This window comes from Klebsiella sp. 1SOBk10mer (genome assembly GCF_046602535.1).
Taxonomy (GTDB): Bacteria; Pseudomonadota; Gammaproteobacteria; order Enterobacterales; family Enterobacteriaceae; genus Klebsiella; species Klebsiella quasipneumoniae.
The window spans coordinates 1-56037 of the sequence record NZ_JBKIUP010000010.1 but is presented as its reverse complement, the minus strand read 5'-3'; the positions used below and the strand labels follow the sequence as shown (position 1 = coordinate 56037).

Below are 56037 nucleotides of genomic sequence, written 5' to 3'. Positions count from 1 at the left end.
TGCGCTTCGTTGGATCTTCTTGCGAACGGCGTTCCAATCAAACAGGTCGCTTACCAGCTTGGTTTCTCATGCCCGGCGGCCTTTACCGCTGCTTTTCGCTGCATTTTGGGGGCAACGCCGCGCGATTATGTGCCTTAAACCGGGAAACCCTCAAAGCGGTCTTTGAGACTGTCATGGGCATATTACCAGACGCAGAAACCCTGCGAGGGTAGGCGTATCCCGCCTTTGCTGTTGAGAAAGGTAGTTTAATTTGCACCCGACACACTCTCATTGATTAAAGCACGGAGTGGAGATTACTGCGGTCCACAGTTCTGACAAACCGTGAAAGAGAAGGCCTGCGTCAAGAAAAAAGGTGTCGCGATACGTTATGAAATTACCTTATGACAGACCTTGCGGTGATTTACGGCACCGGGTGGATTCCGGACGCTGTGAACCGACTCATTGCTACGAAGCCTGATTCTGCTGTACCTCAGGCCATATGATAGCCTGCACAACAATCACATACCGCCCATTAGTGCGTCCAGGGGAGTACACCCGGGCCCTTGACGTCCCCTGTGTGCCAAAAGCGGAAGTAGGCTGAAGATAAATTAGCATTGCTGTTAGTCGTGGGTTCTGCAGATGGGTAGAAATTGATAACTTAGGATGCAAGTTCGTCCCGCTCTTTCTGCAGTTTTCATCGAGGGGATATTCTCCGGAATAATTGTGCCCATATACAAAGATAGTTCAGAATCGGAATGAGTTAATAATCGGTACAGCAGGCGTTGCGCTCGGGCTGACAATGATCGACCACGAAAAGCAGGAAGTATTACTTTGTCAGTAATACGATATCCTCGCAGAAAAGCGATGTTTCCTTTCTGGCATATTAGCAACCCGGCGCGAACGTCGTTTTCATAGATAATATATACTTCTCTCTCAGAAATATGGTCACACAACTCTTCGTCATCAACTGCTACCAAATTGTTTGCAGACAGTTCGCGAACTGTCTGCCATGTATGCTTATAGGCATCGCCCAGAGCCTGACAACACCAGTCAAAATCTTCGTATGTCGCCACTTGCAAAGTAAGAGATTTATCATTGAATTCAGGGGGTTCAGAAAAAGAGGTGGCGTATATATACTGGTCGGGATTACCCTGCGGGAAGGACTGGCCGGGTACAAGAATGCGAACATACTGAGCTCTGAGTTGTGACCATTCCTTACTAATGAGTTCTAATGCAGTATGATTTAGGTCAGAATCCATACCTACAATATCAATAAAAGGTTTGTTAATATTTCCTCCCTGATAACGGGGGCCAGTAAGAAATTGCTTTCCATCAATTTTGAGTTTTCGTTGTAAAAAATATTCCTGACATAATCCAGTTTCTCTCCAGGGAAATCGCGCCGAGAAACTTCTGTCTGTACACCTCGATTCCTGCTCTGACAACCATTGTTTTAGCCATGAACGTAGGGTAAATTGAGGCACAGGTAGCCTGGCATATTGAGATAGCATGTAAGATAGCATAAAAAATATTTCGCCCTTGGATGTAAAAATGTTCTTTATAAACAAATTAGAATAGCTCTACTCTCATTTTATTACCAATTATAGCTGGCACGTCCGCTCCTTGCTCAATGCGGACCTTTAGCTCGATAGCTTGTCCGCTCCGCGCCAGAAGCGAACAGTGTTATCAGTGGCGATTGATAAAACGTCAGCCCGTAGACCTTGTCTCACAGCACCTCAACCACTTCAAATTCTTCTGCGATCAACTCCATATCCTCAGAAAAATGACCTTCGGAGCTGAAAAATCTCTGATGCTCTTTCTTCCAGTATTCAAGGCTTAAATTGCCTTCACCTTCTTTGCGGGCGAATGCTTCAGTCACATCACAAAAACGAACCAGCTGCATCGAAATCAGTCTGATCACGCAAACTGGAACATTCTGGCCATCAAGAATAATGTGATAACTCCCAATTCTCGGGGCAGTTTTTTCCTGCTGGTAAGAGGCAAAAGATCCGCAAGAGGCCGTTTTGATCCCTTTTTTGATCAGGTCAGCAAGCTCGTTAGCCAGTTCAGGACTGTCACCCATTTGCCAGGCGTCTGCGCCGGGATACTTCTTTTTTATTTCCTCAATCTCAACCATGAAAATCCCTTCGTTATCGTCAATGAAAAGAAATGGCATACTTTTTTAACATGAGCGGTCCCAACATTATCAGCGATATCTTTCTTTAGATAGTGTGGTCCGTTTTTCGCTCAAAACGGACCTTAAGGGCATTGAACGCGTTTGCTCTGCGCCAGAAACGGCAGTTAACTTCAAGACGAACCATAAAGTCGCCTGTCTTATTCAGACTGCCAGTAAAGCGGTGAACCGAACGCGTCGATGTAGTAATCGATAATCGCCCGCACGTTCAGCGGTGGGTGGCGGGCATTCGGATAGATTGCCGCGATATGCTGTGGCTCCGTTTTTATGGACCTATCCAGCTCCGGCAGCAGTTCGATAAGTTCGCCGCTCTTTAGCCGGTCTCCAATCAGCCAGTCAGGAAACAGCACAATCCCCATCCCTCCGAGTGCGGCAATCAGCAGGGTTTCAGCATTATTCGATGACATCAGGGGTGAGACAGGGTAGTGCACCCATTCCTCACCGTGCCGGCGCAGCAGCCATTGGTTTGGTCCTGACGAACCGCGGTAGACCAGGCATTTATGCCGGGCGAGCTCTTCGGGCGATCCCAGCATGCCGTGCCGGCGGATATAATCCGGTGACGCGGCAAGATGATAGCACTGCTGGCCAAACACGCGCGCATGAAATGCGGAATCCATCAGCACGCCAATCCGGAAAATCACGTCAGCCGGCTCACGGTGCGGATCGATGTAATCATCAGTCAGCGTAAGCTCAATGCTGAGCTTCGGATATCGCTCCGTCAGGCCCGGTAACGCGGGTGCGACATGGCGCTGTCCAAAGAATACGGGTGCGTTTATGCGGACCATTCCGGAAGGCTCAAGCGTTCTCTCGTTGAGTTCCCGCCGCGCCTCCTCCATGCTGCCAGTCATCGCTCGCGCATAGCGGATAAAAAGATGGCCGCTTTCCGTCGGGATTATCGCCCGGGTATTGCGGTAAAAAAGCTGCTGGCCGAGCACATCCTCCATCTGATGGATGACCCGCGATACCTGAGAGGCCGATATCCCTTCCCGCCGGGCCACCACAGAGAAATTCTGCGTCTCATAGACGTCTATAAAAATCAGCAGAGCGCGAATACTGATGTTCCCAAGCTCATTCATTAATGCATATCCTGCACAGGTGTTTATCTCATTATGGCATTTTTCTCATCCATATTAAGCCGTAATCTCCTCCGCCTGGACTACTGGAGATGATTGCTATGCAGCTAATATTGATTTTTATCGTCATTGCCGGGGGCATGGGACTGTCCATAGAGGCAGGATTGCTCGGACCATTGGGTGGGGAGGTCGGTGACCTCTGGGCGACCTTCAGCATATTCGGCGTGGGCGCTGCGCTGACCTTTCTGCTGATGCTTTTTTTCAGCCCGCGCAACAGTCCGTCGTTCTTTGCGCAACCAGCGTGGCAGCTGCTTGGCGGCGTGCTTGGGCCGATTTACGTCATCATCCTGACCGTGGTAACGCCGGCAATCGGCATCGCCATGACGATGATCGGCATCCTGGCAGGCCAGGTTTTCAAGAGCCTGATTATTGATCACTTCGGTCTGCTCGGTACGTCGCGCCGGAAAATTGACAGTAAACGTATCATTGCGCTGATTTTCATCATTGCAGCGCTGGTTATGGTTGCACAGGGGTAAAGTAACATTATGACTATTATCATGATTCTGCTCGCCGTCGCCGGTGGCGCCATGCTGAGTATCCAGGCGGCTATCAATGGCCAGCTGGGCAGCAATGTTGGCGTATTCAAAAGCGCGTTCCTGACATTTGCTGTCGGCGCCCTGCTGACGGGGCTGCTGATCTTTTTCTTCGAACCCAAACACCCCCTGACGCTGATGGACGTGCCTAAATGGCAACTGCTGGGCGCAATGTTTGGTGTGCCTTATATCGTTATTATGGTACTGGCCGTCCAGCGTATTGGCGCGGCAGTGGCTACGGTCGCTGTCATTTTTGGCCAGTTAACCATGAGCATGCTGATCGATAACTTCGGCTGGCTGGGCAATGCGTCGATTCCATTCTCGATGAGCCGAATCGGCGCCATTGTCTGCCTGGGTATCGCGCTGTTCTTCATTTACTCCAGCAGCAGGGCAAAAGCTGCCACGGCGAAAATCCCCCGCCAGCCATCGCCGGGGGGGAGTTGACGATTATTCCCAGCGTTTCAGCAGCAGACTGGCATTAACCCCGCCGAAGCCAAAACCGTTCGACAGCGCATAGCGCATCTTCTGCGGGCGGGCCTGCAGCGCCACCAGGTTCATGCCTGCCGCCTCTTCATCGGGGTGATGCAGGTTCAGCGTCGGCGGCACCACCTGATCACGCAGCGCCTGAATGGTGAAGATGGCCTCAATCCCGCCGGCCGCGCCTAACAGATGGCCGGTGGCGGATTTCGTCGAGGTAATGGCGACCGGATGCGCGCCAAACAGCGTTTTAATCGCCGCCAGTTCACCTTTATCACCGACCTGCGTCGAGGTGGCGTGGGCGTTGATATGGTCAATCTCGTCGACGGTCACCCCGGCCTGGCGAATAGCGGTCTCCATGGCCCGACGCGCGCCGTTCCCGTCTTCCGGGCCTGCGGTCAGGTGATAAGCATCTGCGCTGGTGCCGTAGCCGACCAGCTCGGCCAGCGGCGTGGCGCCGCGCGCCAGCGCGTGCTCCAGTGACTCGATCACGATAAGCCCCGCGCCTTCTCCCATCACAAATCCATCGCGGTCGCGGTCAAAGGGGCGGGAAGCGGCTTCCGGCTGGTCGTTGGAGGCGCTGGAGAGCGCCCTTGCCGCGGCAAACCCGGCCAGGCTAACGCGATGAATTGCCGCTTCCGCGCCGCCGCAGAGGGCAATATCCGCCTCGCCGCTGCGGATCATCCGCGCCGCATCGCCAATGGCCTGTGCACCCGCTGCGCAGGCGGTGACCGGCGCGCCGATGGGGCCCCGGAAGCCGTGAGCGATAGACACATGCCCGGCGGCCAGGTTGGCCAGAAAAGAGGGGATAGTGAACGGCGAGAGGCGACGCGGCCCGCGTTCATCGGTGGTATGTACCGCATTGGCGATCTCGCTGAAGCCGCCGATCCCGGTGGCGATCACCGTGGCGGTACGTTCCTGTTCGGCCGCAGATGCTGGCGACCAGCCGGCCTGGGTCAGCGCTTCACGGGCGGCGACCAGCGCAAACTCGATAAAGCGATCCATCTTTTTGCGCTCTTTCGCCGGGATGGTCGCCAGCGGGTCGAAGCCGTGCAGCGGATCGCTTTCAATGGACGGCACCTGGCCGGCCACTTTGCAGGGAATATCCGCGACCAGCTGCTCGCTGAGTCGGGTGATCCCTGACTTTCCTGCCAGCAGCGACTGCCAGACGTGCTGTACGCCGCAGCCCAGCGGGCTGACAATCCCCATCCCGGTGACGACAATGCGTTTAACGGAAACGCCCATAGTTTACTCTCCTGTAGTATCAGTGTGCCGGCGGCTTTTTCATCAAGGGAACCAGCATCGCGGCAAGCAAAAAACCCATCATGATGAGGTAGAAAGCATCGGAAAAGGCCTGGGTTCGCGCCTCCCGCAGCGCCAGCGCGGAAAGATTTTTCAGCGCCGCCGTCTGCGCGGCATCCGGCGAGATCCCCTGCGTGGCGAAGTTTGCTGCGCTGCGCTGAACAAAATCGCTCATTGCCAGGTTGGCGTTATTCAGATGGTCCGCCAGGCGGTTGTAGTGCAAATTGGTTCTGTCGTTAAGCACTGTGCCGCACAGGGCGATGCCGATGGCGCCCCCGAGGTTGCGCATCAGATTAAACAGCCCGGAGGCCAACTTCAGGCGCGCGGGCGGCAGGCTGCCCAGCGTCAGGGTCACCGTTGGCGCGACGGCAAACTGCTGCGCCAGTCCGCGAAACGCCTGCGGGAGCAGCAACTGGTCCGCACCCCAGTCATGGGTTATCGGGACGAAGCTGTACATCGACACCGCAAAACCGATCAGCCCGGCCATCAGCAGCCAGCGCAGGTCAACGCGGTTGGCGAGCCACGAATAAAACGGAATAGACATGACCTGGAACAAGCCGGTGGAAAATACCGCCAGGCCGATCTCCAGCGCGCTGAAACCGCGCACGCTACCGAGATACAGCGGAGTTAAATAGATGGTGGCGAAGATGCCGACGCCGGCCATAAACGAGAAATAGCAGCCGAGGCTGAAAGTTCGGTCCTGCAGGGCCCGCAGTTCCATCACCGGCTGCGGATGGCGGAGGGTGCGGATAACAAAAGCCACGCCGCAGAGCAGGGCGACCCAGGCGGTGGTCGTCAGGGTCGCGTCATCAAACCAGCCCCAGCGTGGACCTTCTTCGAGGGTATATTCCAGGCAGCCGAGGGACACGGCCAGCAGCAGAATACTGAGATAGTCGGCGCCGCGCAGCAGAGTGGGGTCGGCGCTGTCTACTTTCACCAGCAGCGGCACTGCCACCGCGATGTAAATCCCCGGAACAACGTTGATAAAGAACAGCCAGTGCCAGTTGTAGTTTTCGGTGATCCAGCCGCCCACCGTCGGGCCCAGCGTCGGGGCGAGGGAGGCCAGGCCGCCGATTGTCGCCGCGGCAATGACCCGCTGTTTGCCCTGAAAAAAGGCGAAAGCGGTGGTGAACACCAGGGGGATCATCGACCCGCCCGCCAGCCCCTGCAGGGCGCGGAAGGCGATCATACTCTGGATGTTCCACGCCCAGCCGCACAGCAGGCTCATCAGCGTGAAGCCCGCCGCGGAGGCGGCAAACAGCCAGCGGGTCGACATGACCCGGGCCAGCCAGCCGGAAAGCGGGATAATAATGATCTCGGCGATCAGGTAGCTGGTTTGTACCCAGACGGTCTCATCGTCGCCTGCCGACAGGCCACCGCCGATATCCCGCAGCGAGGCGGAGACAATCTGGATGTCGATAAGGGCGATAAACATCCCCACGCACATGCTGGCGAAGGCAAAGATTTTCTTCGCCGTCGGCATCGACAGACTTTGCGGGGCGGACAGCGCCTGAGCGGTGCTCATCGAGGGCTCTTTTCGTTCACGGTGACGATCACCGACAGTCCCGGGCGCAGGACGTCAAGCTTTGCCCCGTCACCTTCCAGCGCAATGCGGACCGGCACCCGCTGCACGATTTTAGTGAAATTCCCGGTCGCGTTCTCCGCCGGCAGAATGCTGAAGCGTGAGCCGGTCGCCGGCGCCAGGCTGGCGACATGGCCCTTAAAGGTATGGTTCGGCAGCACATCGGCGACGATGGTCACCGCCTGGCCGGCGCGCATATGCGCCAGCTGGTTTTCCTTAAAGTTGGCGTCAATCCACAGGCCGTGCGCGGGCACCAGGGAGAGCAGCTGCGTGCCGCTGCTGACGAAGGAGCCGGACCACGCGCGGCGGTTGCCAATCACCCCATCGAACGGCGCGCGAATATCGGTATAGCTGAGGTTCAGCCTGGCCATCTCGAGGTTAGCCTGGGCCTGCACCAGGGCAGCCAGGGTTTGCTGCTGGCGAGCATCCAGCACCGCCATCTGACGTTCGGCCACGGTTTTATCCGCTTTGGCTTTCTCCTGCTCGGCATGCGCCCGGCGATAATCGGCGGAGGCGTTATCGCGGATCTGTGCGGAAATCGCGCTCGACGCGGCCAGGGCGTTATAGCGTCGGTTGTCGTTAGCCAGTTTTTCGGTTGCCGCCGTGGCGGCCAGTAACGAGGCCGCAGAGCCGGCAATGGTCGCCTGCTGTAGCTGGCGGGTAGCCTGGATATCGGCCAGCGCGGCCTGCTGCGCCGCCACTTCTCCGGCGGCTTTCGCGAGGGCGGCGCGGTAATCGCGGTCGTCAATGCGGATCAACAGGTCACCTTTTTTCACCGCCATATTGTCCTGCACCGCCAGCTGCTGGATATAGCCGGAGACTTTGCTGGAGATGGCGCTAATGTCGCCGCCAACATAGGCGTCATCGGTGGTCTGCAGAAAACGTCCGGTTTGCCACCAGTACGCGCCGTAGCTCGCTGCCGCCAGAACGGCGGAGAGGGCCGCCAGGACGAGGACGCTTTTCTTACTGGCCAGCTTCATGGTTGGCATCTCTGTAGGGTTCAGGCTGGAATTTTTGCCCGCTATCGCCTTCGCGTTTGCGCAGCAGATATTCATGACGATATTGCATCAGCGGCGAGGCGGCGGGGCCCGGCACCATGGCGTATTTACCCGGGATAATCTCTTCCCCGGTCGCTTTATCCACCATGATCGGATCCACCCGGCGCTGGGTGGCGGTTTCCACCAGCTGCATCTGACGGCCTTCGGGAGCGAAGTGGCGGTTACCCCATTCCGCCAGCGCCAGCAGCACCATGCGGAAATCGCGGCCCCGCGGGGTGAGGTGGTATTCGTAGCGCGGCGGCGTGCTGCTGTAGCACACCTTCTCCAGCAGGCCGTCGTCGACCAGCGCCTTCAGGCGGCGCGACAGAATATTGGGCGCGACGTTGCTGCTTTTCTGAAATTCGTCGAAGCGGGTAAAGCCCGCAAAGGCGTCGCGCAAGATCATGATGCTCCAGCTGTCGCCGATGCGGCCCAGGCTGCGGGCGATGGGGCAGGGAGCGTGGCAAAGCGGTTCATTTTTCATGGGCTGTCCAGTAACCAAGTGGCTTTTGCCAGCAAATTGACATAGTAACTATCAAAATGCAAGTGACTATTCATGGCAGCCAGGGGAGAAGCCGCTGCCGTTCCGCTACGTCGTTTCTCCCTTTGAACAGTCTCCGCCGCCTTATATCTGCCTGACCGTAATAAGAGATAACTATCGCTGATGGCAGATGAAACATTTTAATAATGATAAAAATCGATGTGCTGGGTAATGACCTTTATTGGGGGATACGATATAAGGTATGGCGACACTCAAATTAACATTCTCATAACTTTTTAAGGTTAAATAAATGAAGCAGGTGGGTATTGTTGGCTGGCGGGGCATGGTTGGCTCAGTATTGTTGCAGCGCATGATCGAAGAAAATGATTTCGACGATATTTCAGCGCATTTTTTTAGCACCTCCAGTGCGGGTGCCGCTGGCCCGGTTATTAATGGTAAAAGCGACAAACTGAAAGATGCGAATTCCCTTAGCGCCCTCGCCGAAATGGATATTATTATAACCTGTCAGGGCGGGGATTATACCAAAGCCATCTATCCTGCGTTAATTAACTCTGGCTGGCAAGGGTACTGGATTGACGCCGCTTCGGCGCTGCGGATGGATGACAACGCCTGCATTATTCTCGACCCGGTCAACCGCGATAATATCGATCGCGCGGTGAAAGCGGGTATGAAACTGTTTGTCGGCGGCAACTGCTCCATCACACTGAGCCTGATGGGGCTGGCCGGGTTGATAAAAGCGGGTCTGATCGAATGGATGAGCGTAATGACCTATCAGTCTGCCTCCGGGGCGGGCGCCAAACAGGTGCGGGAATTCATCGCGCAAAGCGCGTATATCAGTCAGCATTTATCTGCGGATGAACTGACGGCATCAGGTTCCGTGCTGCCTTTAGTCAATAAAGTGAGTGAGTTGATTAATAGCGCCGGCATGCCGGTGGAGAATTTTGGCGTCCCGCTGATGGGCAGCATCATTCCCTGGATCGACAGCGATCTTGGCGATGGAAACAGCCGCGAAGAATGGAAGGGCGAGGCGGAAACTAATAAAATTCTTGGCCTTGCGCCCGGCAGCATCCCGGTCAATGGCTTATGCATTCGGGTCGGCGTAATCCGCTGCCACAGCGCTGCCATTACCCTTAAACTGAAACGTGAGGTCAGCGAAGCGGAATTTGCTGAGTTAGTCACCCATTCCCATCCGTGGGTAAACTATATCCCCAATAATAAGCAAGAGAGTGTCAGTAATTTGACCCCGGCTGCGATTAGCGGTTCGTTGCAGGTAGGAATTGGCCGCTACAAGAAAATGTCGCTAAATAATGAACCCGTCTACTCGGTGTTAACGGTTGGCGATCAGCTATTGTGGGGCGCGGCGGAACCCCTGCGCCGCATGTTAAATATCCTGCTGGGCAAAATATAGTTAAGATTATTCGGGGAAAGCACTCGTTCTCTGGCGGCTAAGACAAACGTTTAACGAAGCGTTTGCGGACTTCCTTATAGCCGTTAGTTTCATAAAATTGATGCGCTCTGATTCTTTTTTCACTGCTTGAAAGCTCAATATGAGCGCATTGTTTATCGTGGGCGAGGCGCTCTGCGGCATGGAGAAGCTGGTGGCCTATCCCTGAACCCCGTGACGATTCCTCTATCACCAGCGCGGAAATTAATGCCCACAATCGGTTCTCATGTACCGGTAAGATAAAATTGATAACGACCACGCCACACACGGTGTTTTCTGCTTCAGCCACCAGCGTATGCATCATACTTTGGGGTTCATTGATGCGTTGCGCTAAGCTCGCCGTCTCCGTCTGATAGCCCAGCTGCAGAAATAGCGTTTTCAGCGCGGGGATATCTTTTGATTCAGCAGCCCTGATTAACACCATGACCATCGTCTCCTCACGTATTGATACCGGGCGGGTGCGGGCCGGTGAATAGCCTCATTCCCCCGGCCCGCGTCAGTGTACGCCTCTCAGTCCATCAGACTGACCTGGGCGGCGACAATCCGCCAGCCGTAGGGAAAGCGCACCCACGTTTGCTGCTGACGCCCAAGGCGCGCGCTGCCTTCGCGGGTAAACTCGGTGCTGCATACCGCCATGTCCGCGCCAAAGGTGGTGATGGTGGTATGGCGCAGGTCGCGGGCCAGACCGGCGGCGGGGCGGGCGGCGCGAAAGGCGCGGATCGCCTCAATGCCATACAGATTTTCGCCTGCCCCCAGCCGCACGGTGCGCGGGTCATGCCAGAACAACGCGTCCAGCGCCTCGATGTTATTGCTGACCAGCGCCTCTTCATACTGGTAAAACGCCGCCGTCACCTCGGCGAGGATCGCCGGGCGGTCTACATTATCCAGATTGATCATGCTGCACTCTCCGCCACTCGGGCATCGGTAATGCCCATCGCTTCCAGCGCCCGCGCGGCGCGAAGACAGGCTTGTTCGTTAAACGGCGCGGCTATCAGCTGCAGGCCAATCGGCTTGCCGCTGGCGGTACGCAGGGGCACGGTCACCACCGGCAGCCCGAGGAAGGAGATCGGCTGGGTCAGCATACCCATGCTGGCGCGCACCGGCAGCGGCTGGCCGTTAATCACCATCTCCTCGGCGCCAATCGGCGTAGCGCTGCATGGGGTGGCCGGGGCGATCAGCACGTCGGCCTGACTGAACAGGGATTTCATCGCCTGACGGGCATGACGGCGGAAGCGCTGGGCCTGCAGATACCACGCCGAGGGGATCATCGCCCCGGCCAGCAGCCGCTCGCGGGAGTGGGGTTCAAAGCGCTCGGGCGACTGGCGAAGATCCGGCAGATATTGATTGCCGCCTTCGCTGGCGCTGATGATAAAAGCCGCCGAGCGTGCCAGGGCGGCATCCGCGAACTGCAGCTCGCTGTCGGCGCCCAGCGCGTGGGCGACCCGATCCACGGCCGCCCGGGCGTCATCATCGCACCAGGTGGTGAAATAGCCCCCCAGTCGCGCGCAGCGCAGCCCCTCCAGTCCGCGCTCCAGCAGGTTGCCGGTGCGCTCGCTGGCTTTATCGGCCTGAAAGTCATCGGCCGGGTCGCGCCCCTGCAGGGCGTCATACACCGCGGCGAGGTCGGCCACCCGGCGGGCAAAGGGACCAATATGATCCAGACTGGCGACAAACGGATGGCTGCCGGAGCGGGAGAGGCGGCCGAAAGTGGGTTTCAGGCCAAAGATCCCGCACAGCGACGCGGGGACGCGGATCGAGCCGTTGGTGTCGCTGCCGAGGCTGAAATGGACCAGCCCGGCGGCCACCGCTGCGGCCGAACCGCCGGAGGATCCACCGGCGATCCGCGTCAGATCGTGCGGGTTGCGCGTCGCGCCATAGTGGCTGTTTTCGGTGGTGAAGCCGTAGGCGTAGGCATCCATATTGAGCATCCCGCTGAGCAGGGCGCCGGCGCTGTGCAGCTGGCGCACCGCCCAGCTGTCGCTGGCGGCCGGCGGCCGGCCGCTCAGCAGCTCCGCCCCGGCGAGGGTGGTGTGCCCGGCGACATCAAACAGATTTTTCACCGCGTAGGGAATGCCCGCCAGCGGCGGCAAGGGGCGCTTTTCCCGGCGCAGGGCGTCGATGCTGTCGGCCTCCGCCAGCATGCGCTGGGCGGTGACCTCGGTCCAGGCGTTGATCTGCGGATTAACGCGGGCGATATCGTCCAGCGTCTGGCAGGCGATCTCCCGGGCGCTCAGTTCGCCATCGTGCAGCGCACGCTGGATCTCGGCGATGGTGAAATGGTGAAGTGTCATGCTTTATACACCCCCGCAATGTCGTCGCGCGGCCCGAGCGGATAGTCCATCAGCGGCTGCGCCATGGCGGCGATGCGGGCAAACTGGCGCTCCAGCTCCTCGCGGCGCGGCGCATCCAGCTCCATATCAAAAAGGTGAGTCATCTGCGTCAGATACTCGCTCCAGTCAGGCTGTGTGGTCATGGTCTGCTCCTTAGTATCCGGCGGCGGCGCCGTTGCTGCGTGGATCGGTAGCCCCTTCAAGCAGGCCGTTGGGATGGCGGACAATGGCCCCGGCGTGGCCCATCGCTTCGCTGAAATCGGCCAGCACTTCCACCTCGTGCCCCAGATCGCGCAGACGCGCGATGCAGGCGGGGGCAAAGCGTCCCTCCAGCTTCAGTGAATCCGAGGACTGGCCCCAGGTGCGGCCCAGCAGCCAGCGCGGACGGGAGATGCTCTCCTGCAGCGGCGCCCCCTGCAGGATATAGCGGGTAAACAGCGCCGCCTGGGTCTGCGGCTGACCGTCGCCGCCCATCGAGCCATAGACCATCACCCGGCCATCGTTCAGGCGCGCCGCGGCGGGGTTGAGGGTATGGAACGGCTGTTTGCCAGGGGCCAGCGCCAGGAGATGCTGCGGATCGAGGCTGAAGGCCGCCCCGCGGTTTTGCCAGACGATCCCGGTGTCCGGGATCACCACGCCGCTGCCAAACTCGTGATAGATGCTCTGAATGAATGACACCGCCAGCCCGCTGTTATCCACGACGCCCATCCAGACGGTATCGCCCGGGCCTTTGCCGCCGCCCCAGGGAGAAGCGCTGGCGTCGTCGATGCTGTCGGCCAGCGGCTGCAGGGCTTCCGGGGTGAGCAACGCCTGAACATCCACATCCAGATGGCGCGGATCGGTGATATGCGCATCGCGCAGGGCAAACGCCCGCTTGGTGGCTTCGACGATACGGTGCACCGTTTGCGCCTCGTCGGCGTCGGCCATCTTCAGACGGTCGGTGATGCCGAGGATCGCCAGCGACACCAGCCCCTGTGTGGGCGGGGCGAGGTTCCACAGCGTGCCCTGCCGGTGCTGAAGGGTCAGCGGCGCCGGACGCCGGGCGCGGTGGGCCTGCAGGTCGCCGAGGGTGACGGGCATCCCCAGCGCGGCCATCCCCTGGGCGAGACGTTCGGCCAGCGGGCCGCGATAGAAACTGTCGAGACCGTCGCTGGCCAGCATGCACAGCGTTCCGGCGAGGGCGGGCTGGCGAAAGCGGCTGCCGGTCCGGGGGGGCTCGCCCGCCATCAGCCAGGTTTCGCTGAAGCCTGGCTGATGGCGCAGCTCTTCCAGTTTGCTGGCGGTGGCGTGGGCCTGCGAGGCGGTGACCGGAATGCCGTCTTCGGCATAGCCGATCGCATCGGCCAGCAGGCGGGCCACCGGCAGCGCGCGGCCGGTTAAGTCCCGTGAAATCCGCAGCGCCTCGTCCCAGCCGCTGACGGTGCCGGCGACGGTCAGCGCGGCCTGCGGTCCCCGGTGGGGAATATGCTGCTGTCCGGCGTAGGCCTCGAGGGTGGCCAGCGACCCGGCGGCCCCGCTGGCGTCAATGGCGATGGGGTCTCCCTCAGGCGGCACGATCAGCCAGAAACCATCCCCACCCAGGCCATTCATATGGGGATAGACGACGGCGATGGCCGCCGCGGCAGCCACCATCGCTTCAATGGCGCTGCCGCCCTCGCGCAAGATGGCCAGCGCGCTCTGGCTGGCGAGGTGGTGGGGAGCGACCGCCATGCCGTGGGTCGAAACGTTGCTACTGTGCATAAATTATCCTTTCTGAACGAATCACCGGCAGAACACTGCAAAAGCTGTTCCAGCTCTGAACGTTTCGTTTCATTGATAAAAACAATGACCGGAATTTTCCCGCTGGCACGCTATGTGTAAGGCATAGCAGATACAGTATGATGAGGGATGGATGATGAAACGAAAGTTACAGGGGCGCTATGCAACAACTCGATGAACGACTGAAAGGGCAATACGCCTCGCTGTCGCCGCAGGAACAGCGGGTGGCGGATTTCATCTTTGACCACTTTGATGACCTGATAAGCTACAACAGCGCCGAGCTGGCGCAGCTGAGCGGCGTATCGAAAGCCACCGTCAGCCGGCTGTTCAAGCGCCTGGGCTATGACAAATATAAGGACATGCGCGATGAACTGCGCACCCTGCGCCAGAGCGGGATGCCGCTGACTGATCAGCGCGACGCGGTGCAGGGTAACACGCTGCTGGCGCGTCATTATAAGCAGGAGATGGCGAACCTCATCCAATGGGTCAACGCCCTTGACGCGCGCCAGTTCGCCGAGGCGCTGATGGCGATGGTGGCCGCGCGCCGCATTGTGGTGATTGGTATGCGCAATGCCTATCCGGCGGCGCTGCACCTGCGCCAGCAGCTGCTGCAGGCCCGCGGTCAGGTGCTGGTGCTGCCCCAGCCTGGGCAGAGCCTCAGCGAAGAGCTGGTCGATCTGACCGCCGATGATCTGGTGGTGATGATGGCATTTCGCCGGCGGCCGCGGATCGTCCGCCCGCTCCTGCAGCAGCTGCAGCGAGATGGTGTGCCGGTCCTGTTAATGTGCGAGCCGCAGGCCCACAGTCTGTTCCCGCTCTCCCGCTGGCAGCTCTGCGCGCCGCTGGACAGCGTCTCGGCTTACGACAGCTATGCCTCGGTCAACAGCCTGATCAATCTGCTGGCCAATGCCTTTCTGCACGAAACGCTCGATAGCGGTCGTCCGCGCATCCACGATATCGCTACGCTTTACCAGCAGCTGGACGAGCTGGAACAACGCTGATGGGGCGCCAGCGTGGTGCTGTGCATCAATATGGTGCATATTGTTCCGCGTTCTGGCGCCGTTGTTTTTTGTTCTTCGGCTCCTTACTGCCTGTCCTTTCTCACTTTTAGCTTAAATTCCTCGCCAACCCGCGCATCGACCGTATCTGGCACATTAGTTGCAGAAACAGATTCAAAGAATCTTTTGTTTCATGCTAACGTAACGGGTAAACATCATGAAGAAACTGTTGATCGCACTGGCCGGGGCCGCTTGTCTCCTTTCGTCTGTTTCTGCTGCGCAGGCTGACCAGCTCCAGGATATTGAAAAACGCGGCGTCATCCGCATTGCCGTGCCCCAGGATTTTCCGCCGTTCGGCTCGGTGGGGACTGACCTGCAGCCGCAGGGGTATGACATCGATATGGCGCGCTATCTGGCGAAGTCGATGAAGCTCAAGCTGCAGCTGGTCCCGGTGACCAGCGCCAACCGCGTGCCGTATCTGCAGACCGATAAGGTGGACCTGGTGATCTCCAGCCTCGGCAAAAACGCCGAGCGAGAGAAAGTGATCGACTTCAGCCGCGCCTACGCCCCGTTCTTCCTCGGGGTGTTTGGCCCGAAAGGGGCGGAGCTGAAGGACGCGGCCGCGCTGAGCGGTAAAAGCATCGGCGTGACCCGTGGGGCGGTGGAAGATATGGTGCTGACCAGCGTGGCGCCGCAGGCGGCGCAGATTAAGCGCTACGAGGACAATAACACCACGCTGTCGGCCTATCTGTCGGGCCAGGTGCAGTATGTCGCCACCGGTAACCTGGTGGTGGCGGCCATCTCCCGGCAGAACGCTGACAAAGCGCCGGTGCCGAGCTTTATGCTGAAAGACTCGCCGTGCTTTATCGGGCTGAAAAAGAACGAACCGGCGCTGAAGGCGAAAGTGGATACCCTGATCGAGCAAGGCATTAAGGACGGTACCCTCAACGGTTTGTCTGAGAAGTGGCTGAAAGCGCCGCTGCCTGCCAGCCTCGGCGCGTAAGGTCTGTGGATGACGGAGCAACTTCATTTTTCTGAGCTCTGGCCGCACTGGCCGGAGCTGCTGGCCGGTCTATGGGTGACGGTGCAGCTGACGGTGCTGGCGACGATCGGCGGACTGGCGATTGGGATCCTCGGGGCGGCGATCCGCAGCGGCCGCCCGGGCGTCCTCAGCCGGATCTGGGGCGGATATGTGGAAATCATCCGTAACACGCCGTTCGTGGTGCAGCTCTTTTTTATCGTTTTTGGTTTACCGAACCTGGGTCTGAAGATGACCGCCGGCGAAGCGGCGCTGCTGGCGATGGTGGTTAACCTCGGGGCTTACAGCACCGAGATCGTGCGCGCCGGCATCCAGGTGACGCCGAAAGGCCAGTGGGAGGCCGGACGCGTGCTCGGGCTCAGCCGGACGCAAACTTTCGTTCGCGTGGTACTGCCCCCGGCGCTGCAGCGGATTTATCCGGCGCTGGTTAGCCAGTGCATCATCGTGATGCTCGGCTCGTCGGTGGTGTCGCAGGTCTCCTATGAGGAGCTGACCTTCGCCGCCAACCTGATCCAGTCGCGGACGTTTTTGAGCTTTGAGGTCTATCTGGTGACCACCGGGATCTACTTAGCGTTATCGATAGCGATGCGCCAGCTGCTGATGGCGGCAGGGCGTAAATGGCTGGGGGTGCAGGCATGATGACCACCTTTACCGACTGGGACATTATCCGCAACCTGCTGCTGGCCGGTCGCTGGACGGTGCTGCTGTCGCTGGTCGCGTTCACCGGCGGGGCGCTGGTGACCTTACCGCTGCTGCTGCTGCGCCTGACCGGCGGACGGCAGGTGAAACGGCTGATCCGCGGCTACGTCGAACTGTTTCAGGGGACGCCGCTGCTAATGCAGCTGTTTCTGGCATTTTTCGGCGTGGCGCTGTTCGGCATCGACGTCTCGGCATGGACCGCGGCGTCGGTGGCTCTGACGCTTTATACCAGCGCCTTTCTGCTGGATATCTGGTTCGGCAGCATTCGCGCGCTGCCGAAAGGCCAGTGGGAAGCCTCGCGCTGTCTCGGGCTGAGCTTCGGCCAGACCCTGTACCGGGTGGTGGCGCCGCAGGCGCTGCGCATCGCCATCGCGCCAACGGTGGGGTTCGCCGTGCAGGGGATCAAAGGCACGGCGTTGGCATCGATTATCGGCTTTGTGGAGCTGACCAAGGCAGGAACCATGCTGACCAACGTCACTTACCAGCCGTTTAAAGTGTTTGCCCTGGTGGCGCTGGGCTATTTCATTCTGTGCTATCCGCTGTCCCGCTACAGCCGTTATCTGGAGAACAAATTCAATGCCTCTCATCACCATTAATCAGATGCAGAAGTACTACGGCGACAACCATGTGCTGAAGGGCGTCGATCTGGATATCGACATGGGGGAAGTAATCTCGATCATCGGCCGCAGCGGCTCGGGCAAAAGCACCCTGCTGCGCTGCATCAATGGTCTGGAGGGGTACCAGGAGGGGAGCATCAAGCTCGGGGGCATGACCATCACCGACCGCGATTCCCAGGCCCGGGAGATCAGCCGCTCCATCGGCATGGTGTTTCAGAACTTCAATCTCTTTCCGCACATGACGGCGCTGGAGAACGTCATGCTGGCCCCGCGGCGGGTGCTGAAGAAGTCTCAGGCCGAATGTCGCGAGCTGGCGCAGCGGATGCTGGAGAAGGTCGGTCTTGGCGATCGTCTGGATTACTATCCGGCCAACCTCTCCGGCGGCCAGCAGCAGCGCGTGGCCATCGCCCGGGCGCTGGCCATGTCGCCAAAAGTTTTACTCTGTGACGAAATCACTTCGGCGCTTGACCCGGAACTGGTGGGCGAAGTGCTGAAGGTGCTGGAGCAGCTGGCGGCGGAAGGCATGACGCTGATCCTCGTCACCCATGAAATGAATTTTGCCCGCGAAGTGGGCGACCGCGTGGTGTTTATGCATCAGGGGCGCGTCTGGGAGCAGGGCGACAGCAAAACGCTGTTCGCCAGTCCGCAGACAACCGAACTGAAACAGTTTATCTCCTCGGTGCGCGGTCTTAACTAACGTAAGGAATGGCAGATGGATATCACTCAGTTTTCGCAAATTAACCCGCCACAGCGCCTGCTGATGGGCCCGGGGCCGATCAACGCCGACCCGCGCGTGCTGCGCGCCATGGCGAGCCAGCTGGTGGGTCAGTACGATCCGGCGATGACCCACTACATGAATGAAGTGATGGCGCTGTACCGCGGCGTATTTCGCACCGAAAACCGCTGGACGATGCTGGTGGACGGCACCTCCCGCGCCGGTATCGAAGCGATTCTGGTGTCGGCGATCCGGCCGGGTGACAAGGTGCTGGTGCCGGTGTTCGGCCGGTTTGGTCATCTGCTGTGCGAGATTGCGCGCCGCTGCCGGGCAGAAGTACACACCATCGAGGTGCCGTGGGGGGAAGTCTTTACCCCGGACCAGGTTGAAGACGCGATCAAGCGCGTGCGCCCGCGCCTGCTGCTCACCGTGCAGGGCGATACCTCGACCACCATGCTGCAGCCGCTGGCGGAGCTGGGAGAGATTTGTCGTCGCCACGATGTGCTGTTCTATACCGACGCCACCGCGTCGCTCGGCGGCAACCCGCTGGAAACCGACGCCTGGCAGCTGGACGCGGTGTCCGCCGGGATGCAGAAGTGCCTTGGCGGCCCCTCCGGCACCTCGCCCATCACCCTCAGCCCACGGATGGAAGAGGTCATCCGCCGCCGCCGCTGCATTGAGCAGGGGATCCGCACCGATGCCCACCACGATGGCGTCGACGAGATGATCTACTCCAACTATTTCGATCTCGGCATGGTGATGGATTACTGGGGGCCGGAGCGCCTGAACCACCATACCGAAGCGACCTCGGCGCTGTTCGCCGCCCGGGAGTGCGCGCGCCTGATCCTTCAGGAGGGACTCGACAACGGCATCGCCCGCCACAAGCTGCACGGCGATGCGCTGCTGAAAGGGATCCAGGCGATGGGTCTTGAGACCTTTGGCGACCTGCGGCACAAAATGAATAACGTGCTGGGGGTGGTGATCCCCAACGGGATCAACGGCGATCAGGTGCGTAAGCTGATGCTGGAAGATTTCGGCATTGAGATTGGCACCTCGTTCGGCCCGCTGCACGGTAAAGTCTGGCGCATTGGCACCATGGGCTATAACGCGCGTAAAGACTGTGTGATGCAGACCCTCAGCGCGCTGGAGGCGGTCCTGAACTACCTCAAGTTCACCACCACCCAGGGCGCGGCGATGCAGGCGGCCTGGGATCACTACCGCACCGAGGCCACCCTATGAGTGATACCGTCCGCCAGCAGGCGGAGAGAGAGGCGGCCGCCAGCCGGGTGATGGCGCGCGCCGACCAGCTGGCCGTCCTCAGCGAAACCGCCGACGCCCTGACCCGGGTCTATCTGTCGCCGGAACATCTGCAGGCGAACCAGCTGGTGGGCCAGTGGATGCAGGCCGCCGGCATGATGGTATGGCAGGACAGCGTCGGTAATATCTGCGGTCGCTATGAAGGCGTGCAGGAGGGGGCGCCGGCGGTGCTGCTGGGCTCTCATCTCGACACCGTGCGCAACGCCGGGCGCTACGACGGCATGCTCGGCGTACTGGCGGCGATTGAGGTGGTCCAGCGTCTGCACCAGCAGGGGCGACGGCTGGCGAAGGCTATCGAGATCGTCGGCTTTGGCGATGAAGAGGGCACCCGCTTCGGCATCACCCTGCTGGGCAGCCGCGGCGTCACCGGCACCTGGCCCGAAAGCTGGCTGTCGCAGTGCGATGCCGACGGGGTGAGCGTCGCCCAGGCGCTGGTGAATGCCGGACTCGATCCGGCGCGGATCGCCCATGCCGCCCGCAACCCGCAGGATATCGCCGCCTATCTCGAACTGCATATCGAGCAGGGGCCGTGCCTGGAGCAGGCGGGTCTGGCGCTCGGCGTGGTGGAGGCGATTAACGGCGCCCGCCGCCTGACCTGCCGCTTTACCGGCGAAGCCGGCCATGCCGGCACGGTGCCGATGCTCCATCGTAAGGACGCGCTCGCCGCGGCGGCGGAATGGATGGTGCAGGTGGAAAGCCTGACCCGGCAGCGCGGCGGCAACCTGGTGGCGACGGTCGGCACCCTGCGCTGTGCGCCGGGCGCGGTGAATGTGATTCCGGGCGAGGTGCAGCTGACGCTGGATATTCGCGGCCCGCAGGATGCACCGCTTGCGGCGCTGCTGGAAGAGCTGCTGGCGCAGGCGCAGGCCATTGCCGGGCGCCGCCAGCTGAGCTTCACCGCCGAGGAGTATTACCGTATCGCCGCCACCGCCTGCGACAGTCAACTGCAGGCGGTTCTGAGCGAGGCGGTGACGGCGGTGCAGGGGCGTTCACTGACGCTGCCGAGCGGCGCAGGGCATGACGCCATCGCCATCGCCGAGCGCTGGCCATCGGCCATGCTGTTTGTGCGCTGCCTGGGGGGCGTCAGCCATCACCCGGCGGAGTCGGTCACCGCCGCCGACGTCGGGCTGGCTATCGACGCGTTCTCCTGGGCGGTAGAGAAGGTAGCTGACGCCTGATCGCGCCGGTTACCGTGCCCCGGCTGGCGGCTTCACACCGCCAGCTGGTTGACTACCTCGGCGACGGAGGCGATGGCATGGATGTTGCCGATCCCCGCCCCCAGCGAGATATACCCCTCATCGGTATTCCCCTCCAGCATGCCCAGCCGCATTCCGCGCAGACCGCCCATCGCCTGGGCCAGCTCGGCCTTTGAGGCTCCGGCCCGGTCCATGGCCACCAGCTTGTCGCTCAGTTTGCCAGGCAGGGCGCGGTAGTAGTCCGGCAGCGTACGAAACAGCCGCAGATCCAGGCCGTTGGCGGCGAGAATTTTCGCTTTCACCGAGTCGGGAACGCGACTTTCGACGGTGCTGATGAATACCGAACCGGCGAAGACGCCTTCCGCGCCGAGGGCGTGAGCAGCGCGCGCTCCCCGGGCGTCGGTGATGCCCCCCGCGGCCATCACCGGAACCCGCTGAACAGCGTCAACGATCAGCGGGACGATAGTGAAGGTCCCCATTGCGGTAGCCGGCAGCGTGCCGCCTTCGTCAAAGCCGGTGGCGACGATGATGTCCGCTCCGGCCTGCTCCGCGCGACGGCTGTTCTCCGGCGTCGGGTTAATATCGCGGTAGATAATGGTGATCCCGGCGGTTTTCAGCTCATCGAACAGCGCCGGTTTTAACGAACCGTTTCCGTAGCCGGTGTAGACCACCACCTTAACGCCTTCCTCTTTGATCACCGGAAGGATCGCCGGCGTCCAGATGTCGTTTTCCGCCGTCGGGATCAGGTTGACGCCAAAGGGTTTCTCGGTCAGCTGTTTGGTTTTGCGGATCTCTTCGCGCATTTTCTCTGCCGTCGCCTCCGGCGTGGAGACGGCGGTTGCCGCCGTCAGGCCGGCGTTCGGGCCCAGCACCCCGAGACCACCGGCGTTGCCGACGGCCGCCACCAGACGAGCATCGGTCAGCCAGGAGAGCGGGCCCTGGACTACCGGTTTTTCAATACCCAAAATGCGGGCCACACGGTTAGTTTGCATGATATTTTTCCTTGTTCGTTAATGAGTTATCAATTTCTTCGCCCCAGCGATGCGGCAATGAGGGCAGTGTAGGCGCCTTTATTGTTTTAAAAAATGAGCAAAAACTTTCATCACTGTTATTAAATTGGTAATAATTGAGACAGGCGAAGAGACGGGGAACGAGCCGTTATGCAGATGAATCTGTTTGAAAATATTAAAATCTTTATTGAAATCGTCGACGCCGGCAGCTTTGCCCAGGCGGCGGAAAATTTGCAGATCCACCGGCCGGCGGTGACCAAAGCGCTGCAGCAGCTGGAGCGGGAGAGCGGTGTCAGGTTGCTGCAGCGCACCACCCGCCGCCTGTATCTCACGCCGGAAGGAGAAGAGTTTTATCGTCGCAGTAAACCGCTGCTCTCCCAGGCCGACGATCTGCTGGAGTCGTTCGCGCCGGACCGGCCGATCCGCGGCCAGCTACGCGTCGATATGCCAATCGCTTTTGCGCGGCTGCTGGTGATCCCGCATCTGGCAGATTTTTATCAGGCCCATCCGGAGGTGGAAATTGTCCTCAGTAGCTCCGATGTGCGCCGGGATATGCTGCGCGATGGGCTGGATTGTCTGCTGCGGGTGGGGGATCTGGAGGATGGCGACTATGTGGCGCGCTCGCTGGGGGAGGTGGCGTTAACCACCTGCGCGAGTCCCGCGTATCTGGCTCGCTATGGAGCGCCCGCCACGCTGGAGGAACTGCAGTCGCACCTGGCGGTGAACTGGGTAAACAGCAGCAGCCGACAGATTATGCCCTGGCGATTCCAGACCCCGCAGGGCATCAGGCAGATCGCCATCCCCGGTAAACTGGTGCTGGACAACTCAGAAGTTTTTACCGCCGCCGGGCTGGCAGGGCTGGGCATGCTGCAGGGAATGCGATTCTTTCTACAACCCTATATCGACAGTGGGGAGCTGGTAGAAATTCTGCCGGACTTCCCGGCGCCGCGTCGGCCACTGTCGCTGCTCTATCCGCACCGGCATCTCTCGCATAAGGTGCGGGTGTTTGCCGAGTGGCTGCAGGGGCTGGTGGCGACGCTGGATCGACCGGTGTCGGCTTGACTCTGGTGGCTGAGCGTTTATATATAAAATGTGAATGCTATTAAGGCAATAAATCACAAGTCTGGATAATGACTCAACCTGTAAGGGAATGCTGATGAAACTCTGGAATAAAACACTGCTTGCTTCCGCCCTGTGCCTGACCCTGTTTGGCTGCGACGATGCGTCGAAAGTGGATAACAAACTGGATAAGGCCAAAGATAATGCGGAGCAGATGAAGGATGCCGCGGCGGACAAAGCCCAGGCGATTAAGCAGGATGCGGATAAGCAAATTGATACGCTGAAAAGCCAGGCCGACGCCGAGGCCGATCGTCTGAAGGATCAGGCCAGCGCCATCAAGGCGGAGGCGGACAAGAAAGCGGATGCCATCGCCCAGCAGGCCAAAGCCCAGGCCGATGCGGTGAAGCAGAACGCAAAGCAGGAAAGTGACCGCATAGTCAAAGAGGCGGGTCAGATTAAAGACAACGCCATCGGTGATGCCAATCAGCTTTCGGCGGAAGCGGCGAGCAAAACCAAAGCCATTCAGGACAGTATCGCGAAGGATAAACAGAACACCACGCCACCGCCCGCCCAGCAGTAACTCGCGGTGTTTGCCGGGCCGTCGCCCGGAAATATAGGGAGCGGAGCCTGATTGATTGCCCGGCGGCGCTGCGCTTGCGCGGGCCTACGCAGGGGGCGGGTTGGCTGCGCAATGACCGGGCATCACCCTTTTGTAGGCCGGGCAAGGCGTCGCCTCCGCCCGGCACGTGGACCGCAATAACATCCTGCTGAGGGGTATCTTACGATACCCCTTTTTTATGCCCGCCGCGGGTTCAACGGTTTGGCAGCAGGGTGCCCTTCAGGCCGTGTGGCTCGGAGCGCAGATATTGCGAAGGAACGCGAACCTGGGCGCCGAGGCTGGCGGCAGCGTGCCATGGCCAGTGCGGATCGTAGAGCACCGCGCGGGCGAGGGCGATCAGGTCGGCATCGCCATTCTCCAGCGCCGCTTCCGCCTGCTGCGGGTCGGTGATCAGCCCTACGCCAATCACCGGGATGGCTACCTGCTTGCGAATGTCGCGGGCGAAAGGCAACTGGTAGCCCGGCCCGACGGTGATGGCCTGCAGCGGCGACAAACCGCCGCTGGAGACATGGATATAGTCGCTGCCCAGCGCTTCCAGCTGCTGGCTGAACTGAATGGACTGCTCGCCGTCCCAACCGCCTTCAACCCAGTCGGTAGCCGACAACCTGACGCCCACCGCCATGGCGTTGCCCACCGCCTCGCGGATTGCCTTAAACACTTCCAGCGGATAGCGCATTCGGTTTTCCAGCGAACCGCCATACTCGTCACGGCGCTGATTGCTGAGCGGTGAAAGAAACTGGTGCAGCAGATAGCCGTGAGCGGCGTGCAGCTCAATCAGCTCAAAGCCCAGGCGTTGGGCGCGCAACGCGCTGGCGACAAAGGCCGCTTTGATGCGTGCCAGATCGGCATGGCTCAGCTCGGCCGGGGCGCGGTCGCCGTCGTGAAACGCCACCGCGGAGGGGGCGACGGTCTGCCAGCCGCCCTGGTTGAGCGCCAGCTGATGGCCACCCTGCCAGGGGGCTGCGCAGGAGGCCTTGCGCCCGGCATGCCCCAGCTGGATCCCCAGACGGATCGGTGACCAGGCCCGGATATCCTCCACCACGGCACGCAGGGCGTTTTCGGTTTCATCATCCCACAGCCCCAGATCCCCAGGCGAGATACGTCCCGCCGGCTCTACTGCCGTGGCTTCCAGAATTAACAGGCCAGCGCCGGAGAACGCCAGCTGCCCGAGGTGGATCCGGTGCCAGGAGGTTGCCTTCCCCTCGTCGGCAGAATACTGACACATGGGGGCGATAACGATACGGTTATCCAGCGTCAACTGACCAATACGCGTCGCGCTAAAAAGATGACTCATGAGTACCTCGTAAATGTTAGACGTGGTCTTGCACGGGGGCGAACAGCCACTGTTTATAGCACGCCTGCTGGCCCCCCTTTATTCGGATATTGCGTTTAAACGTCCTGCTATTCGATAAACCAGAGACGACGCCGCCGGCCAGTTGCCTGCTGGGAGACCGCGCGGGCCATTGCGCTGCCAATCTCGGCGCTGGCCGTCAGCCCCTGGACAAAGGGGCGATCGTGCATTAGCCAGGGAAGAGCGCCGAAGGCGACCCGGCCGCGCACAGCCTCCGGCGCCTGCAGCGTGTAGTCATCGCCAACGTCAGGGATAGCGTCGCCGCAGGCCAGCAGCTGCTGGCGCAGTGAAGGAAAGGGCAGATCCCGGGTTTTCAATGCCTTCTGTCCGCGGGCATCGATAAAGACATCGAATTCACAGCGCTGCTGATGATGGACAATCAGCGTCCGGTCAGACTCGCGCTGCAGCTCGTAATCCTCACCCAGCGCCACAATTCGCAGAATGCCCGCCTGATGCAGGGCCAGCAACCGGCGAATGGACTCCGGCGGGATCGCAGCGTAGTTATCAATAAACACGCGGGCGAGCCCCTGGCGGAAGCGACGGCTGTCCTCGTCGTTGAGCTGCGGCACCACAGTTTCAATCGCCTCGTGCAGGCGGAGAATGGCATAGCGCCAGGGCACCGTGTGGCGCTCGCGCTTATTGCGCTCCACCTCCTGCAGATTGTGCTGCGCCCACTGGAAGGGGTCATGGGTGAGACGGTCGGCAAACCAGGCGTCGGCGATGCTGTCAGGCGTCAGCTGGCGCAGCCCCGTCGCCTCGCACCAGGCCGGGGCGGCATATTCCAGCTCATGGACGATCAGCTGGAACACCCGATCCAGCAGGCCGTCGCTACCCCGAGCGACGGCCGCCTCAAGGGCTGCAGGGGTGGCGATCTCCAGCGGCTCCCACGGGATCGGGCAGTAAAAATCGGCCTCCGGCAGCACGCCGTTACGTGACATCAGCGTGATCTCCAGCGCGTCGCTGCCGGGATGCAGGGAAAAATGGGTGGTTTTGTCGTGCTCAGTATGGAAAACGCCGTGGCGGGCCACCACCGCCACGGCGGCATCAATCGCGCTTAAGGAGGTCCCGAGGATCCCGACCCGACAGGGGGCGATGCGGGCCTCCATCAGGCCGGTCCACGGACTGGGGAAGTACTGCCGGCTGGCGCGTTCTTCTTCAGGCCACAAATGGCCGGTGGCAATCACCACCAGATCGACCATTACCGGCTGTGCCGCGCCGTCGGTGTGGATGGCGATCCCGACGGGCTGCACCGCAATATCTGTGACCTCACAGGACTCGCAGACGCTCACCACGAAGCCGGCGTCTCTGGCCCGTTGCACAAGATATAGAAAGCGGTCGCGGTAGTACTCGCCGAGGATCACCCGCGGCAGAAACTGGCGCTCATGCAGAGCCTGCCGTTCAAGACCGCGCGCCGCCAGCCAGTCGTCGCTCTGCTGCTGCAGCCATTGCAGATAGGTCAGGTCAATAGGGGGGATCTCAATGCTGGCAATATTGGCCAGCATCTGCGCCGCGGTATTATCGTCGCTATAGGGCATACCCACCCCGGCCTGCGCCTCTTTTTCAAACAGCGCGATCGATAGCGGCTCACCACGCTTCACCAGTTCATACAAGGTGTAAATCCCCGTCGGCCCGGCGCCGACGATGGCGATTCTCTTCATGATTCTCTCCCTTCCTGTGGGTGGATGCGGCATCTGGGGCAGTGCACTGAAGCCAGCCTGTCCTTAATTCTGGTCGAAAATTAGCGAACCGGTGGGCCGTCGCACGCAATTTGAAACAAATTAGCGTGCTAATAAACTTGCCGACGGCCAGAAAAGGGGTGTAATTAACAAAAGAGCAACTTTCTATACAAACATTTTACACAAGCGGTGGCACCAGCCTGCTCTGCCGGACGCCGCGCAAGCTCCCGGCAACGCCGTCGGGATAGGGATGACAAGATGCACGGCTGGACTTCACGACAGCGCAACGCGGCGATCGCCAGTTTTTTAAGCTGGACGCTCGATGCTTTCGACTTTTTCCTGTTGGTTTTTTTACTGAGCGATATCGCCCACTCGTTTCACGTCGACCTTGAAGAGGTGACCCTGGCGATTCTGCTGACCCTGGCCGTGCGGCCTGTCGGCGCGCTGATCTTCGGCAGGGCGGCGGAAAAGTTTGGCCGCAAACCGATCCTGATGCTCAACATCGTTTTCTTCTCCGCCTTTGAGCTGCTCTCCGCCGCGGCGCCGTCGTTGATGCTGTTTTTTCTGCTGCGGGTACTGTACGGCGTGGCGATGGGCGGGATCTGGGGCGTGGCTTCGTCGCTGGCGATGGAGACGATCCCTGACCGCTCGCGCGGCCTGATGTCCGGTCTGTTCCAGGCGGGGTATCCCTTCGGCTATCTGCTGGCGGCCGTGGCCTACGGGCTGTTGTTTACTCAGCTCGGCTGGCGCGGGATGTTTGTCATTGGCGCCGCCCCGGTGCTGCTGTTGCCGTTTATCTATTTCTGCGTCGAGGAGTCCCCGGTCTGGCTGGCGGCACGGCAGAGTAAAGCGAGCACGGCTCTGCTGCCGGTGTTGCGTAGCCACTGGAAGCTGTGCCTGTACCTGGTGGTGCTGATGGCGGCCTTTAACTTCTTCTCCCACGGGACGCAGGATCTCTACCCGGTCTTTTTGAAAGTCCAGCACGGCTTCGAGCCTAAAACGGTCAGCATTATCGCGGTGTGCTACAACATCGCCTCGATCATCGGCGGGGTTTTCTTCGGCTCGCTGTCGGAAAAGATCGGCCGGCGCAAAGCGATTATGAGCGCCGCCCTGCTGGCGCTGCCGGTGATCCCGCTGTGGGCTTTCGCCAGCGGCTCGCTGGCGCTGGGGGCCGGGGCGTTTCTGATGCAGTTTATGGTGCAGGGCGCCTGGGGGGTGATCCCTACCTGGCTCAACGAACTGGTTCCGGCCAACACCCGGGCAGTGCTGCCCGGCTTCGTCTATCAGCTGGGTAACCTGCTGGCCTCGGTGAATGCCACCCTGCAGGCCTCCATTGCCCAGCACCACGGGCATAACTACGGCCTGGCGATGGCCCTGGTGGCCGGGACGGTGGCGATCGTCATTACCATTCTGACCTTCTTTGGCCGTGAGGGCCGGGTGGCGCAACCTGCCGGGACGGCGCCTCACCAGCCGCTCTCCACCAGCCGTTAAGTGCTGACGCCGGGCGTTGTCAGACGCCCGGCAGACAAGCTAACCGCGCAGGCGAACCGTCGCCGCCTGGCGTTTCTCCAGCGAGCAGATGCCAATCCCCAGCATAATGAACAGCGCGCTGAACAGGTGCCAGGCATGGGGCTGGGTATGCAGGAAGAGGATGCTCAACACCCCGCCGGAGAGCGGGATGATATGGGTGTAAATTTCCCCCCGCGTGGCGCCAATCGTAGCGATACCTTTATTCCAGAAAAGATAGGCCAGCCACGACGGGAAAATCACCAGATAAGCCAGACCGCTGAGGAAAAACGGCTCGCGCCAGGCGGTCCAGTCCTGCGCCGGGTGGCGCATCAGCCAGAAGGCGACGATTGGCAGCAGGAGCAGGGCGCCGAGCAGCGAGCTGACGGCGACAAAGCCATTCGCCGGGATGCGGCGGTCCTTCAGACGTAACAGCGAACAATAGAGCGCCCAGCTCAGCGCCGAACCCATCGCCCACAAATCGCCGACGGAAAAGGTATGCAGCGAGGCGGCATGCAGCGGATCCCCCTTGAATAAGAGGATCATCACCCCAAGAGTGCTGAAGACCACTCCCAGCCAGTTGCGGGCCGATACCGGGTCGCGAAAAATCAGCCGGTTAATCAGCAGCACCATGCTCGGCGTGGCGGACATATAGATGGCGGCGTTGAGGGCGGAGGTGGTTTGCAGACCGATATAGAGCGTGAGCGGGAAACTGACCTGACCGCACAGGGTGAGCACCAGCACCGCCGGGGCGTTTTCCTGCAGCAGGTGACGACTGTCGGCAATCTGCCGGCGGTAGAGCAGGCCCAGCAGCAGCGCCGTCAGCGCCCAGCGCGCTTCGGTCATCAGGATCGGATCCACGCCCTGAACCAGCACGTGACCGACAACGTAATTCCCCCCCCAGAACAGGGCGGCCAGCGTCAGTAACAGATAGGGCATAGTGATTCCTTGTGTCGTTTGTCACTGTACTGGATGGTAACGTTATTATTTTTATAATATCAATAATATTTTGGTGGTTTTTGTTTTTTTTGGTTTAAATTCTCTAAAAAAAACAGCATGTTATCAATATGAATGAAATTTACGTTGCCGCATTGTGAGCGGTACTATACCGTATAGTAGCCATGCATTTCACAGGGATAAACTCATGCGTAATACCGACAATGGGGTCATTGGTCGTGACCAAACCGCGGTGATGGCCAGGCTGGCGCTGGATGAGTTAATTGACCAGCTTCTGCACAGTAACGCGCTGTCGCTGAAATTGACGGCCAATCCGCAGGTCGCCGACAGAGCTTGGCATCTGACTGAGAATACCTGCATCCGCGCCTTCTCCGCTGACGACCCGCAGGCCAAAAAGCGCGCGCACCATGCGCTGTTCATCCTCTATCAGTCCTGGCTTGCCGACCCGCTCTCGCCGGCGGCTGCCAATCAGTTTCATCCGCTGCTCTCCGGGATCCGAAATTACATTGAGTCTGAGTGGCTGCGGGCGGAAAGCAAACGTTTCCACCGCCAGAGACCGGTGCTCAATGCCGGCAATATCGTCGACGAACTGCGCGCTCTATGCCAGCAGCACCCGGCGTCTCATCATCCGCTGTTCGATTTCCTTGCCAGCGAGGCCTCCGCCGCGCAGATCGACTATTTCTTCAAAAGCGACAGCGCGCTGAATCTGCTTTTCTTCGATCTGGTGGCGATGGGGCTGGTGGGCTCGTTGCCGGAAACCCGCGCCGAGATTGCGCAGAATCTGTGGGATGAGATAGGTCAGGGCAGCACTGAGATCACCCACGTCAATCTGTATAAGGATTTACTGAAGCGGCGGAATATCGCCTTACCGGACAATCATTTCGCCCATCTGTACGAGTGGCAGGGGCTGGCCGGGTATAACGCCTTTATGGTCGGCGGCGTAAATCGTCAGCATTACTACAAATCACTGGGGGTGATGGCGATGACCGAACTGCTCGACCCGCCGCAGTATGAAAAACTGGTGGCGCGCTGTCGGCGGATTGGGCTTTCCGATCGCGACGTGCATTACTATGCCGAACATATCACGGTCGATATCGGCCATGCGGACGGTTGGCTGAATAATGTCATTATGCCGATTGGCAAAAAACATCCGGCGGCGATGGAGGAGGTCTACTTTGGCGCCGCGCTGCGCCTGCAAACCTGCAACGATTACTATGATGGCCTGCTGGCGGCGCTGCAGTCGCTGGACGGCAGCGCATCATCTCACAGCGTACCGCCTTCTGAGTAAATAAGCGCTTTGGCCGCGCTCCAGGCGGTGATCCCCGGCGGGATCTCCCGGCATTCGGCGGACTCGGCCTGCTGGGCGGCGATGGCGCCATCGATGAGCATCACCATCATCATAGCGACCCGTTCGGCAGGCTCTGGTTTTAATACCAGAGTCAGGATATCGCGGAAAAACTGCCACAGGCGCGACTTGAACCGGGAGCACTGCTCCCGGATCGCCGGCGATGACGCGCCATATTCGAACAGCGCGCGGGTGAACATGCAGCCGTGGAACGTTTCGCAGGTCAACCAGCACTGATAGTAGTCGAACACGGCGAACAGCTTCTCCCGCGCGGTGGCATTATCCGCGGTGATCTGCGTCAGATCCTGCATAAACTCGCTCTCTTTTTGCCGGAGGATAGCCAGAATGAGCGCCTCTTTATCGGCATAGTAGCGGTAGAAGGTCATTTTGGAGATGCCGGCATGCTCAGCAATCCGCTCGATGCTGGGGGACTGATATCCTTCGCGATTAAACAGCGCGCTGGCGTGGCGGAGAATGTCCGCTTGTTTTGGCTTCATGCGTTTTCCTGTCGACTGGTTCGCTGTCACGACGGCCGGAGACTCGGCCGTCCTGCGACAGCGGTGCATTATGCCGGATCTTGCCGCCAGGCGGGGAAAAAGTAAATCAGCCGCACCTTAGCGGCGCCGGTGTGTCTGTTCAAGGTTACAAGGATGAAGAAGAACATTGCCTTTTTTGACTTCGATGGCACGATCACCCACGAAGATACGTTTACCCCTTTTATTTATCAGTCCCTCGATGCGAAAGCCATTCGTCAGGGCAAACTGCGGCTGTTGCCGTATATTCTCGCCTGGAAAATGGGCTGGCTTTCCGCCTCTGCCATCCGGCAAAAAGTATTTCATTATGCTTTTGCCGGGAAATCGCAACCTGAGATTCTGCAGCGCGGGAACGATCATAGCCAGGTATTTATTCCCCATACACTGCGGGAGAACGCGATGCAGCGCATAGCCTGGCATCAGGCGCGAGGGGACACCGTGGTGGTGGTTTCAGCCTCGCTGGATGTCTATCTTCGACCGTGGTGCCAGCAGCATAATCTTGAGCTGCTGTGCAGCGAAGTGGAATTCCAAAACGGGGCAGCGACCGGAAAGTATCAGGGTGGAGACTGCAGCGGTCTGGCCAAAAAAGCGCGTATCCTGGCGAACTACTCCCTGGCCGATTACGAGGAGATCTTCGCCTACGGCGATACGCCGGAAGATTTCGCCATGCTGGCACTGGCCACCACTCAAATCTATCGCTGGGATGAGGCTCCGCCATGAGCCTGGCAGCGCCAGGCTACGCAGGTTAAGATGGCGCGCGATTGCCCGTCTCACCAGGAAAAAGAGAAGAGATGATGTTACCCCTGACCACGCCCCGGCTGCTGCTGCGCCGGTTCAGAACGGAAGATCTGCCGTCTTTCAGCCATTATCGCAACCTGCCGGAGGTGGCCCGCTTTCAGAGCTGGACCCACTACAGCATGGCAGAGGCGACAGCCTTCTATGAACAACAGCGTTCGCTGGCCTTTGCTGAGGATGAAAGCTGGTTCCAGCTTGCCGTAGCGATCCAGGCCAACGGTGCGCTGGCGGGAGATGTTGGGATCCACTTTTTCGATCAGGGCAGACAGGCCGAGCTGGGGATGACCTTTTCCCCGGCATATCAGCATCAGGGGTATGCCCGGGAAGCCATGAGGGCGGTGATAGCCTTACTCTTTGAGCAGTTAGCCCATCACCGGCTAATAGCGGTGGTAGACACTCGCAATACCGGGGCGATCAAACTCCTCGAAGGGCTGGGCTTTCGTCGCGAGGCGCATTACCGGCAGAATATCTTTTTTAAAGGCGAGTGGGGCGATGAGTTTCTGTACGCGCTGCTGCGCAGCGAATATCAGTGAAGTGACGGCATGGCCGTCACTTCTGTCCGGCCGGGCGATCAGCTATGTTGGCGGATAAAGCGCGCGCGCCACGGTTTTAGCACCCACAGCGCGAGGGCGGCGGTGATAAAATCCAGACCAATGGCGCAGCTGAAAACCACATGCCAGCCGTGGGTGTACTGATAGAGCAGCGCCGCCAGCGGGCCGCCGAAGATTGACCCGATGCCCTGCGAAATATACAGCCAGCCATAGTTGCTGGCGGCATGTTCGCTGCCAAAGGTATCAGTGAGCGTCGACGGGAAGAGCGAGAAGATCTCCCCCCAGCCAAAGAACACCACCCCGGAGAGCAGGACAAACAGCAGCGGATCTTCCCGGCACGCCAGCCAGAGCGTCATCGCCACCCCCTCCAGCGCAAAGGCGATAAACATGGTTTGCTCGCGGCCGAAGCGGTCGGAAATAAAACCAAACAGCGGCCGGGTTAAGCCGTTAGTGAAGCGGTCTATCGTTAACGCCAGCGGCAGCGCCGCCATGCCAAACACCACCGCCTGGCTAATACCGAAGTCCTCGGCGAACACCGCCATCTGCGAGGTGACCATCAGCCCGGAAGTCGACATCATCGCCATCATGGCAAACATTAGCCAGAACAGCGGCTGGCGCAGCATTTCCCGGGAGGTAAACGATCTGCTGCTCTGCGCCACCGTCTGGCTGACGGGCAGGGAGACAGCAGGCGGCGGCAGCTTCAGCCCCTGACTGGCGAGGAAGCCGACGAGGGCGAACAGGATCCCGAAAGTTGTCAGCGTGTGTTCAAGGCCGTTAGTGGTCAGCGACAGGGAGATGGGGAAAGTGGTTATGATGGCCCCCATCCCGTAGCCCGCCGCCACCGCGCCGGCGGCAAAACCCCGCTGCCTTGGGAACCATTTAACCATCAGGCCGACAACGCCGATATAGACGATCCCGGTCCCGAGGCCGCCCATGCAGCCATAAACCAGCCACAGCGTCGCCAGGCCCTTCACCTGCGCAGAAAGCACCCAGCTCATTCCGGCCATCACCGTGCCGATAGCGATCAGCCGCCGTGGGCCAAATTTTTCCACTAACCGCCCCTGAAAGGGCGAAAAGAAGGTCTGGAGGATGATCAGCAGCGAGAAGGTGACCTGCAGCTCGGGCAGACCGACGCCCAGCCTGGCGGCCAGGGGTTTCGTCAGCAGCGTCCAGACATATTGCGGGCTGGAGATGGCGGCCATACAGATCAAGCCCAGCACCAGCTGGCGCCATTTGTCATATTTCGGGGTAACCAACGGTTCGCTGAGTGTCGTCATGTTGTTCTCCGTTTTCAGTTAGCAGACTTCCGTGAAACGCATTCACCCTGGATGCCTCACGGAAAGGGGAAGGTGGCGACCGCAGAGTGACGACGTGTTGTGGCCATACGGCATACGATCTTGTCCACATCGCGGTATACAAGCGCACAGCATTAAACGTGCCACCTAAAATAATCATTTATATTCAAGATATTAATGTGATGAGGTGGGATCTGAAGGGATGCGGCATGGTGAGCAAGCGGCACTGAGGCGGTGCAAATGCGTGATTGCGGTGCGCGGGGAAACACGCCGATATGCGGGAAGGCATGCTTATCTTTCCTGCACCAAAGCCATGCAATGCCCCACTTTTACTCCCCATTTTTGGGAGGCGATGCCCCGGTTGGCGGTAAATCGCTGATGGAACGGCTATTTGGCTCCTGGCATGGTGCTTGCAAGAACATCGGCAGAAAGCAGCGCAACAGACAATTCAGATCACACAATAGCTGGCTAGGGTTCCGGTTCACCGCGGTGAACGTCTGGTCCGAGAGCTGGCGACCTCGGCGAGGTTACACGGCGGGATAAAAGCCCGGGAGACAGCAGCACCGTTGGGTGTCGCGCTGCTCCGTTTCTCGTGCTAACCAGAGGTCCACCATGAAAACATCGCCGCTCCTCCGCTCACTCGTCCTGTCGCTGACGCTGCTGACCAGCGTCCCGTCCTTTGCCGCCGTCAAAAAAGAGTTCAACGTCTGCTGGACCATCTACGCCGGCTGGATGCCCTGGGGCGCCATCAGCAATGAAAAGATCATTGATAAATGGGCCAGCAAATACGGCATCAAAATCAATATCGTTCAGCTCAACGATTACATCGAATCCATCAACCAGTACACCGCCGGGCAGTTTGACGGTTGCACGATGACCAACATGGACGCGTTGACGATCCCGGCGGCGGGCGGTGTCGACAGTACGGCGCTGATCACCGGCAGCTACTCCGACGGTAACGACGGGGTGGTCCTCAAAGGGGCGGATAAAAAGCTCAGCGACCTGAAAGGAATGTCGGTGTATCTCCCGGAGCTGTCGGTATCCCACTATCTGCTGGTGCGCGGCCTGGAAAAAGCCGGGCTGCAGGAAAAAGACGTCAAGGTGGTGAATACCTCCGATGCCGATATCGTCTCGGCCTTCGGCACCAGCGGCGTGCGGGCGGCGGTGGCCTGGAATCCACAGCTGTCGGTTATCAAAAAGACCCCGCAAACCAGCGAAGTGTTTAGCTCCTCGCAGGTGCCCGGCGAGCTTATCGACATGATGGTGGTGAATACCCAGACCCTGAAAGATAACCCCGCGCTGGGCAAAGCCCTGACCGGCGCCTGGTTTGAAATGATGGCCAAAATGAAGGCCGGGGATAGCCAGGCGCTGAGCGCCATGGCCGCCGACGCCGGTACCGATCTCGCCGGCTATCAGGCGCAGCTGAAAACCACCCATCTGTTCTGGACGCCTGCCGACACCCTGGCGTTTATCTCCTCGCCGGATCTGGCGAAAACCATGCAGCGAGTGGCGCAGTTCTCGTTCGATAAAGGCCTGCTGGGTGAAGGGGCGCAGAGCGCGGACTTTATCGGCATGACCTTTCCGGGAAATGTCACCCTCGGCGATGCCGCCAACCGCAAACTGCGCTTTGACGACAGCTACCTGAAGCTGGCCGCCGCGGGCCAGCTCTAATGATTGCCGCCGGGAGACCACGCCATGCGCCACATTAACCGTTATCCCCAAAAGGGGATGCGCCTGACGCTGATGCTGCTGCCTTTTGTCGTGCTGATCGCCGCCTGGTTTATGGGATCGGCGGTGCGGCTGGAAGCCAATCCGCAGGACAAGTTGCTGCCAGGCCTGTCGCAGATGGTGGCAGCCATTGACCGGATGGCGTTCACCCCGGACAAACGCAGCGGCGAGTATCTGCTGTGGGCCGATACGCTGATCAGCCTGAGCCGTCTGCTGACGGGCCTGGCCGTCTCGTCGCTGATCGGCCTCGTCATCGGCATCGCCGCCGGCGTCTTCCCGATGTACCGCGCGGCGCTGTCGCCGCTGCTGACGGTGGTGTCAATGATCCCGCCGCTGGCGATCCTGCCGGTGCTGTTTATCGTCTTTGGCCTGGATGAGCTGTCGAAAGTGATGCTGATCGTCATCGGTATTACGCCGATGCTGGCGCGCGACCTGGAGCAGCGGGCGCAGGAGATCCCGGCGGAGCTGTTTATTAAGGCGCAGACCCTCGGCGCCAATAGCTGGACCCTGGTGCTGCGGGTGGTGCTTCCCCAGCTGCTGTCGCGGCTGATCACCTCCCTGCGCCTGCTGCTGGGCTCGGCATGGCTGTTCCTCATCTCCGCCGAGGCCATCTCCGCCACCGCCGGGCTGGGGTACCGCATTTTCCTGGTGCGGCGCTATATGGCGATGGACGTGATTATTCCCTATGTCATCTGGATCACTTTGCTGGCATGGCTGATGGATCTGGCGCTGCGCCAGCTGCACAAGGCCTGTTTCCCGTGGGCGGAAGGAGGTCGGGGATGAGTTTTATCGACATCAAAAACATCTGGCAGGAGTACGGCGACCACGTGGTGCTGGAGCGCATCAATCTGCAGGTGAAAGAGGGCGAGTTTTGCTCGATGGTCGGCGCGTCCGGCTGTGGTAAATCGACCTTTCTGCGCCTGCTGCTCGGTCAGGAAAAACCGACCCGTGGTGCCATCCTGCTCGACGGCCAGCCGCTGGCGGCGGAGCCGGACCGCAGTCGTGGTGTGGTCTTCCAGCGCTATTCGGTGTTTCCGCATCTCAACGTGCTGGATAACGTCGCCATCGGCCTGGAGCTGCCGGCGTCCCCGCTGCTGGGGCGCCTGTTTGGCGGCAGAAAGCGCGAGGCCCGGCAACAGGCCCAGCGGATGCTGGAGAAAGTGGGCCTGGGACACGCCCTGGATAAATACCCGGCGCAGCTCTCGGGCGGGATGCAGCAGCGGCTGGCCATTGCCCAGGCGTTCGTGATGCAGCCGCGGGTGCTGCTGCTGGACGAGCCCTTCGGCGCGCTGGATCCCGGCATTCGCAAGGATATGCATGCGCTGCTGCTCCAGCTGTGGAGCGAAACGCGCATGACGGTGTTTATGGTCACCCACGACCTGGCGGAAGGCTTCAACCTCGGCACGAGGCTGCTGGTGTTCGACAAAGTGCGCATCGACCCGCAGGCGCCCAACGCCTGGGGAGCGCGTATTACTTACGACATCCCGCTCAATGAAGCGCGGATGGCGCAGCTGGCCGCCGGTAGCGACACCAACGTTTACGCATTAAGGAGATAAATTGATGACTGAATTGCTTCACTCCACCCCCAGCCTGCGCGAAGAGCAGCTTCCCGGCGGGGCGCACACCTCGCTGATTTTGCGCAAAGGGCAGATCCTGCGCCTGACCGATATCGACGGCGGGGCGAACGTCAGCATGATGATGCTCAACCCCCATGAGAAAAGTGAGCGTCTGAACCTGCCGGATACCCTCAAGGGGCAGCATACCGCGCGTCTGACCGCCGGGCACTGTTTCTACTCCGATATGGGCCGGGTGCTCGCCGGGATCGTCGCCGACAGCTGCGGCTGGCACGATCCGTTCGGCGGGGTCCTTAACGCCGAAGAGACGCACGACAAATATGGCGCCGGACGCTACCAGGAATTACGCAATGGCTTCTACCGCAACGGCGTCGATAACCTGCTGGTGGAGATGGGTAAATGGGATCTCGGTCTGGAAGATCTGCTGATGGTGGTCAACTTCTTCAGCAAAGTCACCGTCGATGACCAGGGGCGCTTTCACTTTGTCTCCGGCAACAGCCGCGCCGGGGATTACGTGGAACTGTATGCCCCGATGGACGTCCTGCTGGTGCTCACCGCCCTGCCGCATCCCCAGGATCCGGCCACCGAGTATGCCCCCCGTCCGGTGCAGCTGAGCTGGTATCAGGCCGACGATGAAGACGCAGCCACCCAGGCGCTCCTGACCCGCGATGAGAACCAGCGCGCGTTCCGCAATACCCAACTTTTTGCCCTGTAAGGAGGCGTTTATGACCCTTATCACCAGTAACCGACGCCCGGAAGAGGCCGTCTATCGCCATGTGATCCCCGCCGGGGAGCCGTGGCTGTTTGAGGTAAAAAAAGGGCAAACCCTGCGCCTGCTCGATCTCGAAGGCAACCAGGCGATTGATACCCTGTTTTACAACGCCGACAACCCGCGCGAGCGCTACGATGCGCAGCGCACGCTGCGCCGCCAGGGTAACGCCTACCTGACCGCCGGCAGCGTGCTCTATTCCAATCTTGGTCATCCGCTGATGACCATCGTGGCCGATACCTGCGGGCGGCACGATACCCTCGGCGGCGCCTGCGCCCAGGAGAGCAACACCGTGCGCTACGCTCTCGACAAGCGCTATATGCACAGCTGCCGGGACAATTTTCTCTGCGCCTGTCTGCACGATGGCCGTCTGCATAAACGCGATATCGGCGCCAACATTAACTTCTTTATGAACGTGCCGGTGACGCCGGAGGGTGGTCTGACCTTCGAGGATGGCATCTCGGCGGCGGGAAAATATGTGGAACTGCGCGCGGAGTGTAACGCCATGGTGCTGATCTCCAACTGCCCGCAGCTCAACAATCCCTGCAACGGCTGGAACCCGACCCCCGCCGAGGTGCTGGTATGGAACTGACCCGCTGGCAGCGCTGGCGTTTGCTGGCCTTTCGGCTGTTCGCCGTTCGCGCCGACCGCCTGAACCACACGCCGACGCGCCACCTTTAAGCGCCGGCTCTCCCGGGGACGACCTCAGGGGAAGACGAATTGTTGCGGGACGACCCGCTTCGCTGTGAGTTCCGCTTATGTTTGATACCTTACTGATTGCTAACCGCGGGGCGATTGCCTGCCGCATTCTGCGCACCCTGCGCGCCATGCAGGTGAAGGGCGTCGCCGTGTACGCCGAAGCCGACCTGAGCAGTCTGCACGTCCGCGAAGCGGATGAGGCGCTCAGCCTTGGCGAGGGGCCGGCAGCGCAAACCTATCTGATGGTAGAGAAGATCATTGCCGCCGCGCTGCAGAGCGGCGCCCGCGCTATCCATCCCGGCTACGGCTTTCTGTCGGAAAACGCCGCCTTCGCCGAAGCCTGTGAGGCGGCGGGACTGGCGTTTGTTGGCCCGACTCCGCAACAGCTGCGAACCTTCGGCCTGAAGCATACCGCCCGCGCCCTGGCGAAGGCGGAGGGCGTTCCGCTGCTGGAAGGCAGCGAACTGCTGGCCGACAGTGAGGAAGCCTGCCGGGCGGCTGAGGCGGTGGGCTACCCGGTGATGCTCAAGAGCACGGCGGGCGGCGGAGGGATTGGCATGCGCGTCTGCCGCGACGCCCGCGAACTGAGCGAGGCGTTTGCCACGGTACAGCGGTTGGGGCAAAACAACTTCAGCGACGCCGGGGTGTTTCTCGAAAAATATATCGAACGCGCCCGCCATCTGGAGGTGCAAATCTTTGGCGACGGGAAGGGGGAAGTTATCGCCCTCGGCGTGCGCGACTGCTCGCTGCAGCGACGTAACCAGAAAGTGATTGAAGAGACCCCGGCGCCAAATCTGCCGGACGGGATGGCGCAGGCGCTGTGTAGCGCGGCCATTGCCCTTGGAAAAGCAGTGTACTACCGCAGCGCCGGGACGGTGGAGTTTGTCTACGACAGCGCGGCGCAGCGTTTCTATTTCCTCGAGGTCAATACCCGACTGCAGGTGGAGCACGGCGTGACGGAGCAGGTGTGGGGCGTGGACCTGGTGCACTGGATGATCGCCCTGGCGGCAGGGGATTTACCGCCGCTGAGCGAGCTGGCCGCCGGGCTACAGCCCCGGGGCCATGCTATTCAGGCGCGAATTTACGCCGAAGATCCTGGCCGCCAGTTTCAGCCTTCTCCTGGACTGTTAACCGACGTCTCGTTTCCATCGGCGGACGGCGCCACCCTGCGCATCGATCGCTGGGTGGAGGCCGGGTGTGAGGTGCCGCCGTTTTTCGACCCGCTGTTGGCGAAAGCTATCGTCTGGCGCCCCAGCCGCGATGAGGCGATCGCCGGCCTGGCGCAGGCTCTGGCGGAGACCCGCCTGTACGGCGTCGAAACCAACCGCCAGTACCTGCAGCAGATCCTCAGCTTTGCGCCGTTTACTGCCGGCGAACCCTGGACCCGCTGTCTGGAGCAGTTGCGCTACCGGGCCGATACCGTGGAGGTTCTGAGCGCCGGCACCCAGACCAGCGTCCAGGACTACCCGGGACGTCTGGGGTACTGGGCGGTGGGTGTACCGCCCTCGGGACCGATGGATGACCGGGCGCTGCGCCTGGGCAACCGTCTGCTGGGCAATGCCGAGGGCGACGCTGCGCTGGAGATCACCCTTAGCGGACCCACCCTGAAATTTAATACCGCCGTACAGGCGGTGGTCTGCGGCGCGCCGCTGGCCGTAACGCTCGACGGCGTCGACCAGGAGATGGACTGCGTATTCACTATTCCGGCGGGGGCGACCCTCAGGCTGGGGGCAATAAGCGGGCCTGGGGTCAGAAGCTATCTTTGCCTGCGCGGCGGTATTCAGGTACCGGATTATTTGGGCAGTAAAAGCACCTTTACCCTCGGTCAGTTTGGCGGCCACGGCGGACGGGCGCTGCGCGCCGGCGACGTGCTGCATCTTGCACCTCCGGCTGAGACCACGGAAAGCGCGGCGCTTACTGCAGGGTTGCGCACTGAGCTTGCGGCAGTGCGAACGCTGCGGGTGATCTATGGTCCCCACGGCGCGCCGGAGTTCTTTGCCCCGGCGTATATGGCGACCTTTTTTGCCACCGACTGGGAGGTGCATTTTAACTCCAGCCGCACCGGCGTGCGCCTGATCGGGCCCAAGCCGGTCTGGGCCCGCGACAGCGGCGGCGAAGCCGGGCTGCATCCGTCGAATATTCATGACAACCCCTATGCCGTGGGGGCGGTGGATTTTACCGGCGATATGCCGGTGATCCTCGGGCCGGACGGCCCAAGCCTCGGGGGCTTCGTCTGCCCGGTGACGGTGATCGAAGCCGATCTCTGGCAACTGGGCCAGCTTAAGGCGGGGGATAAAGTGCGCTTTGTGGCGGTGGACGTCCCCACCGCCCGGCGGCTGGCGGCAGGCCGTCGCGCGGAGCTGGCGACCCTGCAGGCGCAGGACGTTGCCTGGCAGCCTGTGCCGCTTACCTCGCCGGTGGTGATGACCTGCGGCGAAGCTGACAAACGCCTGGTGGCGCGCCTCTCCGGCGATACCCATCTGCTGCTGGAGGCCGGTGAGGCGGAGCTGGATCTGGTGCTGCGCTTTCGCATCCATGCCCTGATGCAGGCCCTTGAGGAGCAAGCCCGGGAAGGGATCATTGATATCACGCCGGGGATCCGCTCCCTGCAGCTGCATTACCAGCCGGAAACGCTGGCGCTGGAGACCCTGCTGGCGTGGGTCAGCGGGGAGTGGGCCACGGTCTGCATGAGCGACGATCTGCAGGTGCCTACACGGGTGGTGCATCTCCCGCTCTCCTGGGACGATCCCGCCTGCCGCAAGGCGATCGACAAATATATGACCACCGTCCGCCCGGACGCCCCCTGGTGCCCAAGCAACCTCGAGTTTATTCGCCGGATAAACGATCTCCCGGATGAGCAGGCGGTGTGGCAAACGGTGTTTGACGCCAGCTATCTGGTGATGGGGCTCGGCGATGTCTATCTCGGCGCACCGGTGGCTACCCCCCTTGATCCGCGCCATCGGCTGGTCACCACCAAATACAACCCGGCGCGAACCTGGACGGCGGAAAACTCGGTGGGCATCGGCGGAGCGTATCTGTGCGTTTACGGCATGGAAGGCCCGGGTGGCTATCAGTTTGTCGGCCGCACCCTGCAGATGTGGAGTCGCTATCACGAGGTGGCTGATTTTGCTGGCAAGCCCTGGCTGCTTCGCTTTTTCGACCAGTTGCGTTTCTATCCGGTCTCGGCGGAGGAACTGCTGGAGATTCGCCGCGATTTCCCGCTCGGACGCTACCCGCTGCGCATCGAGCACAGCACGCTGCGGCTGGCGGAGTACCAGCAGTTTCTCGCTCGCGAGGCGCAGAGCATTAGCGCATTTCGCGACCATCAGCAGCGGGCGTTTAACGACGAGCGCGAGCGCTGGATCGCCAGCGGCCAGGCTCATTTCGACAGTCAGGAGAGCGCGACAGAAGAGGCGGGCGATGCGCCGCTGCAGCCGGGGGAACAGGGGGTGGAAAGCCCGGTATCCGGCAATCTGTGGCAGGTGCAGACCGCGGCCGGCAGCCAGGTACGCGCCGGCGATGTGCTGGTGGTGCTTGAGTCGATGAAAATGGAGATCCCGCTGCTGGCGCCATGCGATGGCAGGGTTCAGCAAGTCAATGTGCAGCCAGGCAGCGCGGTGCGTGCCGGGCAGCGGGTGGCAGTGATTTTTGAGGAGAAGGCATGATGCAGCAGACGTTTGATTTACGCCTGGCGACCCTGGCGGCGAACTATCGTAACGGCAACACCACCCCGCGCGCCCTGCTGGCGGCGATCCGCCAGCGGGCGGAAGCGCTGAATCCCGAGTTTAATCTGTTTATTCATCTCCTGAGCGAAGCGGAGCAGGCGCCGTTTCTGGCGGCGCTGGAAGGCCATTCGCCAGAGACGCTCCCGCTGTACGGGGTGCCGTTCGCGATCAAAGATAATATTGACCTTGCGGAGATCGTCACTACCGCTGCCTGTCCGGCGTTTGCTTACCGGCCGACGCAAAGCGCGACCATTGTCGCTCAGCTGATTGCCCTGGGGGCGGTGCCGGTGGGCAAAACCAATCTCGACCAGTTTGCCACCGGCCTGAACGGGACCCGTTCGCCGTATGGCCGCTGCCGCAACGCGTACCATCCCGCTTATCCCTCCGGCGGCTCCAGCGCCGGCTCCGCGCTGGCGGTAGCGCTGGGCGTGGCAAGCTTCGCGCTGGGGACCGACACCGCCGGCAGCGGTCGCGTCCCGGCCGGGCTGAATAACCTGGTGGGGCTGAAAGCGACGAAAGGGGTGATCTCTACCGCTGGAGTGGTACCTGCCTGCCGGACGCTGGACTGCGTGACCTTTTTCAGCGCCACCGCCGACGAGGCCAGCCAGCTGCTGGCCCTGGTTGCCCGATCCGATCAGCAGGATAGCTACAGCCGCCGCAATCCCCAGTGGAACAGCCGTCAGGCCTTTGGCAGGCCGTCCGCCGGGTTTCGCTTTGGCGTCCCGCGGGAGCTTAACTTCCTCGGCTGCCGCGTCAGCGAAGCGCTGTTCGCCCAGGCCGTGCAGCGGCTGACGGCGCTCGGCGGCGTGCCGGTAGCGATCGATTTCGCGCCATTTCTGGCCGCCGCCCGCCTGCTATATGACGGACCATGGGTTGCTGAACGCTATGCGGTGGCTGGTCCGCTGATTGAGCAGCAGCCGGATGCCGTGCTGCAGGTCATTCGCGATGTGCTGGCGAAAGCGCCTGATATCGACGCGACGGCGACCTTTAAGGCGATGTATCAGCTGCAGGGGTATAAAGCGCAGTGCGATGCCATTCTCGAGACGCTGGACTGCGTGCTGACGCCAACCGTTCCGCGCCCGGTAACGCTCGACGAGCTGGCGGTGGAGCCCATCACCCGCAATGCCGACCTGGGCTACTACACCAACTTTATGAACCTGCTGGACTATGCGGCGGTGAGCGTGCCGTGCGGGTTTATGCCTGACGGATTGCCCTCCGGCGTCACGCTGTTTGGCCGGGCCTTTACCGATCAGTATTTGCTGAGCCTGGCCGACGCCTTCCAGCGCGCGGAGCGGCTACCGCTGGCTGGCGGCGCGCGGCTGGAAAGCCCGCCGCCTGCACATCCCGCGGGCCATGATCGGATGGCTCTCGCGGTATGCGGCGCGCATATGTCCGGCCAGCCGCTGAACGGTCAATTGCTGGCGCGGGGCGGCAGGCTGCTGCAGGCGACCCACAGCGCGCCGCGCTATCGGTTGTATGCCCTTCCGGATGGCAAGCGCCCGGCGATGGTGCGTGACGAGCCAGAGGGGGACGCGATAGCCGTGGAAGTCTGGGAGATCCCCAGCGCCGAGGTGGGGTCGCTGTTGGCCGCTATCCCCGCGCCGCTGGGGCTGGGACAGATTGAGCTGGCCGACGGCCGCTGGGTGACAGGCTTTATTTGCGAAGCCGGAGGGCTGGGCGCGGCCACAGAGATCACCGCCTGGGGCGGCTGGCGTCAGTGGCTGGCCAGGTAAACGGGAAACCCTCTGCGGTAGCGCCGCAGAGGGAACTTCCGCACCATCCGGACGCCAGGCGACGGCTCGGGAAGAAAAGCTGGCGTCATCCTCGCTGTGGCAGGACGAGTTGAAGCGATAAGCAGGGGTTGCTGATGGCGCAGATCGTTGATAGCGCAGGGAAGCGCAAGTCTCGATAGGTTCCTGCTGAATGTAGGGACCAATGAATTAATCTTCGGCCAGATAATGCCCCTGCGGACTTTATTCGCACAGTAAGAAGGTTCAAATCTCTCGAGTTAATAAAGAATAACAAATACCAAATTGATATTAACGTTTATCAAGAAAGCCATTAACATCACCATTATGGGGGATTTATGTATTTAATTGATAACGTTACGAATGAAGAGCTACAGAATATTCGTTTTGTTTTAACAGATATGGATGAAACGCTGACTTATAAGGGCAGACTGCAGGCCAGAACCTATCAGAGTCTGGAAATGCTACAACATGCGGGCATTAAGGTGATTCCGGTAACGGCGGCCTCTGCCGGCTGGGCCGATCAGATGGCGAGAATGTGGCCAGTTGATGGGGTCATCGCTGAAAATGGAGGATTATTTCTTACCAGAAATAACATCGAACATGGCATTAACAGGTACTTCTGGCATGAAGACAAATATCTTCTCAATCGAGAAAAAATCAGCCACATCCTTCTCAAGATTCGCCAGAAATACCCCTGGGTTGAAGTGTCTGACGATCAGGATTTTCGCCTGACGAGTATCGCTTTCAAACTTCCCAAAAATCATGAGCAGACCAGACAGCTCTTTGACGAATTAGCGGAAAATAAATGCAGCTATACCATTAATAATCTATGGGTACTGGGGTGGTTAGGGGGGTATGACAAACTCGTCATGAGCAGAAAGGTGTTAAAGCATTTTTACGCACTGGAAGAATCAGATGAACAGGCATCGGTTTTCTACAGTGGTGATTCGCTCAATGACGCCCCCATGTTCAGCTACTACAGCAAAACGTTGGGAATGAACACGATCAATGATATAGCGCAAGTTATACCATCATTGCCGCGCTGGATAAGTCAATTTCCAGGTGGTGAAGGGTTTGTTGATGGCGCTAACAGAATTTTAAATGCTAAAAGGGCAAGCATCAGTTAAGTTGCCTTCTCCGCTCTGGCAGATGGCAACCGGATCCATTGGTAGCAACAGGTCCGGTTGTTGTATGCGTTGGATAGAGAGCCTCATAGGGGACTTGCCGTTATCCAGGCGGAACGCCATCCACGTTGAATGGCTCATCATTCTTGTTGCAAAAATGTGAACGCTTCAGTAGCCTTGTCTCTTTCGGAGACAGGAAATGCTCGTCACTGATTCACTTCTTGCTTACACCCTCGCTGCCACACTGCTTACCCTGACGCCAGGTCTGGATACTGCTCTTATCCTGCGCACGGCGACCGCGGAAGGGGGACGCAAAGCCTTGCATGCCGCGTTAGGCATTGATCTCGGATGCTTTATCTGGGGCGCCGTGGTGGCCTTTGGGTTAGGGACGCTACTGGCGGTTTCTGAACTGGCTTACACCTTGTTGAAATGGTGCGGCGCGGGCTACCTTTGTTGGCTGGGCATCCAATTGCTTCTGCACCCGCGCCAGCAATTTAACACCACCCTGGCAGAATCCACTACCACCAGTAACTGGTTTCTGCGTGGGATGCTGGGGAATGTGCTTAATCCCAAAATGGGCGTTTTCTACGTTTCGTTTTTACCTCAGTTTATCCCCGCCGGACATTCACCTGTCAGCTGGACCTTTCTGCTGGTCACTATTCATGTATTAATTGGTACGCTGTGGTCGTTAACGCTGATTACCGCCACTCGCTATGCCGCCGGCATCCTGAAAAAACCAGCCGTAGTGAAATGGATGGATCGAACGACCGGCTGCCTGTTTCTGTTATTCGCCGCGAAGCTGGCGATGAGCCGCCGGTAATCTCCGGTTTCGTCCTCCTGGGGGACAATGCCCGCTTTCATCAGGTGTCGCCTTGCCGGACTACAGACTTTCCTGCCGTACCCGGGCAAATTTCCTGCACTTTGACGCTTAGTCGTGGAGGTATGGAAAGATGGGATTATTAAATTTTATGAAAGAAGCGGGCGAAAAAAAATGGGATGCCGTCTCCGGCGACAGTAAAGAAGATCGGGCCGATAAGCTGAAAAAACATATCGATGGACTTAATCTGCCTGGCGCCGAAAAGGTCAATATTGCTGTTGCTGAAGATGGCACCGCAACGGTCACTGGTGATGTCGCTTCGCAGGAGGATAAGGAAAAAATTCTGGTTGCGGTAGGTAATGTCACTGGCATAGGCCAGGTCAGTGACGGCGTTAAGGTGACGCATAGCGGGGCGGAAAGTCGTTTTTACACGGTCAAATCCGGTGACACCCTGAGCGCCATCTCAAAAGCGATGTATGGCTCGGCCAATGATTATCAACGTATTTTTGAAGCCAATAAACCGATGCTGACCCCTCCTGACAAAATCCATCCGGTTCAGGTGCTGATTATCCCGGCGAAGTAAGTAGACAGTTCATTCCTCTCAACAGCAACATCAGCGATGACAGGAATACGACATTTATACGGCCATCGGGAGCAGTCACAGACATCAGCTGCTCTCTCAACGGCAAAAGAGCCAGCAGGCGGGCTCTTTTGCCGGGGTCAGGCGCTTACTGTGCGTCAGCCAGTGCCAGTCGGGCCTCTTCCTGCTCGGTGATTTTACGCTGTTGCTCAAGTTCCAGCGCGCCGCGATGAGAGAGGTAGCAGAAGAGTATGCAGCAGACGATCCCGCCCATCAGCAGATAGAACCCGCCGTGCCAGCCCATTTTATCGACCATTACGCCGAACAGGCTGGTGCCTAACGATGCGCCAAAGATATAGCTCATAAATCCGCGCAGACCCACGGCTGAACCGACGGCAAAGCTGGGGACGATTTCCATGGTCTGGACCGAGGCCAGAAACTGCGGGACGTAAATAAGACAGCCCACAATCGCCGCGAATACCGTGACCATCAGCAGAGATTCGCTTTTCCAGTAGCCGATCAGACAGATGAAGATTAGCGTCATACAGATTATGGCTAACGGCATCCGGCGCCCTTTAAACAGCTTGTCGGAGAGCCAGCCGGCCAGCAGAGTAGACGGAATCGCCGCCCACTCAAAAAACAGGAATGCGACGCTCATTTGTTCTTTGGAAAAATGTTTCACCGTCAGCAGGTAAATTGGCAGCCAGCTGATCATGCCGAAACGCACCATATAGACAAACACATCCACAAAGGAGACATACCAGGCGTTTTTGTTACGCAGTACGTAAGTACAAAAGATCTGAAATGCGCTCATGTTCTCCGGCGCTTTCTGGCCGTGTTTGGTCTTCAGCACCACTTTCTCTTCCGGCATCATTTCTGCCAGCGAAGGCAGACCTTCCTCGCGCGGTGAACCCTTACCCAGCACCAGTACGCTAACGGCGAATACCACCGCCACGCAGGCCGGTACAATGTAGCTGGCGCTCTGCCAGTGCTCGGTGCCGAGAATAGCGAATGCGGCGCCGACGATCGGGGCGACAATTCCGCCGCCGACGTTATGGAAAATGTTCCAGAACGCCCCTACGCGGCCACGCTCACGGCGCGGGAACCAGTTCGCAATAGTAATAAAAGAGGGGCCGACCCCCATACCCTGAAACAGGCCGTTCAGGACAACCAGCGCAGCGAAGACCCAGAATGCGGTACTGAATCCTAACCCGACGTTGACGATGGCGCACAGCACCAGACCAAAGGCCATAAAGACTTTCGGGCTGGCTTTATCCGCGAGGCTGCTCATCACGCCTTTACTGATCCCATACGCGATGAGCATACAGCTACTGAGCAAACCGATCTGCGTGGCGCTAAGGTCTAACTGTTCTTTCAGATAGGGCGTGGATAAGGTGAAGTTATTGCGCACGATATAGTACGCCAGGTATCCCAGAAATACGCTCAGCAGCGCCTGCATACGGTATCGACCATAGGTTGCCTGAATTTTCTCAGCTGGAACTTTATTCGCCGACGGGCCTTTTTTTAATAATGATAACATGTCTTCACCTGTATTTATATTGATATGAACATCACGGGTAATTGCCCCGAAGGGTGAAATAAGCGCCTAAAAAATTCAAATCGTCGAAATGAGTCAAAATTGACTCAAAATAATAAAAGGGAGGGGTATTTTTGACCCATAGAGCATGAGTGAGATTCTACGCCATTAATTTTGCGCTAATTTCATGTCCGGCTTGTGCGAACACTAACAAATTCCCCAGTCATTATCTGGTAATCTTTCCCGATATTTCCGGACGCCGGCTTGACTATTTACCCACTCGCGGCGATTAATTCACTGGATGTCATAAACGGGTAAGTTTTGTCTCAACGCGATTTTTACGGTATTTCAATATTTATGAACGGGATCACAAACATATTTCTTCGTGGGGTAGGGATAGTGGGCAAAATGCTCGCGCTGCTGCTGACCGCATGGCTGGGACCCTGTGCGGCGCAAGGCAATGAGCTGGTGATGGCGACGACATTTTCTCCCAGCGCCACCGTGTGGATTATCGATCGCTGGCAGAAAGAACCGGGGTCGGTGATGATAAGGACGCTCAACCGCACCAGCGCCTCGCTGGAACAGCTGCTTGATACGGCAAATGCCGAAAATGTCGATCTCATCCTGACCTCATCGCCGATGCTGCTGCAGCATCTTCAGGAGCATCAAAAACTGGCGCCGTTCAGCGGTGCGCCGGCAGCCAGCCAACATCTGGTGCCGGAATCCATTCGCTCCACCTCCGTGGCCGTGGCGATTTCCGGGTTCGGTTTGCTGATGAATCGCTCGGCGCTGATGACCCGGCATCTGCCTGCGCCAACGGACTGGGATGACCTGACCGATCCCCGTTATCAGGGGGCGCTGCTGATGAGCAGTCCGTCGCGTTCGGATACCAACCATCTGATGGTTGAGTCGCTGCTGCAACAAAAAGGCTGGATTAAGGGATGGGAAACGCTGTTGACGACAGCAGGAAACCTCGTGACCATTTCATCCCGCAGCTTTGGGGTGGCAGATAAGATTAAAAGCGGTCTGGGCGTGGCTGGTCCGGTGATTGATAATTACGCCAATCTGCTGCTGAACGATCCGCACCTGGCTTTTACCTATTTCCCGCAGTCGGCAGTTTCGCCGACCTATGTCGCAGTGCTTAAAAACAGCCAGCACGCCAGCGAAGCGCGGCGGTTTATTCGCTATCTGTTAAGTCCGGAGGGCCAGGCGATCCTCGCCGACGCTAATACCGGGAAGTACCCGGTAACACCGCTGGCGCCAGGCAATCCACGGGCGGCGCAGCAGGCGATGCTGATGAATCAACCGCCAACAAACTATCGACTGATCCTCAAACGTCAGCGTTTGGTTCAGCGGATGTTTGATACGGCCATTAGCTTTCGTCTTGCCCAGCTAAAAGATGCCTGGCGAGCGCTGCATAGCGCGGAGGTCCGTCTCAAGCGTCCGCTGCCCGAGATACGCGCACTGCTCACCCGTGTCCCGGTGGATCCGGCCAGCAGCGAGGATGAAGCCTGGCTGGCTCAGTTCGACAACAAGAGTTTTGCGGAACAGCAGATGATGGAGTGGCAGCTCTGGTTTCTCAATAATCAGCGGCAGGCGATTACTAAACTGGAAGAACTGAAATGATGGGCAGGTCCATGCTGCAACGTCTGCGGCAAATCAGTATCAGTAGCAGCCTACGCGGGGCTTTTCTGATGGGGGCGCTGCTGACGCTGATTGTCAGCAGCGTCAGCCTCTATTCCTGGCATGAACAAAGTTCGCAGATCCGCTATTCGCTGGATGAGTATTTTCCGCGCATCCACTCGGCTTTTCTGATTGAAGGTAATCTTAACCTGGTGGTCGATCAGCTCAATGAATTTCTGCTGGCGCCGAATACCACGGTACGACTGCAGTTGCGCAACCAGATTATCCAGCATCTGGACAAAATAGAAAGGCTAAGTCAGGGGTTGTCGCCAACAGAACGCCAGCAGCTGGGGGTGATATTGCAGGACAGCCGCGCGCTGCTGGCGGAACTGGATCGCGTGCTCTACAACATGTTTCTGGTTCGTGAAAAGGTGGGGGAGCTTTCGGCGCGGATCGACTGGTTGCACGACGATTTCACTACCGAGCTGAATTCGCTGGTGCAGGATTTTACCTGGCAACAGGGGACGCTGCTCGATCAGATCGAAGCCCGACAGGGAGATACGGCGCAGTATCTGAAACGTGCCCGGGGCGTGCAGAATGAACAGCAGCAGGTCTATACCCTGGCTCGTATTGAAAATCAGATCGTTGACGACCTGCGCGACAGGCTCAATGAACTGAAATCCGGGAATGATGACGGCATGCTGGTGGAGACGCATATCCGCTATCTTGAAAACCTGAAAAAAACGGCGGATGAAAATATACGTGCGCTGGATGACTGGCCGAGCACCATTACCCTGCGACAAACGATTGATGAGCTGCTGGAAATTGGCATGATGAAAAATAAGATGCCGGACACCATGCGCGACTATGTTAGCGCCCAAAAAGCGCTCGTGGAAGCCAGCCGGTCCAGAGAAGCGACGCTGGGGCGCTTCAGAACGCTGCTGGAAGCCCAGCTTGGCAGCAGTCACCAGCAGATGCAGATGTTTAATCAGCGTATGGCGCAGATTGTCCGGGTCAGCGGCGGGTTAATCCTGGTGGCGACATTGCTGGCGCTGTTGCTGGCATGGGGGTTGAACCATTATTTTATTCGCTCGCGGCTGGTGAAACGCTTTACTGCGCTGAATCAGGCGGTGGTGCAGATTGGTTTAGGCCAGATCGGGGCGACCATTCCGGATTACGGGCGCGACGAGCTGGGACGTATTGCCGGTTTGCTTCGTCATACTCTGGGTCAGCTTAATGCGCAAAAACAGCAGCTGGAACAGGAGATTGGCGAGCGAAAAGCGATTGAGGCCGATCTGCGCGCCACGCAGGACGAGCTGATCCAGACCGCTAAACTGGCGGTGGTTGGGCAGACGATGACCACCCTGGCGCATGAGATCAATCAGCCGTTGAATGCGCTTTCGATGTATCTTTTTACCGCAGGAAGGGCAATCGAGCAGGGCCAGACGGAGCAGGCACGGACAACGTTAAGCAAAGCGGAAGGGCTGATCAACCGCATTGACGCGATTATCCGCTCCCTGCGCCAGTTTACCCGCCGAGCAGAACTGGAAACGCCGCTGCACCCGGTCGATTTGCGCCAGACATTTACCGTGGCATGGGAACTGCTGGCGATGCGTCATAAGCCTCAGCAGGGGACGCTGGTTATACCGGATGACACCGTCTGGATCCAAGGGGACGAAGTGCGTGTCCATCAGGTGCTCGTGAACGTGCTGTCCAATGCCCTCGACGCCTGCCCGCACGCCGCGCAAATCACCGTGAGCTGGCAAATCCAGGGCAACAGGCTATGTGTGTTGATTGCCGATAACGGCCCCGGCTGGCCTGCGGCCTTACTCCCTTCACTGTTAAAGCCGTTCACTACCAGTAAAACCGTGGGGCTGGGAATAGGGCTTTCGATATGTGTTTCGTTGATGACGCAAATGGAAGGGGCGTTGCGCCTGGCGTCGACGTGTATGCGCAGTGCCTGCGTGGTGCTGGAATTCAATGTGACGGATGTAAAAGATGTTGAGTGATAACTGTTCGATTCTGCTGATTGACGATGATGCCGATGTGCTGGATGCCTATACGCAGCTGCTTGAGCAAGCGGGGTACCACGTCAGTGCCTGTAATAATCCGTTTGATGCGCGGGAGCGGGTGCCGAAGGACTGGCCCGGCATTGTTTTAAGCGATGTCTGCATGCCCGGCTGCTCCGGTATCGATTTAATGACGTTGTTTCATCAGGATGACGATCTGCTACCGATTCTGCTTATCACCGGTCACGGCGATGTGCCGATGGCGGTGGAGGCGGTGAAAAAAGGGGCCTGGGATTTCCTGCAAAAGCCGATTGATCCGGGCAAGCTGCTCACGCTGGTAGACGCCGCGCTGCGTCAGAGGCAATCGGTAATCGCCCGTCGCCAGTATTGTCAGCATAAATTACTGGTTGAGCTTATTGGCCGCAGCCAGTGGACGGTTCGGTATCGCCAGCGCCTTCAGCAGCTGGCAGAAACGGATATTGCGGTATGGCTTTACGGCGAGCCGGGAACCGGCCGCATGACCGGCGCACGTTACCTGCACCAGTTAGGACGGCACGCTGAAGGTCCGTTTATCGCCTGCGAGCTCAATCCGGCTAACGCACACACGCTTAATGAACTGATCGCCAAGGCCCAGGGCGGGACGCTGGTCTTAAGCCACCTGGAGCATCTGACTCACGAGCAACAGCATCAGCTGGTACAGCTGCAGAGTCATGAGAAGCGGCCTTTTCGCCTGATTGGTATCGGTAGCGCTTCGCTGGTGGAGTTGGCCGCCAGCAGCCAGATAGTGGCGGAACTCTATTACTGCTTCGCGCTGACGCAAATTGGCTGCCAGTCTCTGTCAAAGCGACCTGATGATATCGAGCCGCTGTTTCATCACTATTTGCAAAAAACCTGTCAACGGCTGAATCATCCTGTCCCGGAGGTGGATGCTGGTCTGTTGAAGGGGATGATGCGCCGGGTGTGGCCAAATAACGTTCGCGAACTGGCGAACGCCGCCGAGCTGTTTGCAGTAGGCGTATTACCACTCGCAGAAACGGTTAATCCGCTGATGCACATCGGCGAGCCGACGCCGCTGGACCAGCGGGTTGAGGACGTCGAGCGGCAGATCATCACCGAAGCGCTGAATATCCACCAGGGACGTATTAATGAGGTGGCGGAGTATCTGCTGATACCGCGTAAAAAACTTTATCTCAGAATGAAGAAGTATGGTCTGAATAAAGAGCACTACAAAGGGGTTTAGGCATGGCGCCAGACGATGGTTGATAATATCCTGAATGGTTCCTGTGCCGGAAAATAACGATGTTTTTACGCTAAAGGGGCAGGGAAGGGTGAACCCTTATGAATATCTGAAAAAAGAGGCCACCATTTTTTAAATGGATTTTTTATATAGATTTGCAAAGGTGAAGAGGTAAAAACTTAAGCGCCTGTTATTTTTTTATTTTATAGAAGGAATTCTGAGTGAAGCGCATTAACGAACGTGCCTGGGAAGTGTTTGGTATCTATGGAAGGGTTTGTGAAAGCTGCTCCGGGGCGATCGCATTAAGCCTGTTGCAGGCGCTGGCGATGTTTGGTTGCCTTGAGAAAAGAGAGGCTGTCGGGTTAACGCTGTATTGCATTCTGACTTTCATCGCCGTTGTGGCGACGATAGGTTTTTTTGCCTCTCTGATAAGTATAGGAAGAACTATTCATATACAAAGTGAAGGTCATAAGGTAGCTGAATTCCTGATTTCCTGCGTTTTTTATCCGGTCGTTATCGGTATCCTGCTTTCGGCGCTTGCGACGCTTCAATCAATATAAGGTGACATCAGGCGTAAGGACCCCGGAGCGATCTCCACGCCATCATTTTAAAGTGGCATGAATAGGTGAAGGTCGATTCCGATTTAACGAAACGAAGCTGCATCAGGCGGCTCGTCGCATCGTCGACAAGACCAGTGAGGTACAGGCGGGTACACGGTTCTCGAACCAGTGGTGGTCGCAACCATCAATCTGGATCAGTTCTCCGCAGCGGGCCCGAAGATAACGTGACTGCTGAATTTTCGGCGCACGTTGTTTGCGGGGGATCCAGAGACCGGCTTTGACCATGAGTGAACGGACAGTCTCTTTGGACAGATGAACATCATGCAGTTCTGCGAGTTTCTCACACGCCAGCGTAGACTAAAGTCGGTATAGCGCTCGCGGATAATATTGAGCGCGTACTGTGCAAGGTCATCTGGCAGCTGGTTATTGCTGAGATTTCAACAATGTTGGTTAGCGATATCTGGCGAGCCTGATTCACGGCAGTGCATCAGAAGGCGTCGGTACTGGCGATCAGATATACTTAGGCGCTGCGCGGCCATCTGAGTGGTCAGACGCCGGTCGACAACGTCCTGAATGATTTTGAGTCGGTTAACTTCATCCAAAGTGAAAACGTCCGCTGCATGAGCCGTTATCAGAATCCCTCGATGGTGAATCTACGGGGCACTTATCCAGGAGCTGGCCTTACAACTTAGCCACCACAATAAAAGTGCGCATAATGTATATTATGTTAAATCACCTACTGTGGTAAATAAGTTCATATGACACTCCCACTAACTGATAAATCAATACGTTAGGATTTCTGATCTCCCTCTCGTTTCTTGCATTAGGTACAGAGTACATTCTCTTCATATCCATGATAATTTTGAGGTAAATATTGTGTATTCACTAAAGCAGTTGGTTATCTCAGGCCGTAAAAGGCGATGGATCCTGATGGACTTGGAAACCTCTCTGCCGTTGCTGTATCCCCTTAGGTACCATATTGACCATTTGGCTTTCCGCTCATTGTCCACACAGTCAGCTTCACTTCAATCTGTGAAGTTTTTTTACGAATTCTGGAGGCAAAAGTATGGTGTCTCGTTTTGCTACAGCTTCTATTCATCTGACCACAATCCAGACATTGCTGTCGGTGAAATGCCCGCATTTTGGATGTATCTAGAAAATGGCCACAACGTCCAGTCAAATGTGTTGTCTTTAACGAGAGTCACAAAAGCCAATAGCTTAACTCATACAGTTAGAGTTCGTGCTGTGATCCATTTCATTTCTTTTTTGATTAACACCTACATATCACCTGCATACCGGGATGACTCTCCCAAAGCATTATCACTTTTGGCTTCGCGTTTACACACCCGTTTACAGCTTTGCCGGGAGAATTATCGAACGCTTACATCAAACAAATTTTCGCAACATAGTCACAGCAGCCAAGGATTTCAGAGTTTGTCTGGGGCAATGGTGCTCAGCCTGTATGGAATAATAACCCCCTCTTCTGCCCAAAAGCATAACCCGCTAAATCCTTTCCCTTCCGGGCATCTTCAGTTCCGCAATTTTTTGATTATTCGTCTGTTGTTAAATTATGGTTTACGAACAGGTGAGCTATTGTTGTTAGAGTGCAGCTCAATTAAACCTAATTTAAAAGGTGATAAGTTTAGTTTGATTGTGACAACTGTCGACGAGGCATACGAACCAAGAAAGAATGCGCCATCTCTCAAAAATGCATGGGCTAATCGTGTGTTGGAGCTCGATAAGCAGGATTATATTTTTTTAAGCATTTATATAGCAAAGCTTCGACCAAAAACTGATAAACACGATTTCATCTTTACATCGAGTCAACAGTCAGCGAAGCCTTTGTCCTACACATCAGTTCATTCTATTTTTTCGAAAATAGATCAGGTCTTCACTAACCAATATCCAGAGTACAAATCACCGTTGTACTCTGACTCGTTGCAACGATTGACTCCGCATACAACCCGACATACTTGGGCCTTTTTGACATTGCAAAAAATATGGCATTTAAAATATTTGAAAAGCCAGCAAAATAAAACACACTTTATTGCTGAAGTCCCTTCCCTCTCAGGGATAATGGAAGAAGCCAAAGATGAACTACGACTGATGGGGGGATGGAGTCCGACAAGTCAAATGCCTGATCTATATGCAAAACGTTTCCTGTCTGAGCAGGCTAATGCTGCCAATGTCCAACGAATTATTCAAGACAATGCAGCGCTACATAATACGTTAGATACTATAATGGATAGATATAACGATGACATCATTTGATAATGCATTAAAATCTGACGAAGGGAACTCAGTTTACCCTCCTGATTTAGCTAAGGCTATCTTTGAACTCGATATTCCTGATCGAATTTATCTAAAAACGGCAATGGAGTTTGATGATAAATATATTGTTAACAAAGGAAATAAATGGACTTTCGATTATTCAGGCAGTCGGCGATATCTTGTTTTCAATCAAGATTATATCTCAAATAAATTAAACAAGTATTTTTCCGGTTAGACTTCTTAGCCAGTTACGCCCGCTTTTAATTGGTTTTCGTAAATCAAAAGGATTAACTCAAAGAGAATTATCTGCCAGGTTGGGTGTAACTCAGCAGACTTATGCTCGCCTTGAGGCAAATCCTTCAAAAGCAAGTGATCCTGTAAGTATCCCGCATAATCGTGCCATTCACATTTAGAGATCCTCCGGCATAATCGCTCTGCCAACAAAGGAGATCGCTATGCGTAAAGCCCGTTTTACTGAGCATCAGAT

At 58.4% G+C, this 56037-nt stretch carries 52 protein-coding genes, 3 pseudogenes and 1 riboswitch (1 of these 56 only partly in view); of the genes and pseudogenes, 35 read left to right on the top strand and 20 right to left on the bottom strand.

The window, feature by feature from the left end:
• Positions 1-138, top strand: partial view of an AraC family transcriptional regulator gene (locus ACLH1I_RS21400; protein WP_172971906.1) — the 3' portion only. The gene continues 663 nt to the left of window position 1, outside the view; 138 of the gene's 801 nt are visible here — the last part of the coding sequence; its start codon lies beyond the left edge, outside the window; its stop codon occupies positions 136-138.
• A gap of 461 nt (positions 139-599) precedes the next feature.
• Here ACLH1I_RS21400 and ACLH1I_RS21395 read toward each other — a convergent pair whose 3' ends face one another.
• The 3 genes from ACLH1I_RS21395 to ACLH1I_RS21385 all read right to left on the bottom strand — a co-directional run bounded on the left by ACLH1I_RS21395 (position 600) and on the right by ACLH1I_RS21385 (position 3246).
• Positions 600-1499 (bottom strand): hypothetical protein, encoded by a 900-nt coding sequence (locus ACLH1I_RS21395; RefSeq protein WP_151385325.1) that lies wholly within the window; start codon positions 1497-1499, stop codon positions 600-602.
• 203 nt (positions 1500-1702) lie between these two features.
• Positions 1703-2059 (bottom strand): ASCH domain-containing protein, encoded by a 357-nt coding sequence (locus tag ACLH1I_RS21390; RefSeq protein WP_411302894.1) that lies wholly within the window; start codon positions 2057-2059, stop codon positions 1703-1705.
• A gap of 251 nt (positions 2060-2310) precedes the next feature.
• Positions 2311-3246: a LysR family transcriptional regulator gene (locus tag ACLH1I_RS21385; protein ID WP_064794324.1), complete on the bottom strand. Its 936-nt coding sequence runs from the start codon at positions 3244-3246 to the stop codon at positions 2311-2313.
• A 98-nt stretch (positions 3247-3344) separates the two neighbouring features.
• Here ACLH1I_RS21385 and ACLH1I_RS21380 point away from each other — a divergent pair, with 98 nt between their 5' ends.
• Together ACLH1I_RS21380 and ACLH1I_RS21375 are read left to right on the top strand one after the other, a co-directional pair.
• A complete protein-coding gene (locus ACLH1I_RS21380) occupies positions 3345-3779 on the top strand; it encodes a DMT family transporter (RefSeq protein WP_004151877.1) in 435 nt (144 codons plus the stop codon).
• Between the two features lie 9 nt (positions 3780-3788).
• Positions 3789-4280 (top strand): DMT family transporter, encoded by a 492-nt coding sequence (locus ACLH1I_RS21375; RefSeq protein WP_064794325.1) that lies wholly within the window; start codon positions 3789-3791, stop codon positions 4278-4280.
• Positions 4281-4283: 3 nt separating this feature from the next.
• Here ACLH1I_RS21375 and fabF read toward each other — a convergent pair whose 3' ends face one another.
• The 5 genes and pseudogenes from fabF to ACLH1I_RS21350 form a co-directional block, all read right to left on the bottom strand.
• Positions 4284-5558 (bottom strand): beta-ketoacyl-ACP synthase II, encoded by a 1275-nt coding sequence (gene fabF, locus ACLH1I_RS21370; RefSeq protein ID WP_048324267.1) that lies wholly within the window; start codon positions 5556-5558, stop codon positions 4284-4286.
• A 19-nt stretch (positions 5559-5577) separates the two neighbouring features.
• Positions 5578-7140: a DHA2 family efflux MFS transporter permease subunit gene (locus ACLH1I_RS21365; RefSeq protein ID WP_130944711.1), complete on the bottom strand. Its 1563-nt coding sequence runs from the start codon at positions 7138-7140 to the stop codon at positions 5578-5580.
• Complete coding sequence (locus ACLH1I_RS21360; protein WP_227679975.1) at positions 7137-8177, bottom strand: HlyD family secretion protein; 1041 nt, start codon at positions 8175-8177, stop codon at positions 7137-7139. Before ACLH1I_RS21360 ends, ACLH1I_RS21365 begins: the two co-directional genes overlap by 4 nt.
• Positions 8161-8718 carry a winged helix-turn-helix transcriptional regulator gene (locus tag ACLH1I_RS21355; protein WP_002905427.1) on the bottom strand — a complete coding sequence of 186 codons (558 nt, stop codon included), beginning with the start codon at positions 8716-8718 and terminating at the stop codon, positions 8161-8163. The genes ACLH1I_RS21360 and ACLH1I_RS21355 overlap by 17 nt, the downstream gene beginning before the upstream one ends.
• Positions 8715-8834: pseudogene (locus ACLH1I_RS21350) on the bottom strand (hypothetical protein); the annotation flags it as partial. The gene ACLH1I_RS21355 and the pseudogene ACLH1I_RS21350, both read right to left, overlap by 4 nt.
• A 191-nt stretch (positions 8835-9025) precedes the next feature.
• Here ACLH1I_RS21350 and asd point away from each other — a divergent pair.
• The gene (gene asd, locus ACLH1I_RS21345) at positions 9026-10144 is read left to right on the top strand and encodes an aspartate-semialdehyde dehydrogenase (protein WP_065802322.1); all 1119 of its coding nucleotides are present in this window, start codon (positions 9026-9028) and stop codon (positions 10142-10144) included.
• A 37-nt stretch (positions 10145-10181) separates the two neighbouring features.
• Here asd and ACLH1I_RS21340 read toward each other — a convergent pair whose 3' ends face one another.
• From ACLH1I_RS21340 to hpxW, 5 genes are all read right to left on the bottom strand, one after another.
• Positions 10182-10604, bottom strand: a complete 423-nt coding sequence (locus tag ACLH1I_RS21340; protein ID WP_032456100.1) for a GNAT family N-acetyltransferase — start codon at positions 10602-10604, stop codon at positions 10182-10184.
• A gap of 86 nt (positions 10605-10690) precedes the next feature.
• Positions 10691-11077 carry an oxalurate catabolism protein HpxZ gene (gene hpxZ, locus ACLH1I_RS21335; protein ID WP_002905421.1) on the bottom strand — a complete coding sequence of 129 codons (387 nt, stop codon included), beginning with the start codon at positions 11075-11077 and terminating at the stop codon, positions 10691-10693.
• A complete protein-coding gene (locus tag ACLH1I_RS21330) occupies positions 11074-12471 on the bottom strand; it encodes an AtzE family amidohydrolase (RefSeq protein WP_198080058.1) in 1398 nt (465 codons plus the stop codon). Before ACLH1I_RS21330 ends, hpxZ begins: the two co-directional genes overlap by 4 nt.
• Entirely contained in the window at positions 12468-12653 is a 186-nt protein-coding gene (gene hpxX, locus ACLH1I_RS21325; protein ID WP_004205830.1) for an oxalurate catabolism protein HpxX, read from the bottom strand. Before hpxX ends, ACLH1I_RS21330 begins: the two co-directional genes overlap by 4 nt.
• Positions 12654-12663: 10 nt before the next feature.
• A complete protein-coding gene (gene hpxW / locus ACLH1I_RS21320) occupies positions 12664-14250 on the bottom strand; it encodes an oxamate amidohydrolase (RefSeq protein WP_198080056.1) in 1587 nt (528 codons plus the stop codon).
• A 179-nt stretch (positions 14251-14429) separates the two neighbouring features.
• Here hpxW and hpxU point away from each other — a divergent pair, with 179 nt between their 5' ends.
• The 7 genes from hpxU (at position 14430) to hpxK (ending at position 20831) form a co-directional block, all read left to right on the top strand.
• Entirely contained in the window at positions 14430-15269 is an 840-nt protein-coding gene (gene hpxU, locus ACLH1I_RS21315) for a MurR/RpiR family transcriptional regulator HpxU (protein WP_411302891.1), read from the top strand.
• Between the two features lie 214 nt (positions 15270-15483).
• Positions 15484-16269: a transporter substrate-binding domain-containing protein gene (locus ACLH1I_RS21310; protein ID WP_004143665.1), complete on the top strand. Its 786-nt coding sequence runs from the start codon at positions 15484-15486 to the stop codon at positions 16267-16269.
• A gap of 9 nt (positions 16270-16278) precedes the next feature.
• Positions 16279-16944: an amino acid ABC transporter permease gene (locus ACLH1I_RS21305; protein WP_002905296.1), complete on the top strand. Its 666-nt coding sequence runs from the start codon at positions 16279-16281 to the stop codon at positions 16942-16944.
• Positions 16944-17600 (top strand): amino acid ABC transporter permease, encoded by a 657-nt coding sequence (locus ACLH1I_RS21300; protein WP_198080074.1) that lies wholly within the window; start codon positions 16944-16946, stop codon positions 17598-17600. Before ACLH1I_RS21305 ends, ACLH1I_RS21300 begins: the two co-directional genes overlap by 1 nt.
• A complete protein-coding gene (locus ACLH1I_RS21295; protein WP_002905293.1) occupies positions 17581-18318 on the top strand; it encodes an amino acid ABC transporter ATP-binding protein in 738 nt (245 codons plus the stop codon). Before ACLH1I_RS21300 ends, ACLH1I_RS21295 begins: the two co-directional genes overlap by 20 nt.
• Positions 18319-18333: 15 nt before the next feature.
• Positions 18334-19575, top strand: coding sequence for a pyridoxal-phosphate-dependent aminotransferase family protein (locus tag ACLH1I_RS21290; protein WP_004205834.1), 1242 nt, complete (start codon positions 18334-18336; stop codon positions 19573-19575).
• Positions 19572-20831: an allantoate amidohydrolase gene (hpxK, locus tag ACLH1I_RS21285; protein WP_151385441.1), complete on the top strand. Its 1260-nt coding sequence runs from the start codon at positions 19572-19574 to the stop codon at positions 20829-20831. Before ACLH1I_RS21290 ends, hpxK begins: the two co-directional genes overlap by 4 nt.
• A gap of 32 nt (positions 20832-20863) precedes the next feature.
• Here hpxK and ACLH1I_RS21280 read toward each other — a convergent pair whose 3' ends face one another.
• Positions 20864-21841: an NAD(P)H-dependent flavin oxidoreductase gene (locus ACLH1I_RS21280; RefSeq protein WP_198080055.1), complete on the bottom strand. Its 978-nt coding sequence runs from the start codon at positions 21839-21841 to the stop codon at positions 20864-20866.
• A 174-nt stretch (positions 21842-22015) separates the two neighbouring features.
• Here ACLH1I_RS21280 and ACLH1I_RS21275 point away from each other — a divergent pair, with 174 nt between their 5' ends.
• Both ACLH1I_RS21275 and ACLH1I_RS21270 read left to right on the top strand, forming a co-directional pair.
• Positions 22016-22921 (top strand): LysR family transcriptional regulator, encoded by a 906-nt coding sequence (locus tag ACLH1I_RS21275; protein ID WP_074403997.1) that lies wholly within the window; start codon positions 22016-22018, stop codon positions 22919-22921.
• An 88-nt stretch (positions 22922-23009) separates the two neighbouring features.
• The gene (locus tag ACLH1I_RS21270) at positions 23010-23498 is read left to right on the top strand and encodes a hypothetical protein (RefSeq protein ID WP_004205841.1); all 489 of its coding nucleotides are present in this window, start codon (positions 23010-23012) and stop codon (positions 23496-23498) included.
• Positions 23499-23730: 232 nt separating this feature from the next.
• On the opposite strand, the gene ACLH1I_RS21265 is transcribed toward ACLH1I_RS21270, so the two are convergent.
• Positions 23731-24831: an NADH:flavin oxidoreductase/NADH oxidase gene (locus tag ACLH1I_RS21265; protein WP_048324247.1), complete on the bottom strand. Its 1101-nt coding sequence runs from the start codon at positions 24829-24831 to the stop codon at positions 23731-23733.
• A 107-nt stretch (positions 24832-24938) separates the two neighbouring features.
• On the bottom strand, positions 24939-26546 hold the full coding sequence (locus ACLH1I_RS21260) for an FAD-NAD(P)-binding protein (RefSeq protein ID WP_064794332.1): 1608 nt from the start codon (positions 26544-26546) through the stop codon (positions 24939-24941).
• Between the two features lie 276 nt (positions 26547-26822).
• Here ACLH1I_RS21260 and ACLH1I_RS21255 point away from each other — a divergent pair, with 276 nt between their 5' ends.
• Positions 26823-28055, top strand: coding sequence for an MFS transporter (locus ACLH1I_RS21255; RefSeq protein ID WP_032456074.1), 1233 nt, complete (start codon positions 26823-26825; stop codon positions 28053-28055).
• Between the two features lie 39 nt (positions 28056-28094).
• Here ACLH1I_RS21255 and ACLH1I_RS21250 read toward each other — a convergent pair whose 3' ends face one another.
• Complete coding sequence (locus ACLH1I_RS21250) at positions 28095-29009, bottom strand: DMT family transporter (protein ID WP_064794333.1); 915 nt, start codon at positions 29007-29009, stop codon at positions 28095-28097.
• 205 nt (positions 29010-29214) lie between these two features.
• Between ACLH1I_RS21250 and ACLH1I_RS21245 the strand changes: the two genes are divergently transcribed.
• Positions 29215-30315: an iron-containing redox enzyme family protein gene (locus ACLH1I_RS21245; RefSeq protein WP_198080053.1), complete on the top strand. Its 1101-nt coding sequence runs from the start codon at positions 29215-29217 to the stop codon at positions 30313-30315.
• On the opposite strand, the gene ACLH1I_RS21240 is transcribed toward ACLH1I_RS21245, so the two are convergent.
• Positions 30291-30869 carry a TetR/AcrR family transcriptional regulator gene (locus ACLH1I_RS21240; protein WP_017900282.1) on the bottom strand — a complete coding sequence of 193 codons (579 nt, stop codon included), beginning with the start codon at positions 30867-30869 and terminating at the stop codon, positions 30291-30293. The genes ACLH1I_RS21245 and ACLH1I_RS21240 overlap by 25 nt on opposite strands.
• A 153-nt stretch (positions 30870-31022) precedes the next feature.
• Between ACLH1I_RS21240 and ACLH1I_RS21235 the strand changes: the two genes are divergently transcribed.
• Together ACLH1I_RS21235 and ACLH1I_RS21230 are read left to right on the top strand one after the other, a co-directional pair.
• Positions 31023-31625, top strand: a complete 603-nt coding sequence (locus ACLH1I_RS21235; protein WP_023318284.1) for an HAD-IB family hydrolase — start codon at positions 31023-31025, stop codon at positions 31623-31625.
• Between the two features lie 71 nt (positions 31626-31696).
• The gene (locus tag ACLH1I_RS21230) at positions 31697-32233 is read left to right on the top strand and encodes a GNAT family N-acetyltransferase (RefSeq protein ID WP_198080052.1); all 537 of its coding nucleotides are present in this window, start codon (positions 31697-31699) and stop codon (positions 32231-32233) included.
• A gap of 38 nt (positions 32234-32271) precedes the next feature.
• Here ACLH1I_RS21230 and oxlT read toward each other — a convergent pair whose 3' ends face one another.
• Positions 32272-33528, bottom strand: a complete 1257-nt coding sequence (gene oxlT / locus ACLH1I_RS21225; protein WP_049115388.1) for an oxalate/formate MFS antiporter — start codon at positions 33526-33528, stop codon at positions 32272-32274.
• A gap of 475 nt (positions 33529-34003) precedes the next feature.
• Positions 34004-34102, top strand: a riboswitch (guanidine-I (ykkC/yxkD leader).
• Between the two features lie 56 nt (positions 34103-34158).
• On the opposite strand from oxlT, the gene ACLH1I_RS21220 reads away from it, so the two are divergent.
• From ACLH1I_RS21220 to lysM, 10 genes are all read left to right on the top strand, one after another.
• Positions 34159-35217 carry a putative urea ABC transporter substrate-binding protein gene (locus ACLH1I_RS21220; RefSeq protein WP_048324232.1) on the top strand — a complete coding sequence of 353 codons (1059 nt, stop codon included), beginning with the start codon at positions 34159-34161 and terminating at the stop codon, positions 35215-35217.
• Positions 35218-35241: 24 nt separating this feature from the next.
• Positions 35242-36057 (top strand): ABC transporter permease, encoded by an 816-nt coding sequence (locus ACLH1I_RS21215; protein ID WP_043519578.1) that lies wholly within the window; start codon positions 35242-35244, stop codon positions 36055-36057.
• Positions 36054-36830 (top strand): ABC transporter ATP-binding protein, encoded by a 777-nt coding sequence (locus ACLH1I_RS21210; protein WP_004205863.1) that lies wholly within the window; start codon positions 36054-36056, stop codon positions 36828-36830. The genes ACLH1I_RS21215 and ACLH1I_RS21210 overlap by 4 nt, the downstream gene beginning before the upstream one ends.
• 4 nt (positions 36831-36834) lie before the next feature.
• Positions 36835-37563 carry an urea amidolyase associated protein UAAP1 gene (locus ACLH1I_RS21205; protein ID WP_017900290.1) on the top strand — a complete coding sequence of 243 codons (729 nt, stop codon included), beginning with the start codon at positions 36835-36837 and terminating at the stop codon, positions 37561-37563.
• A 10-nt stretch (positions 37564-37573) separates the two neighbouring features.
• Positions 37574-38209 carry an urea amidolyase associated protein UAAP2 gene (locus ACLH1I_RS21200; RefSeq protein ID WP_017900291.1) on the top strand — a complete coding sequence of 212 codons (636 nt, stop codon included), beginning with the start codon at positions 37574-37576 and terminating at the stop codon, positions 38207-38209.
• Positions 38210-38375: 166 nt separating this feature from the next.
• Positions 38376-41981: an urea carboxylase gene (uca, locus tag ACLH1I_RS21195; protein ID WP_151628590.1), complete on the top strand. Its 3606-nt coding sequence runs from the start codon at positions 38376-38378 to the stop codon at positions 41979-41981.
• Positions 41978-43774 (top strand): allophanate hydrolase, encoded by a 1797-nt coding sequence (gene atzF, locus ACLH1I_RS21190; protein ID WP_064794335.1) that lies wholly within the window; start codon positions 41978-41980, stop codon positions 43772-43774. The genes uca and atzF overlap by 4 nt, the downstream gene beginning before the upstream one ends.
• Positions 43775-44127: 353 nt before the next feature.
• On the top strand, positions 44128-44919 hold the full coding sequence (locus ACLH1I_RS21185) for an HAD-IIB family hydrolase (RefSeq protein WP_064794336.1): 792 nt from the start codon (positions 44128-44130) through the stop codon (positions 44917-44919).
• 196 nt (positions 44920-45115) lie between these two features.
• A complete protein-coding gene (locus tag ACLH1I_RS21180; protein WP_057215295.1) occupies positions 45116-45736 on the top strand; it encodes a LysE family translocator in 621 nt (206 codons plus the stop codon).
• A gap of 130 nt (positions 45737-45866) precedes the next feature.
• Positions 45867-46316: a peptidoglycan-binding protein LysM gene (gene lysM, locus ACLH1I_RS21175; RefSeq protein ID WP_064794337.1), complete on the top strand. Its 450-nt coding sequence runs from the start codon at positions 45867-45869 to the stop codon at positions 46314-46316.
• Between the two features lie 145 nt (positions 46317-46461).
• Here lysM and pgtP read toward each other — a convergent pair whose 3' ends face one another.
• Positions 46462-47853, bottom strand: coding sequence for a phosphoglycerate transporter PgtP (pgtP, locus tag ACLH1I_RS21170; RefSeq protein WP_198080050.1), 1392 nt, complete (start codon positions 47851-47853; stop codon positions 46462-46464).
• A 405-nt stretch (positions 47854-48258) separates the two neighbouring features.
• On the opposite strand from pgtP, the gene pgtC reads away from it, so the two are divergent.
• From pgtC to ACLH1I_RS21130, 8 genes and pseudogenes are all read left to right on the top strand, one after another.
• The gene (gene pgtC / locus ACLH1I_RS21165) at positions 48259-49476 is read left to right on the top strand and encodes a phosphoglycerate transport regulator PgtC (protein WP_025999246.1); all 1218 of its coding nucleotides are present in this window, start codon (positions 48259-48261) and stop codon (positions 49474-49476) included.
• A gap of 11 nt (positions 49477-49487) precedes the next feature.
• A complete protein-coding gene (gene pgtB, locus ACLH1I_RS21160) occupies positions 49488-51482 on the top strand; it encodes a two-component system sensor histidine kinase PgtB (protein WP_198080072.1) in 1995 nt (664 codons plus the stop codon).
• Positions 51472-52722: a two-component system response regulator PgtA gene (gene pgtA, locus ACLH1I_RS21155; RefSeq protein WP_004205876.1), complete on the top strand. Its 1251-nt coding sequence runs from the start codon at positions 51472-51474 to the stop codon at positions 52720-52722. Before pgtB ends, pgtA begins: the two co-directional genes overlap by 11 nt.
• A gap of 218 nt (positions 52723-52940) precedes the next feature.
• Complete coding sequence (locus tag ACLH1I_RS21150) at positions 52941-53279, top strand: hypothetical protein (RefSeq protein WP_004205877.1); 339 nt, start codon at positions 52941-52943, stop codon at positions 53277-53279.
• 482 nt (positions 53280-53761) lie between these two features.
• A pseudogene (locus ACLH1I_RS21145) lies at positions 53762-53890 on the top strand (hypothetical protein); the annotation flags it as partial.
• Positions 53891-54209: 319 nt separating this feature from the next.
• Positions 54210-55550, top strand: a complete 1341-nt coding sequence (locus ACLH1I_RS21140) for a site-specific integrase (protein ID WP_001459747.1) — start codon at positions 54210-54212, stop codon at positions 55548-55550.
• Positions 55537-55785, top strand: a complete 249-nt coding sequence (locus ACLH1I_RS21135) for a hypothetical protein (RefSeq protein WP_227680159.1) — start codon at positions 55537-55539, stop codon at positions 55783-55785. The genes ACLH1I_RS21140 and ACLH1I_RS21135 overlap by 14 nt, the downstream gene beginning before the upstream one ends.
• Positions 55772-55921 (top strand): annotated as a pseudogene (locus ACLH1I_RS21130) (helix-turn-helix transcriptional regulator); the annotation flags it as partial. The gene ACLH1I_RS21135 and the pseudogene ACLH1I_RS21130, both read left to right, overlap by 14 nt.
• Positions 55922-56037: the final 116 nt, after the last annotated feature.

What these genes read in the sequence shown, in the direction of transcription:
- ACLH1I_RS21270 (WP_004205841.1), top strand. Translation starts at nt 23,010, where the DNA reads ATGCTGATGAAACTCTGGAATAAAACACTGCTTGCTTCCGCCCTGTGC.
- atzF (WP_064794335.1), top strand. Translation starts at nt 41,978, where the DNA reads ATGATGCAGCAGACGTTTGATTTACGCCTGGCGACCCTGGCGGCGAAC.
- ACLH1I_RS21200 (WP_017900291.1), top strand. Translation starts at nt 37,574, where the DNA reads ATGACCCTTATCACCAGTAACCGACGCCCGGAAGAGGCCGTCTATCGC.
- ACLH1I_RS21185 (WP_064794336.1), top strand. Translation starts at nt 44,128, where the DNA reads ATGTATTTAATTGATAACGTTACGAATGAAGAGCTACAGAATATTCGT.
- ACLH1I_RS21255 (WP_032456074.1), top strand. Translation starts at nt 26,823, where the DNA reads ATGCACGGCTGGACTTCACGACAGCGCAACGCGGCGATCGCCAGTTTT.
- hpxW (WP_198080056.1), bottom strand. Translation starts at nt 14,250, where the DNA reads ATGCACAGTAGCAACGTTTCGACCCACGGCATGGCGGTCGCTCCCCAC.
- hpxU (WP_411302891.1), top strand. Translation starts at nt 14,430, where the DNA reads ATGCAACAACTCGATGAACGACTGAAAGGGCAATACGCCTCGCTGTCG.
- ACLH1I_RS21215 (WP_043519578.1), top strand. Translation starts at nt 35,242, where the DNA reads ATGCGCCACATTAACCGTTATCCCCAAAAGGGGATGCGCCTGACGCTG.
- ACLH1I_RS21135 (WP_227680159.1), top strand. Translation starts at nt 55,537, where the DNA reads ATGACATCATTTGATAATGCATTAAAATCTGACGAAGGGAACTCAGTT.
- hpxZ (WP_002905421.1), bottom strand. Translation starts at nt 11,077, where the DNA reads ATGATCAATCTGGATAATGTAGACCGCCCGGCGATCCTCGCCGAGGTG.
- ACLH1I_RS21360 (WP_227679975.1), bottom strand. Translation starts at nt 8,177, where the DNA reads ATGAAGCTGGCCAGTAAGAAAAGCGTCCTCGTCCTGGCGGCCCTCTCC.
- ACLH1I_RS21205 (WP_017900290.1), top strand. Translation starts at nt 36,835, where the DNA reads ATGACTGAATTGCTTCACTCCACCCCCAGCCTGCGCGAAGAGCAGCTT.
- fabF (WP_048324267.1), bottom strand. Translation starts at nt 5,558, where the DNA reads ATGGGCGTTTCCGTTAAACGCATTGTCGTCACCGGGATGGGGATTGTC.
- pgtB (WP_198080072.1), top strand. Translation starts at nt 49,488, where the DNA reads ATGCTGCAACGTCTGCGGCAAATCAGTATCAGTAGCAGCCTACGCGGG.
- ACLH1I_RS21280 (WP_198080055.1), bottom strand. Translation starts at nt 21,841, where the DNA reads ATGCAAACTAACCGTGTGGCCCGCATTTTGGGTATTGAAAAACCGGTA.
- ACLH1I_RS21305 (WP_002905296.1), top strand. Translation starts at nt 16,279, where the DNA reads ATGACGGAGCAACTTCATTTTTCTGAGCTCTGGCCGCACTGGCCGGAG.
- ACLH1I_RS21385 (WP_064794324.1), bottom strand. Translation starts at nt 3,246, where the DNA reads ATGAATGAGCTTGGGAACATCAGTATTCGCGCTCTGCTGATTTTTATA.
- ACLH1I_RS21180 (WP_057215295.1), top strand. Translation starts at nt 45,116, where the DNA reads ATGCTCGTCACTGATTCACTTCTTGCTTACACCCTCGCTGCCACACTG.
- ACLH1I_RS21275 (WP_074403997.1), top strand. Translation starts at nt 22,016, where the DNA reads ATGAATCTGTTTGAAAATATTAAAATCTTTATTGAAATCGTCGACGCC.
- ACLH1I_RS21210 (WP_004205863.1), top strand. Translation starts at nt 36,054, where the DNA reads ATGAGTTTTATCGACATCAAAAACATCTGGCAGGAGTACGGCGACCAC.
- ACLH1I_RS21375 (WP_064794325.1), top strand. Translation starts at nt 3,789, where the DNA reads ATGACTATTATCATGATTCTGCTCGCCGTCGCCGGTGGCGCCATGCTG.
- ACLH1I_RS21380 (WP_004151877.1), top strand. Translation starts at nt 3,345, where the DNA reads ATGCAGCTAATATTGATTTTTATCGTCATTGCCGGGGGCATGGGACTG.
- hpxX (WP_004205830.1), bottom strand. Translation starts at nt 12,653, where the DNA reads ATGACCACACAGCCTGACTGGAGCGAGTATCTGACGCAGATGACTCAC.
- pgtA (WP_004205876.1), top strand. Translation starts at nt 51,472, where the DNA reads ATGTTGAGTGATAACTGTTCGATTCTGCTGATTGACGATGATGCCGAT.
- ACLH1I_RS21365 (WP_130944711.1), bottom strand. Translation starts at nt 7,140, where the DNA reads ATGAGCACCGCTCAGGCGCTGTCCGCCCCGCAAAGTCTGTCGATGCCG.
- ACLH1I_RS21230 (WP_198080052.1), top strand. Translation starts at nt 31,697, where the DNA reads ATGATGTTACCCCTGACCACGCCCCGGCTGCTGCTGCGCCGGTTCAGA.
- ACLH1I_RS21290 (WP_004205834.1), top strand. Translation starts at nt 18,334, where the DNA reads ATGGATATCACTCAGTTTTCGCAAATTAACCCGCCACAGCGCCTGCTG.
- uca (WP_151628590.1), top strand. Translation starts at nt 38,376, where the DNA reads ATGTTTGATACCTTACTGATTGCTAACCGCGGGGCGATTGCCTGCCGC.
- ACLH1I_RS21245 (WP_198080053.1), top strand. Translation starts at nt 29,215, where the DNA reads ATGCGTAATACCGACAATGGGGTCATTGGTCGTGACCAAACCGCGGTG.
- lysM (WP_064794337.1), top strand. Translation starts at nt 45,867, where the DNA reads ATGGGATTATTAAATTTTATGAAAGAAGCGGGCGAAAAAAAATGGGAT.
- pgtP (WP_198080050.1), bottom strand. Translation starts at nt 47,853, where the DNA reads ATGTTATCATTATTAAAAAAAGGCCCGTCGGCGAATAAAGTTCCAGCT.
- ACLH1I_RS21395 (WP_151385325.1), bottom strand. Translation starts at nt 1,499, where the DNA reads ATGCTATCTTACATGCTATCTCAATATGCCAGGCTACCTGTGCCTCAA.
- oxlT (WP_049115388.1), bottom strand. Translation starts at nt 33,528, where the DNA reads ATGACGACACTCAGCGAACCGTTGGTTACCCCGAAATATGACAAATGG.
- ACLH1I_RS21220 (WP_048324232.1), top strand. Translation starts at nt 34,159, where the DNA reads ATGAAAACATCGCCGCTCCTCCGCTCACTCGTCCTGTCGCTGACGCTG.
- ACLH1I_RS21140 (WP_001459747.1), top strand. Translation starts at nt 54,210, where the DNA reads ATGGACTTGGAAACCTCTCTGCCGTTGCTGTATCCCCTTAGGTACCAT.
- ACLH1I_RS21310 (WP_004143665.1), top strand. Translation starts at nt 15,484, where the DNA reads ATGAAGAAACTGTTGATCGCACTGGCCGGGGCCGCTTGTCTCCTTTCG.
- ACLH1I_RS21340 (WP_032456100.1), bottom strand. Translation starts at nt 10,604, where the DNA reads ATGGTGTTAATCAGGGCTGCTGAATCAAAAGATATCCCCGCGCTGAAA.
- ACLH1I_RS21260 (WP_064794332.1), bottom strand. Translation starts at nt 26,546, where the DNA reads ATGAAGAGAATCGCCATCGTCGGCGCCGGGCCGACGGGGATTTACACC.
- ACLH1I_RS21300 (WP_198080074.1), top strand. Translation starts at nt 16,944, where the DNA reads ATGACCACCTTTACCGACTGGGACATTATCCGCAACCTGCTGCTGGCC.
- ACLH1I_RS21235 (WP_023318284.1), top strand. Translation starts at nt 31,023, where the DNA reads ATGAAGAAGAACATTGCCTTTTTTGACTTCGATGGCACGATCACCCAC.
- ACLH1I_RS21265 (WP_048324247.1), bottom strand. Translation starts at nt 24,831, where the DNA reads ATGAGTCATCTTTTTAGCGCGACGCGTATTGGTCAGTTGACGCTGGAT.
- ACLH1I_RS21240 (WP_017900282.1), bottom strand. Translation starts at nt 30,869, where the DNA reads ATGAAGCCAAAACAAGCGGACATTCTCCGCCACGCCAGCGCGCTGTTT.
- ACLH1I_RS21355 (WP_002905427.1), bottom strand. Translation starts at nt 8,718, where the DNA reads ATGAAAAATGAACCGCTTTGCCACGCTCCCTGCCCCATCGCCCGCAGC.
- ACLH1I_RS21295 (WP_002905293.1), top strand. Translation starts at nt 17,581, where the DNA reads ATGCCTCTCATCACCATTAATCAGATGCAGAAGTACTACGGCGACAAC.
- ACLH1I_RS21250 (WP_064794333.1), bottom strand. Translation starts at nt 29,009, where the DNA reads ATGCCCTATCTGTTACTGACGCTGGCCGCCCTGTTCTGGGGGGGGAAT.
- hpxK (WP_151385441.1), top strand. Translation starts at nt 19,572, where the DNA reads ATGAGTGATACCGTCCGCCAGCAGGCGGAGAGAGAGGCGGCCGCCAGC.
- asd (WP_065802322.1), top strand. Translation starts at nt 9,026, where the DNA reads ATGAAGCAGGTGGGTATTGTTGGCTGGCGGGGCATGGTTGGCTCAGTA.
- pgtC (WP_025999246.1), top strand. Translation starts at nt 48,259, where the DNA reads ATGCTCGCGCTGCTGCTGACCGCATGGCTGGGACCCTGTGCGGCGCAA.
- ACLH1I_RS21390 (WP_411302894.1), bottom strand. Translation starts at nt 2,059, where the DNA reads ATGGGTGACAGTCCTGAACTGGCTAACGAGCTTGCTGACCTGATCAAA.
- ACLH1I_RS21330 (WP_198080058.1), bottom strand. Translation starts at nt 12,471, where the DNA reads ATGACACTTCACCATTTCACCATCGCCGAGATCCAGCGTGCGCTGCAC.